Origin of the sequence: Archangium sp., assembly GCF_045802675.1 — a bacterium.
Classification (GTDB): Bacteria; Myxococcota; Myxococcia; order Myxococcales; family Myxococcaceae; genus Archangium.
Genome location: NZ_JBJMQO010000129.1, coordinates 1 through 55316, shown reverse-complemented (window position 1 = coordinate 55316; position 55316 = coordinate 1). Strand labels below are relative to the sequence as shown.

50 protein-coding genes (1 of these 50 running past the window's edge) are annotated in these 55316 nt (G+C 71.2%); 26 read left to right on the top strand and 24 right to left on the bottom strand.

Features of this window, described 5'->3' with window-relative positions; all coding sequences use genetic code 11:
- A protein-coding gene (locus ACJ8AN_RS35660; protein ID WP_407760041.1) for a PaxA crosses the window boundary here: on the top strand, window positions 1–430 show its 3' portion. It extends 269 nt beyond the left edge of the window; only the last 430 of its 699 coding nucleotides appear in the window; its start codon lies off the left edge, out of view; the stop codon is at window positions 428–430.
- Window positions 431–442: 12 nt separating this feature from the next.
- Here ACJ8AN_RS35660 and ACJ8AN_RS35655 read toward each other — a convergent pair whose 3' ends face one another.
- The 5 genes from ACJ8AN_RS35655 to ACJ8AN_RS35635 form a co-directional block, all read right to left on the bottom strand.
- Window positions 443–1255 (bottom strand): DnaJ domain-containing protein, encoded by an 813-nt coding sequence (locus ACJ8AN_RS35655; protein ID WP_407760040.1) that lies wholly within the window; start codon window positions 1253–1255, stop codon window positions 443–445.
- A gap of 12 nt (window positions 1256–1267) precedes the next feature.
- Complete coding sequence (locus tag ACJ8AN_RS35650; protein WP_407760039.1) at window positions 1268–2800, bottom strand: Hsp70 family protein; 1533 nt, start codon at window positions 2798–2800, stop codon at window positions 1268–1270.
- Window positions 2801–2827: 27 nt separating this feature from the next.
- A complete protein-coding gene (locus ACJ8AN_RS35645; RefSeq protein ID WP_407760038.1) occupies window positions 2828–4777 on the bottom strand; it encodes a protein kinase domain-containing protein in 1950 nt (649 codons plus the stop codon).
- Window positions 4774–6045, bottom strand: a complete 1272-nt coding sequence (locus ACJ8AN_RS35640; protein WP_407760037.1) for a hypothetical protein — start codon at window positions 6043–6045, stop codon at window positions 4774–4776. The genes ACJ8AN_RS35645 and ACJ8AN_RS35640 overlap by 4 nt, the downstream gene beginning before the upstream one ends.
- A gap of 135 nt (window positions 6046–6180) precedes the next feature.
- Window positions 6181–6696 (bottom strand): hypothetical protein, encoded by a 516-nt coding sequence (locus tag ACJ8AN_RS35635; protein ID WP_407760036.1) that lies wholly within the window; start codon window positions 6694–6696, stop codon window positions 6181–6183.
- 333 nt (window positions 6697–7029) lie between these two features.
- Here ACJ8AN_RS35635 and ACJ8AN_RS35630 point away from each other — a divergent pair, with 333 nt between their 5' ends.
- A complete protein-coding gene (locus ACJ8AN_RS35630) occupies window positions 7030–7713 on the top strand; it encodes a Crp/Fnr family transcriptional regulator (RefSeq protein WP_407760035.1) in 684 nt (227 codons plus the stop codon).
- Window positions 7714–8401: 688 nt separating this feature from the next.
- On the opposite strand, the gene ACJ8AN_RS35625 is transcribed toward ACJ8AN_RS35630, so the two are convergent.
- The 7 genes from ACJ8AN_RS35625 to ACJ8AN_RS35595 form a co-directional block, all read right to left on the bottom strand.
- A complete protein-coding gene (locus ACJ8AN_RS35625) occupies window positions 8402–9313 on the bottom strand; it encodes a S1C family serine protease (RefSeq protein WP_407760034.1) in 912 nt (303 codons plus the stop codon).
- Complete coding sequence (locus tag ACJ8AN_RS35620; RefSeq protein ID WP_407760033.1) at window positions 9310–10206, bottom strand: S1C family serine protease; 897 nt, start codon at window positions 10204–10206, stop codon at window positions 9310–9312. Before ACJ8AN_RS35620 ends, ACJ8AN_RS35625 begins: the two co-directional genes overlap by 4 nt.
- 108 nt (window positions 10207–10314) lie before the next feature.
- Entirely contained in the window at window positions 10315–10953 is a 639-nt protein-coding gene (locus tag ACJ8AN_RS35615) for a LuxR C-terminal-related transcriptional regulator (RefSeq protein WP_407760032.1), read from the bottom strand.
- 39 nt (window positions 10954–10992) lie between these two features.
- Window positions 10993–11454 carry a hypothetical protein gene (locus ACJ8AN_RS35610; RefSeq protein ID WP_407760031.1) on the bottom strand — a complete coding sequence of 154 codons (462 nt, stop codon included), beginning with the start codon at window positions 11452–11454 and terminating at the stop codon, window positions 10993–10995.
- A complete protein-coding gene (locus ACJ8AN_RS35605) occupies window positions 11435–12004 on the bottom strand; it encodes a hypothetical protein (protein WP_407760030.1) in 570 nt (189 codons plus the stop codon). Before ACJ8AN_RS35605 ends, ACJ8AN_RS35610 begins: the two co-directional genes overlap by 20 nt.
- Before the next feature lie 108 nt (window positions 12005–12112).
- Window positions 12113–13186, bottom strand: coding sequence for an AmmeMemoRadiSam system radical SAM enzyme (amrS, locus tag ACJ8AN_RS35600; RefSeq protein ID WP_407760029.1), 1074 nt, complete (start codon window positions 13184–13186; stop codon window positions 12113–12115).
- A gap of 163 nt (window positions 13187–13349) precedes the next feature.
- The gene (locus ACJ8AN_RS35595) at window positions 13350–13820 is read right to left on the bottom strand and encodes a DUF2383 domain-containing protein (protein WP_407760028.1); all 471 of its coding nucleotides are present in this window, start codon (window positions 13818–13820) and stop codon (window positions 13350–13352) included.
- A 316-nt stretch (window positions 13821–14136) separates the two neighbouring features.
- Here ACJ8AN_RS35595 and ACJ8AN_RS35590 point away from each other — a divergent pair, with 316 nt between their 5' ends.
- Window positions 14137–14889, top strand: coding sequence for a hypothetical protein (locus ACJ8AN_RS35590; RefSeq protein ID WP_407760027.1), 753 nt, complete (start codon window positions 14137–14139; stop codon window positions 14887–14889).
- Window positions 14890–14938: 49 nt separating this feature from the next.
- Window positions 14939–15862, top strand: coding sequence for a WD40/YVTN/BNR-like repeat-containing protein (locus tag ACJ8AN_RS35585; RefSeq protein ID WP_407760026.1), 924 nt, complete (start codon window positions 14939–14941; stop codon window positions 15860–15862).
- A 72-nt stretch (window positions 15863–15934) separates the two neighbouring features.
- Here the strand turns inward: ACJ8AN_RS35585 and ACJ8AN_RS35580 are convergent, their stop codons facing one another.
- A complete protein-coding gene (locus tag ACJ8AN_RS35580) occupies window positions 15935–16621 on the bottom strand; it encodes a suppressor of fused domain protein (RefSeq protein WP_407760025.1) in 687 nt (228 codons plus the stop codon).
- Window positions 16622–16887: 266 nt separating this feature from the next.
- On the opposite strand from ACJ8AN_RS35580, the gene ACJ8AN_RS35575 reads away from it, so the two are divergent.
- Window positions 16888–17871 (top strand): hypothetical protein, encoded by a 984-nt coding sequence (locus ACJ8AN_RS35575; protein WP_407760024.1) that lies wholly within the window; start codon window positions 16888–16890, stop codon window positions 17869–17871.
- Window positions 17872–17910: 39 nt separating this feature from the next.
- Entirely contained in the window at window positions 17911–18450 is a 540-nt protein-coding gene (locus tag ACJ8AN_RS35570; protein WP_407760023.1) for a hypothetical protein, read from the top strand.
- On the opposite strand, the gene ACJ8AN_RS35565 is transcribed toward ACJ8AN_RS35570, so the two are convergent.
- The 4 genes from ACJ8AN_RS35565 to ACJ8AN_RS35550 all read right to left on the bottom strand — a co-directional run bounded on the left by ACJ8AN_RS35565 (window position 18447) and on the right by ACJ8AN_RS35550 (window position 22191).
- The gene (locus ACJ8AN_RS35565; protein WP_407760022.1) at window positions 18447–19625 is read right to left on the bottom strand and encodes a GNAT family N-acetyltransferase; all 1179 of its coding nucleotides are present in this window, start codon (window positions 19623–19625) and stop codon (window positions 18447–18449) included. The genes ACJ8AN_RS35570 and ACJ8AN_RS35565 overlap by 4 nt on opposite strands.
- 84 nt (window positions 19626–19709) lie before the next feature.
- Window positions 19710–20630 carry an alpha/beta hydrolase gene (locus ACJ8AN_RS35560; protein WP_407760021.1) on the bottom strand — a complete coding sequence of 307 codons (921 nt, stop codon included), beginning with the start codon at window positions 20628–20630 and terminating at the stop codon, window positions 19710–19712.
- Between the two features lie 83 nt (window positions 20631–20713).
- Window positions 20714–21517 carry an acyl-CoA desaturase gene (locus tag ACJ8AN_RS35555; protein ID WP_407760020.1) on the bottom strand — a complete coding sequence of 268 codons (804 nt, stop codon included), beginning with the start codon at window positions 21515–21517 and terminating at the stop codon, window positions 20714–20716.
- 194 nt (window positions 21518–21711) lie between these two features.
- Window positions 21712–22191: a c-type cytochrome gene (locus ACJ8AN_RS35550; RefSeq protein WP_407760019.1), complete on the bottom strand. Its 480-nt coding sequence runs from the start codon at window positions 22189–22191 to the stop codon at window positions 21712–21714.
- A 134-nt stretch (window positions 22192–22325) separates the two neighbouring features.
- On the opposite strand from ACJ8AN_RS35550, the gene bioA reads away from it, so the two are divergent.
- Window positions 22326–23663, top strand: a complete 1338-nt coding sequence (gene bioA, locus ACJ8AN_RS35545; protein ID WP_407760018.1) for an adenosylmethionine--8-amino-7-oxononanoate transaminase — start codon at window positions 22326–22328, stop codon at window positions 23661–23663.
- Between the two features lie 77 nt (window positions 23664–23740).
- On the opposite strand, the gene ACJ8AN_RS35540 is transcribed toward bioA, so the two are convergent.
- Window positions 23741–24001, bottom strand: coding sequence for a phage tail protein (locus ACJ8AN_RS35540; protein WP_407760017.1), 261 nt, complete (start codon window positions 23999–24001; stop codon window positions 23741–23743).
- A gap of 193 nt (window positions 24002–24194) precedes the next feature.
- Here ACJ8AN_RS35540 and ACJ8AN_RS35535 point away from each other — a divergent pair, with 193 nt between their 5' ends.
- The 3 genes from ACJ8AN_RS35535 (at window position 24195) to ACJ8AN_RS35525 (ending at window position 26516) form a co-directional block, all read left to right on the top strand.
- On the top strand, window positions 24195–24449 hold the full coding sequence (locus ACJ8AN_RS35535) for a GlsB/YeaQ/YmgE family stress response membrane protein (RefSeq protein WP_407760016.1): 255 nt from the start codon (window positions 24195–24197) through the stop codon (window positions 24447–24449).
- A gap of 539 nt (window positions 24450–24988) precedes the next feature.
- Window positions 24989–25732: an alpha/beta fold hydrolase gene (locus tag ACJ8AN_RS35530; RefSeq protein WP_407760015.1), complete on the top strand. Its 744-nt coding sequence runs from the start codon at window positions 24989–24991 to the stop codon at window positions 25730–25732.
- Window positions 25733–25760: 28 nt separating this feature from the next.
- A complete protein-coding gene (locus tag ACJ8AN_RS35525) occupies window positions 25761–26516 on the top strand; it encodes a DUF1338 domain-containing protein (RefSeq protein WP_407760014.1) in 756 nt (251 codons plus the stop codon).
- Between the two features lies 1 nt (window position 26517).
- Here ACJ8AN_RS35525 and ACJ8AN_RS35520 read toward each other — a convergent pair whose 3' ends face one another.
- Entirely contained in the window at window positions 26518–27237 is a 720-nt protein-coding gene (locus ACJ8AN_RS35520) for an SDR family NAD(P)-dependent oxidoreductase (RefSeq protein ID WP_407760013.1), read from the bottom strand.
- Window positions 27238–27373: 136 nt separating this feature from the next.
- On the opposite strand from ACJ8AN_RS35520, the gene ACJ8AN_RS35515 reads away from it, so the two are divergent.
- Window positions 27374–27763: an alpha/beta hydrolase family protein gene (locus ACJ8AN_RS35515; RefSeq protein WP_407760012.1), complete on the top strand. Its 390-nt coding sequence runs from the start codon at window positions 27374–27376 to the stop codon at window positions 27761–27763.
- Window positions 27764–27888: 125 nt separating this feature from the next.
- Window positions 27889–31095 (top strand): PAS domain S-box protein, encoded by a 3207-nt coding sequence (locus ACJ8AN_RS35510; protein ID WP_407760011.1) that lies wholly within the window; start codon window positions 27889–27891, stop codon window positions 31093–31095.
- Here ACJ8AN_RS35510 and ACJ8AN_RS35505 read toward each other — a convergent pair.
- The gene (locus tag ACJ8AN_RS35505) at window positions 31058–31642 is read right to left on the bottom strand and encodes a GNAT family N-acetyltransferase (RefSeq protein WP_407760010.1); all 585 of its coding nucleotides are present in this window, start codon (window positions 31640–31642) and stop codon (window positions 31058–31060) included. The two genes, ACJ8AN_RS35510 and ACJ8AN_RS35505, sit on opposite strands and share 38 nt — an antisense overlap.
- Window positions 31643–31685: 43 nt before the next feature.
- Here ACJ8AN_RS35505 and ACJ8AN_RS35500 point away from each other — a divergent pair, with 43 nt between their 5' ends.
- Both ACJ8AN_RS35500 and ACJ8AN_RS35495 read left to right on the top strand, forming a co-directional pair.
- Entirely contained in the window at window positions 31686–32573 is an 888-nt protein-coding gene (locus ACJ8AN_RS35500; protein ID WP_407760009.1) for a 5'-3' exonuclease H3TH domain-containing protein, read from the top strand.
- 77 nt (window positions 32574–32650) lie between these two features.
- The gene (locus ACJ8AN_RS35495; RefSeq protein ID WP_407760008.1) at window positions 32651–33109 is read left to right on the top strand and encodes a group II truncated hemoglobin; all 459 of its coding nucleotides are present in this window, start codon (window positions 32651–32653) and stop codon (window positions 33107–33109) included.
- Between the two features lie 16 nt (window positions 33110–33125).
- On the opposite strand, the gene ACJ8AN_RS35490 is transcribed toward ACJ8AN_RS35495, so the two are convergent.
- A complete protein-coding gene (locus tag ACJ8AN_RS35490) occupies window positions 33126–33761 on the bottom strand; it encodes a hypothetical protein (RefSeq protein WP_407760007.1) in 636 nt (211 codons plus the stop codon).
- Window positions 33762–33993: 232 nt separating this feature from the next.
- Here ACJ8AN_RS35490 and ACJ8AN_RS35485 point away from each other — a divergent pair, with 232 nt between their 5' ends.
- The gene (locus tag ACJ8AN_RS35485) at window positions 33994–34728 is read left to right on the top strand and encodes an IS5 family transposase (RefSeq protein ID WP_407760006.1); all 735 of its coding nucleotides are present in this window, start codon (window positions 33994–33996) and stop codon (window positions 34726–34728) included.
- Window positions 34729–34925: 197 nt separating this feature from the next.
- On the opposite strand, the gene ACJ8AN_RS35480 is transcribed toward ACJ8AN_RS35485, so the two are convergent.
- Window positions 34926–36323, bottom strand: coding sequence for a Kelch repeat-containing protein (locus ACJ8AN_RS35480; RefSeq protein WP_407760005.1), 1398 nt, complete (start codon window positions 36321–36323; stop codon window positions 34926–34928).
- 968 nt (window positions 36324–37291) lie between these two features.
- On the bottom strand, window positions 37292–38431 hold the full coding sequence (locus ACJ8AN_RS35475; protein WP_407760004.1) for a hypothetical protein: 1140 nt from the start codon (window positions 38429–38431) through the stop codon (window positions 37292–37294).
- A gap of 253 nt (window positions 38432–38684) precedes the next feature.
- On the opposite strand from ACJ8AN_RS35475, the gene ACJ8AN_RS35470 reads away from it, so the two are divergent.
- Window positions 38685–42350, top strand: a complete 3666-nt coding sequence (locus tag ACJ8AN_RS35470) for a hypothetical protein (protein ID WP_407760003.1) — start codon at window positions 38685–38687, stop codon at window positions 42348–42350.
- Window positions 42351–42356: 6 nt separating this feature from the next.
- Here the strand turns inward: ACJ8AN_RS35470 and ACJ8AN_RS35465 are convergent, their stop codons facing one another.
- The gene (locus ACJ8AN_RS35465; protein ID WP_407760002.1) at window positions 42357–42506 is read right to left on the bottom strand and encodes a hypothetical protein; all 150 of its coding nucleotides are present in this window, start codon (window positions 42504–42506) and stop codon (window positions 42357–42359) included.
- Here ACJ8AN_RS35465 and ACJ8AN_RS35460 point away from each other — a divergent pair.
- The 10 genes from ACJ8AN_RS35460 to ACJ8AN_RS35415 all read left to right on the top strand — a co-directional run bounded on the left by ACJ8AN_RS35460 (window position 42505) and on the right by ACJ8AN_RS35415 (window position 55183).
- On the top strand, window positions 42505–42867 hold the full coding sequence (locus tag ACJ8AN_RS35460; protein ID WP_407760001.1) for a hypothetical protein: 363 nt from the start codon (window positions 42505–42507) through the stop codon (window positions 42865–42867). The two genes, ACJ8AN_RS35465 and ACJ8AN_RS35460, sit on opposite strands and share 2 nt — an antisense overlap.
- A 160-nt stretch (window positions 42868–43027) precedes the next feature.
- A complete protein-coding gene (locus ACJ8AN_RS35455; protein WP_407760000.1) occupies window positions 43028–43687 on the top strand; it encodes a carbonic anhydrase in 660 nt (219 codons plus the stop codon).
- 144 nt (window positions 43688–43831) lie between these two features.
- Window positions 43832–45355, top strand: a complete 1524-nt coding sequence (locus ACJ8AN_RS35450; protein WP_407759999.1) for a SulP family inorganic anion transporter — start codon at window positions 43832–43834, stop codon at window positions 45353–45355.
- A gap of 96 nt (window positions 45356–45451) precedes the next feature.
- Window positions 45452–46864: a cytochrome P450 gene (locus tag ACJ8AN_RS35445; RefSeq protein WP_407759998.1), complete on the top strand. Its 1413-nt coding sequence runs from the start codon at window positions 45452–45454 to the stop codon at window positions 46862–46864.
- A gap of 27 nt (window positions 46865–46891) precedes the next feature.
- Window positions 46892–47629: a 2OG-Fe dioxygenase family protein gene (locus tag ACJ8AN_RS35440; RefSeq protein WP_407759997.1), complete on the top strand. Its 738-nt coding sequence runs from the start codon at window positions 46892–46894 to the stop codon at window positions 47627–47629.
- A gap of 101 nt (window positions 47630–47730) precedes the next feature.
- Window positions 47731–48522 (top strand): DUF4184 family protein, encoded by a 792-nt coding sequence (locus tag ACJ8AN_RS35435; protein ID WP_407759996.1) that lies wholly within the window; start codon window positions 47731–47733, stop codon window positions 48520–48522.
- Between the two features lie 106 nt (window positions 48523–48628).
- Entirely contained in the window at window positions 48629–51520 is a 2892-nt protein-coding gene (gene ptsP, locus ACJ8AN_RS35430) for a phosphoenolpyruvate--protein phosphotransferase (protein ID WP_407759995.1), read from the top strand.
- On the top strand, window positions 51520–52485 hold the full coding sequence (gene pfkB / locus ACJ8AN_RS35425) for a 1-phosphofructokinase (protein WP_407759994.1): 966 nt from the start codon (window positions 51520–51522) through the stop codon (window positions 52483–52485). Before ptsP ends, pfkB begins: the two co-directional genes overlap by 1 nt.
- A complete protein-coding gene (locus ACJ8AN_RS35420; RefSeq protein WP_407759993.1) occupies window positions 52482–54296 on the top strand; it encodes a PTS fructose-like transporter subunit IIB in 1815 nt (604 codons plus the stop codon). The genes pfkB and ACJ8AN_RS35420 overlap by 4 nt, the downstream gene beginning before the upstream one ends.
- A gap of 194 nt (window positions 54297–54490) precedes the next feature.
- A complete protein-coding gene (locus tag ACJ8AN_RS35415) occupies window positions 54491–55183 on the top strand; it encodes a hypothetical protein (RefSeq protein WP_407759992.1) in 693 nt (230 codons plus the stop codon).
- The last annotated feature ends 133 nt before the right edge of the window (window positions 55184–55316 follow it).

Genomic DNA, 55316 nt, shown 5'->3' with positions numbered 1-55316 from the left:
AGAGCCGGCCCCCGCGGACGCGCCGGCCGGAGTGGAGGGCGGGGTGCAGGGAGGCGTGGAGGGAGGCGTGGTGGGAGGGGTTGTCGGCGGCGTGGTGGGAGGCCAGCTGGGTGGGCAGCTCGGGGGCACGGGCGAGGAGCCGGTGAAGCCCAAGAACGTGCCGCCCTTCGTGATTCAGCGCGACGTGGTGCGGCAGACGCCGCCGCGCCTGTCCGAGGTCTTCAAGCAGTCGCGCCGGGGCCAGGGCACGCTCAACGGCATGTACCGCATCTGCGTGTCCACGGACGGCAACGTGTACGAGGTGACGCCGGTGAAGGCGGTGCCCGGCGCGGACGAGGACATCATCGCGGGCATCAAGGACGGCTGGCAGTACAAGCCCCAGAAGGTGCCGGTGTGCTTCCTCTACAACATCCCCATCACCATCCAGTGACGGGCGGGGGCGTCAGCGTCCCTTGAGGTAGCGGCCCGACTGCTTGTCGAGCAGCTCGAGGCCCAGGCGGGCCTCGCGGCACTCGGGCAGCAGCTGGAGGGCGCGCTCGAAGCTCTCGCGGGCGCGATCAAAGAAGCGCGTGCTGAGGTACTGGTGGCCGCGCGCCACCAGCTCCATCGACTGATGGCGGGGGCTGGGGGAGAGCCGGGAGGCCTTGGCGAACAAGTCGAGCGCCTTGGCGTAGTCCGCGGACTCCAGCGCCAGCAGGCCCAGTTTGTAGAGCTGGAGCGCCGCGGCCGCGGGCAGGGGCCCGGTGCGCGGGGGCGGCGTCACGGGCAGGCCGCGAGACGCAGGCGCGGGAGCAGTCCCAGGGCGCGGGGGCGAGGTGACGGGCACGCCGTGCACGGGGGTGAAGGCGGGGCGCGGCGGAGCGCTCGCGGCTTCCGGGGGCAGCGTCACCGGGCCCAGGGGCGTGCGGGGAATGGCCACCGGGCCCAGGGGCGTGCGGGGAATGGGCGGGGGCACCACCGGGCCCGGGGGCGTACGGGGAATGGGGGGCGGGGGCAGCGAGCGGGCGCGGGCCAGGCGCTCGGCCCACTCGCGGCGCTTGTCCGGTTGGGAGAGCACCTCGAAGGCCTTCTTCGCGCCGAGGAAGAGCTCCAGGGCCTGGGCCTTCTCCTCCGGGGACTTCATCCGCAGCCGGTCCGGGTGCGAGCGCGCGGCGATGGCGAGGAAGGCCTTGCGGATGGCGGGCAGCTCCTCGGTGCCCTGCAGCCCGAGCACCTCGAAGGGATTCCTGTCTGGAGAGGAGGGGTCCTGGGCCATGGGAGCACGCGCTCAGGGCGAGGTGGCGGAGGGCGGGCGCAGGGTGGCCTCGGCCTTGCGGCCGGTGGCGGGCTCGCGCGCGGTGACCTGGAGGATGCCGTCCGCGTCGATGGTGAAGTCCACCGCCACGTGCACCGCGCCGGCCGGCGCCGGGGTGAGTCCCGCCAGCTGCAGCTCTCCGAGGTAGCGGTTGCCGTCCACGGTGGGCGCCTCGCCCTGGTACACCTCGATGTCGACGTGCGTCTGGCCGTCGAAGGTGGTGGCGAACACCTTCGTCTCACGCGCGGGGATGGTGGTGTTGCGGGGGATGAGGACGCTGAAGCGGCCGCCCTCGGTGCGGATGCCCAGGCTGCGCGAGAGCACGTCGAGCAGCAGCACCCTGGGCAGCTCGGGCGAGCTGCCGGCGACGATATCCGCCTCGAGCGCGGCGCCCACGGCCACGGCCTCGTCGGGGTTGACGGAGCGCTCGCCGGGGTGGCCGAGGTACTGCTCGGCGCGGGCGCGCACCGCGGGCATGCGCGTCATGCCGCCCACGAGCACGACGCGGTGGATGTCCGCCCCCGAGAGGCCCGCGTCCTGGAGGGCCTGCTCGCACGGGGCGCGCAGCCGCTCCAGCTCCTTGGCCACCAGGTTCTCCAGCAGCGCCCGCGAGAAGGAGGGGATGGACAGGTGCAGGGGCCCGTTGGGCAGCGAGGCGAGGTAGGCCAGCTCGATGGAGGTGGAGTCCACCTGGGAGAGGGCGTGCTTGGCGGTCTCGGCGGCCTCCTTGAGGCGCCAGAGGGCCTCGGGGTTGCCGGTGAGGTCCGTGCCCGTCTGCTTGAGGAAGACGCGGCGCAGGGCGTCCACCACCCGCTCGTCGAAGTTGTCGCCGCCCAGGTGGTTGTCGCCGCAGGTGGCGAGCACCTGCACCACCTCGTCCTCCACGTGCAGCAGGGAGATGTCGAAGGTGCCGCCGCCCAGGTCGAAGACGGCGATGTTCTCCGCGCGCGACTCGTCGAAGCGGCAGGCGAGCATGGCGGCGGTGGGCTCGTTGAGGAGCCGGTGCACGGTGAGGCCGGCGCGCTGGCCGGCGGCCTTCGTCTCCTGGCGCTGCACCTCGTCGAAGTAGGCGGGCACGGTGATGACGGCGCCGTCCACGCTCTGGCCCAGCTGGGCCTCGGCGCTCTCCTTGAGGTAGCGCAGCACGTGGCTGGAGATCTCGGCGGGCGTCATCACCTGGCCGTGCACGCGCACGGCGGCGTTGCCGGAGGGGTCGGCCACCACCTCATAGGGCAGCAGCCGCATGATTTCGCGCACCGCGGGGTCGGAGAAGCGCCGGCCGATGAGGCGCTTGACGCCGAAGACGGTGTCGCGCGGGTGGAGCACGGCCTGGCGGCGCGCGGCGCTGCCCACCGTCACCTTGCCCGAGACGTCGAAGCCGACGACGGAGGGGGTGGTGCGCTCGCCCTCGCGGTTGGGCAGCACGCGCGCATGGCCGGTGGCCGCGTCGACCACGGCCATGCAGCTATTCGTCGTGCCCAGGTCGATTCCGAGAACGATACCCATGCGACTCCGCGTCCCTCCTGGCGTGCCTCAGGCCGCCAGGAGTCCTACCTCGGTGAAGAGCAGCGCCACCCGGCGCAAGGCTACTTCATCCTCTGGACGCTTGAGTTCCGCAAGTGCGGCGGAGAGGGTACCACCCGGCTTGTTGAGCAGTGAGGCGGTGCGCAGCTCGGTGGCCGAGAGCGCCAGGTCACTGGCGGCCACGGGGGCGTCCAGGTTGCGGAAGAGGGGCTTGTGGCGCAGGGACTCCTGCTCGCGCATGAGGCGCTCGAGCGGGTAGTGCACGCGCAGGCCCTCGTTGAGCAGGGCCAGGCCGCCCAGCCGCTCCTCGGAGCCGTCGGTGATGGGGGCCTCGTGCTCGAAGAAGGCGTAGCGGCCGGCCGTCCAGCCGAGCAGGCTCAGGGCCACGGTGCGCCGGTGCTCGCGCGACCACTCGGCCAGCTCCGAGGGGGAGAGGACGCGGGCGGCCAGCAGCGCGTCCAGCAGCCGTCCGGAGAAGGGGCGCGTGTTCTCCACCGCGCGCTGCCATTGCTCCTGGCTCAGCTTGCCGGTGTTGAGCAGGAAGGGGCCGAAGCGGTCCGCGGCGAGGCTCGAGCGCACGGCGATGATTTGACCCGCCTTGAGGAAGAGCTCCTTGTGGGTGCGGTTGTGCTCGAAGTGGAGCCGGCCGGTGGCGCGCGAGAGCATCAGCCGGGCCATGATGCGCACGGGAGGCACGCGGGCCAGGTCCCCGGCGAAGCGCGGGGGGCGGGCGGTGGCGCGCCGGGCCTCGAGCTGCTCGCGGGCCGAGGCCGCCGCGGCGCTCAGGCGGGGAAAGGCCGAGGGCGGCAGGAAGGGCCCGCCGGACTGGGACACCTGGGCCTCGGGCGACAGCTTCCCGGAGGCGAAGAGCAGCTGCACGTCCTCCTCGCCCAGCTTCATGAGGAAGAGGCCGCCACCGGGCTCGCGCACGGTGTAGGTGGGGGCCACGGCCTGGGGGGCGGGCGGCTCCTGGGCGAGCAGCCCGTCGGGGATGGGAGGCTGCACGGGCGGGGTGCGCACCTCGGGCTCGTAGTACGAGGCCATGAGCGCGGCGAGGTCGCGCTGGGACACGCGCAGGCCGGCGGCCAGGAGGAACTCGTCGAGCGCGTCGAGCACCTCGGCGGCCGACTGGAAGCGCTCGTCCGGGTTGGCGACGACGCAGCGGTTGACGACGGTGCACAGCGGCTCGGGCAGGAAGGGGGCGGCATCCTGCAGCCGCAGCGGTTTGGCCCTCAGCGCCACCGTCTGCTTGAGGATGTCCATCATCGTGCCCGCCTTGAAGGCGTGCTTGCGCGCCAGCAGCTCGTACAGGGTGATGCCGAGCGCGAAGATGTCGCCGCGCCCGTCCGCCTTCTTCCGGGTGAGCTGCTCCGGGGGGATGTAGCCCGGCTTGCCGCGCACGTTGTTGCCGTTGTCGTCGCTGCCCACCAGCGCCACGCCGAAGTCCAGCAGCTTCACCTCTCCCTCGAAGGAGAGGATGATGTTGGTGGGGTTGACGTCGCGGTGCACCAGGTGGAGCGGCTCGCCCAGCGCCGAGCGGGCCCGGTGCGCGTAGTCCAATCCCTTGAGCACCTCCATGGCGATGTAGCAGGCGATGTGCACGGGGACGCCCTGTCCCTTCGCCGACACGCGCCGCATCATGTCGTGCAGGTCGCGCCCATGGATGAACTCCATGGCGATGAAGTACTCGCCGCGGTGCTCTCCGAAGTCGAAAATCTGCGCGATGTTCATGTGCTGGAGGAGCGCCGACAGCCGCGCCTCCTCGATGAACATCTTCACCGCCGCTTCCTGCTGGGTGGCCTCGGGCAGCACGCGCTTGACGACGACGGGCTTGGCGAAGCCGTTGGCGCCCAGGGCGATGCCCCGGTAGATGTCCGCCATGCCGCCGCGGCCCAGGTGGCTGAGCAGCACGTAGCGGCCGAAGCGGGCCGGCAGTGAGTCCCCGGACGGCTTGCTCATTTCTTACCGGGCCCGCCGGGGGGATGCGCGTCGACGAGCATCTCGTTGAACATGTCCTCGCTGATGACGAGGGTGCCGGAGCGCTCGGCGGCAGGAGGCGGCCGGGGCGGCACGGCGATGGGGAGGGGCGCGGGGGTCAGCGCGGGCCCCGAGGGCGCCACGCGCGTGCTCGCCTTGGGCATGGGGGGGGCCTTGGCCGCCGAGGAGGGAGACGCCACCGGCACGGGCGGCGCGAAGGGCACGGGCGGAGGCAGCGACGGCGGCGGCGGCTCCAGCTCGTCGAGCGGGCCGAGGATGACATCCACGCTGGGCACCTTGCGCGCGGGTGTGACGGGAGGCACGGAGGCCGGAGTCACGGGAGGCGGGTCGGCCGGGGTGCTCGGGCCCAGCGTCTCCAGCAGGCTGTTGGCGATCTGCATGGTGCTGCTGCCGAACATCGTCTCCGGCGGCTTCTGGGCCGGCCGGACGGGCGGCGTCACCGCGGCGGGTGGCGGGGGCGGAGGCGGGGCCACCCGGGGCGTGGTGACCGGGACGACGCTGATGGGCGCCGGCAGGGGCTTGGGCGCGGTGGGCGAGGACGGGGCGGAGTCGGACTTGTCGCCCGTGAGCAGGACGATCATCCGGCGCAGATCCTCGATGGTCTGCTCCTTGGCCTCGAGCGTCTGCTCCTTCGTGGCGAGCTGCTTCTCGAGCTCGGCCGTGCGATTGGCGAGCCTGTCCCGCTCGGCGCGCAGCTTCGGGAGGACCTCGTTCCCGGCGCGCAGCCGCTTCAGCTCCTCCTGCTGCGCGGGCGAGGGGCCCGTGGCCTGGCCCTGGCCACCCTGGGCGCGCACCTGCTCGCGCAGGGTGTGGAGCTCGTGGAGCCACATGCGCTTCTCTTCGCGGGCGATGGCCTCCAGCTCGCGCCGCTCCTCGTCGTGGCGCGCGAGCCCGTTCTGGAACTGCTCGCCCAACGTCCCGAGCGCGGAGCTGAGCTCCCGGAGGCCGCGGCTGGCGCGCTCCAGGCGCTTGACGTGCTGGCCCTGCTCGTCGATGCGCTCGAGCAGCTGGGGCAGCACGGACTGCTGGGCCTCGCGGGCGCCCGTCTTGCGCAGCTCGTCGCGCTGCGACTCCAGACGGCCGAGCTCCTGGCTCGCCTGGCGCAGCAGGGGGACGACCCACTCGGCGATGCCCTCGGCCTGACGCCCCAGCTCGATGCAGCCCTGTCGCGCCGCCTGAAGGTCCGCCGAGGAGCCCGTCAGGGGCTCCATGCTGGTTGCGTTCCTCATCGCGCTTCCTCCACTCCCTCCTCGATGCGTGCCGTCGCCGGACCCCGCGCGTGGGGCATTGTACCCCAGCGACCCGTGCCGGGCTTCATGGGGTTGCGGGCTCGGCCGTCAGAGCACCAGCCTGCTGGATTGCTGTCATTTCCCCTGCAAATGCGACGGAGGCCCACCAGGCGGGCGAGCCGGCGCCGTCCCGGTCCGCGAGCCCGGGGGCAGGTCGGGCCGCAGCGGCAGGGGAGGCAGGGAAGCGAGGTCCTCCAGCGTGAGCTGCGCCAGGCTCATGCTCGCCTCCGGCAGCCGCTCGATGTCCTCGGCGTACCAGGGCGTGTCGATGATGCCGGGGACCGCCGCCGGAGCCGCCGCGGGGGCGGTGGGCACCGGAGCGGGGGGAGGGGGCACGGGCTCCCCGTCCAGGCCCCCCGTCTCGATGTCCGTCTGCGAGAGCTCCACCGTGAAGGTGACGGGCGGGGAGGCGGGCTCGGGGCGCGGCTTGGGGGTGGAGAGCTCCACCATGGGCCGGCGCCGGGGACGCGCGATGGGCCCATCGGCAATGGGGGGCGCGGAGGGCGTCCTCGGCTGCTCCACGGGCCGCGCGCTCACCTGCAGGGCGGCTCCACAACCCGCGCACCGGATGACCTGGACGCCCGGACCCACGAGCGGCACCACCGTCCCACAACGTGGGCACTGGGGGCGGGGCATCGTGGGAGTGGAGGTGGCCTCTGCGGTCATGCGCTCGTCGGGCTTCGAGGAACGCCGCCGTGGCATCCACGCGTACGGGGTTCGGCGTTACGACAGCCAACCATCATTTCGCAAGCGGATGGCCCGGTCAATGTACGCACCCGCCGGGGGACGGGACATGGGCGGTGTGCAGGCGAGGGGACACTTGGACCGGGAGTGAAGCCGAATAACCTTTGGACCCGGGCCCATTGGGGGGGAGACTTCCGGCATTCGCCTGCTTCTCCCGTCCCGGACGGCCGAGGTGCCCGCATGTCGTACGCGAAGCTGCTGGCTCAAATTCCCATGTTCGAGCACCTCGGGAACGAGGATCTGGAGAACCTGTCGAGGTTGCTCCAGCAGCGGCGTTACAGCAAGGGCGAGGTCATCTTCCACCAGGGGGACGTGGGCACGGCGCTCTTCATCGTGCGCCAGGGCGAGGTGGCCATCCGCCTGAGCTCCTCGGAGGGCAAGGAGGTCATCCTCGCGCTGCTGGCCCGGGGCGATGCCTTCGGCGAGCTGGCGCTGCTGGATGGGGAGCCGCGCTCGACGGACGCGGTGGCGCGCGACGAGACGCACCTGCTGAGCCTGCACCAGGAGGACTTCCGGCGCTTCCTCGGCGAGCGCCCGCAGGTGGCCATGGGCCTCCTGGCGGTGCTCAGCCGCATGGTGCGGCGGGTGACGCAGCTGGTGCACGACTCGGCCTTCCTGGATGCGCGCGCGCGGCTGGCGCGGGTGCTGCTGGACCTGGCCCGCACGCAGGGACAGCCCGCGGCCGAGGGCGGAGGTGTCGTCATCCGCAAGCTCACCCAGGCGGAGCTGGCCAACCTCTGCGGGGTGACGCGCGAGAGCGCCAACAAGTGGCTGAGCTTCTACAAGCGCGAGGGCCTGCTCTCGTCCGAGGGCGGGCAGATCACCCTCCTGGACCTCGAGCGCCTGCGCCGCGACGTGGACTGACGGGAGCTCCCGCAGACGACGGTGGGGAGGAGTCCGCGCCCCCCAGCGCGGTCTCGACTCCCGGAAAACATGGGTGGAGGCCGAGCCCCCCAGCTCGGCCCCCGCGCCCTTGGAACCTGGGACGACGACTCCCGGACCCGGTGGTGAAGCGCCACACCCCCCAGCGTGGCCCTTCCGTGCCGTGCGCGGTGGGCGACCATCCCCCCTCAGGACATGGCCAGCGACCACCTCGCACCGACGGCACTTCGCACGCACATGGGTGCGTTCGGGTCCAACAGGAAATTCCGTCCCTGATCCCAAGAGCAGTCATAGCCCCAGGAGCCCCTCGGAGGATGTGAAGGGACTCACGTGGAGCGTGTGAAGCCGTTCACAGACACCGGGGGCGGTTCCGTGGCAGGGGCCTCCGGGAGGGCGGCGCGCGATCAGCCGGGGCGCTCCTCCACGTGAGGCCGCAGGGATACACCAGAAGCGGAAGCCATTTCCACTCTAGGTGAGAAAAAGGGGTACTCGCTCCTCCAAGAGATTCCGCTGCTGGACAGCTTATCTGGGATTCCGGGGATGAGGCCGGAACGCCGGGGCCCCGGACGAGCGAGTCCGGCGTGCGGGTGACGGTGACGCCCTCGGCGGCGGCGACCCGGATGACCGCGGACGCGGCCTGCGGGTATCACCACCGGGGCCGCGTGGCGACCTACGCCGCCTTGCTCTGTTCGCGAGAGGCGGTGCGGGCCCGCACGGTGCGGCGCCGGCCCTTGCGCAACACCTCCAGACGCACCTCGGGCTCGGTGGCGAGCGCCAGCAGTCGCTGCACGTCGTCCACGCTGGTGACGGGCCGCTCGTCGATGCCGAGCAACAGGTCCTCCGCCTCGAGTCCCGCGTCGGCCGCGGGCGTGCCCTCGCCCACCTTCATGATGCGCACCGCGCGCGGCTGGCCCGCCTCCTGGGCCCGCTGCGCCGGGAGGTTGACGGCCGTGGCGGCGATGCCGAGGAAGCGCCGCTCCACCTTGCCGCGCTGGATGAGCAGGCTGGCCACCCAGGCCGCCGTGGTGGCGCTCACCGCGAAGCCGATGCCCTGCGCGTACGGCAGCACCAGCGTGTTGATGCCCACCACCTGCCCGTGCATGTTGAGCAGCGGCCCGCCCGAGTTGCCCGGGTTGATGGCCGCGTCCGTCTGCAACAGGCCCTCGAGAATCACCCCGTCCGGCAGCGGCAGCGTGCGGTTGATGGCGCTCACCACGCCCATCGACACCGACTGCTCCAGCCGGAAGGGATTGCCAATGGCCATCACCAACTGCCCCACGCGCACGTCATGCGGATCCGCCAGCGGCAGCGTGGGGAACGTCGTGGGCCCCTCGGCGCGCACCACCGCCAGGTCCGTGGGCTGGTCCGCGCCCACCAGCTCGCCGCGCACCTCGCTCCCATCGTGCAGCTCGAGCGTGAGCCGGCCCCGGCTGCGCACCACGTGCCGGTTGGTCAGCACGTAACCGTCCGGCGTGAGGAAGAGGCCCGTGCCATGGCCTCGCGCGTGCTGCACCGCCACCACCGCGGGCGCCGCCTTGGAGACGAGCGACTCGAGCTCGTCGGAGAACTGTTGCAGAATCAAGACCGCCTCCCAATGGTGATGGGCACCTCGCGCACCTCGCCCGCGCGCAGCACCTTCGCCTGCACCTGCGTCCCCACCTTCTCGTCGCCGAGGTAGCCCAGCAGCTCCTCGATGCTGTGCAGCGGCTGGCCCCCGAGGCTCACCAGCACGTCGCCAATCATCAGCCCGGCCTTGTCCGCGGGGCCCTCGGGCTCGATGGTGAGGAAGATGAGGCCCGCCTCGCTGCCCGCGCGCGCGTGGAGGCTCTGCGGCAGGCGCACCGGATGCGCTCCCACGCCGAGGTAGCCCCGGCGGATGCCCCCGTGCTGCCGCAACGCCTGCGTCACCCGGCCGAGCGTCTCCCCGGGAATGACGACGGCGGCGGTGCGCGACAGGGCCGCCGTGAGCAGGCCGAGGAACCGGCCCTGCGCGTCCACGAGCGCCCCGCCGGAGAAGCCGGGCGGCAGGTCCGCGTCCGTCTCGAGATAGCGGTCGATGCGGCCTCCGGCGAAGGTGCGCCAGCTCTCGCCGAACGCGCTGACGATGCCGAGCGTGGCGCGCGCGGTGCGTCCGGGCCGGCCGATGGCGAGCACGAGGTGGCCCACCGCGAGGCCCTCGAGGGGCGCGGGCGCCAGCGGCGTGAGGCCGGGCAGGTCCGCCTTGAGCAGCGCGAGGTCCGTGGACGGGTCCCTCCCGATGAGCTCGGCCGAGGCGGTGCGGCCATCGGCGAGGCCCACCGTGATGGAGCCCTCGTGCTCGATGGCGTGGTGCGTGGTGACGATGTGGCCCTCGGCATCCCAGACGATGCCAGTGGCACCGTGACGGCGGCGGGCCTCGACCCGGACGATGCTCGGGGCGATGCGCTCGACGATGGAGGCGAGGGACTGGGAGAAGGCGGCGAGATCGGCGGACATGGAGCGTTTCCTTTCGCTCCAAAAACTAAAGGGCCCGCTCGCGCCGCACATCGGCGAGATGGATGGCTCGCGACCTGCCCGAATGGGGAGGGGGCCTCCCCATCCGGGTCAGAGCGTCACGAGCCCCAGGCGCGCGGCCCGCACCACCGCCTCCGTCCGCCGCTGCACGCCCAGCTTGGCCAGCACCGCGTTCACGTGGAACTTCGCGGTGTGCTCGCTGATGTCGAGCCGCTCGGCGATGGCCTTGTTGGACAGGCCCTCGGCGAGCAGTGCGAGCACCTCGCGCTCACGGGGCGTCAGGCCCTCGGGCGCTGCGGTGGACGATGAGGCGCGCGCGGGGGTGCGCAGGGCGGAGAGGGCCGGGTCGAACACGCTCAGGCCTCGCGCCACGGCCCGGAGCGCGGCGAGCAGGGTCGCGGGCGCCACGTCCCGGAAGAGCAGTCCCCGCGCGCCCGCCGAGAGCGCGCCCTCTCCCGCGGACTCATCGGGCACGAGCGCGAGCACGGGAGCACCGAGGTCCGGTGCATCCATCCGCCCACCGGGCTCGGCCGGGTGCAGGCCCACGTCCCACAGCACGGCGTCGGGAGCCGCGTCGGAGCGCGAGGACTCCACCTCCGCGAGCGTGCCGGACGCGATGACGACGAGGCCGCCCCCCTGCTCCGAGAGGGCTCGGGAGAGCGCACCCCGGGCGAGCGGGTCCTCGGCGACCAGGGCGAGACGGACGGGTGAGGCGTCGGAGTCCAGCACAGCGCCTATGCCTAACCGGCCCGTGCGCGCTTCGCTCGGCTACGCGTGTCGCGCGAGCCTGCCGCGCCGCATCAGACGTCGGGCATCCCACACGGCCACGGCCAGCATCCCCAGCGCGGCGAGGTCCGTCGGGTCCACGGTGTTGCTCGCCGGACGCCGCAGCAGGGCGGAGAGCGCGGCCTCGTACAGCGCATCGGCCGGGGCGGAGGTCTTGATGGCGGTGAAGAGCACGCCGAAGCCCAACGCGGCCCACGCCACCCGGCGCACCGGGACACGGGCCATGGGACTCGGCCGCGCGAACATCCACAGCTCCGCGACGAGCAGCGGCGCGAAGTAGAGGCCCGCGAAGTCGGACAGCTTCCCGGTGAGCCACCCCGGCAACAGCCCCGCTCCCTTGAGCACGTGGTCGTTGAGCGCCACCAGCACCATGGCGGCTACTGGCAACGCTCGCGTGAAGAGCGCGGGACGCGGGTCCGGCGTCTCAGGGGCCGCTGCCGCCATCCGTGCCTTCCTGCTCCGCTCGCGGATGCCAGCGGTTCACGCGGGTGGCCTTGACCTCGACGCGGCAGTTGCACCGGAACTGCATGGTGCCCAGGGCGAAGGAGAGCTCCGCGTCCATCGGCCCATCCGGCGCGTACAGCGTGAGGTAGGCCGTCCCGGGCTCGGGCAGGAGCGGCGGTTGGCCCTTGTCCTTGTCGAAGAACTCCTCATGCGGAGCGAAGAGCACGAAGGCCACCGTGCCGAGCCCTTCCAGTTGCTCGCCCACGACATACGAAGCACTGGGCGCGAGCGTGGTGAGCGCCTCGGCTGGCGGCGGGGTGGGGGAGATGATTCCCACGAGCCGGCCGGCGCGCGACAGCGTGCGGACGTACGAGGTGGATGCGAAGGGCGGGCCCCCGCTGCCCATCACGGAGAGCTCCAAGGTCTCGGCTCCTCCGGCGGGGAGCTGCACGGGGTGGGTGGAGTAGGGACCGTCGGGACGGGCGAGCGTGGTGGCCAGCATCACCGAGCAACCCGCGGCGAGCAGCAGGATACGGATGAGAGGACGCATTCGCGCGGACGTTACCGTGTGCCTCCTCGGCCGTCGCGCCTGTCCGTGCAACCCGGGGTCCTCGCTACCCTCACCCCGTTTCTTTCCCGGAGGGCGAGGGGTGATGGGTCACATCACCGCCACGGGCACCCGGCGCCGGCCGAAGTCTCCCGGCTCCGCATCGAAGTGGCCCGGTACCTTCGCTCCGCAGTCCGGACACGCGCCCTCCTTCGTGAGCCGGTACTCCAGGATGGCGTGCCAGTCCCTCACGATGAGCGCCTTGCCACAGTCCGGGCACGGCGTCGTCTCCCCCGTGGGGTCGTGCGTGTTGCCCGTGTACACGTACCGCAGCCCCGCCTTGCGCGCGAGGTCCCTCGCCCTTCGCAGCGTGGCCGGTGGCGTCGGCGGAAGGTCCCGCAGCTTGTAGTCCGGATGGAACGCCGTGAAGTGCAGCGGCACGTCCGGCCCCAGGTGCTTCAGCAGCCACTCGCTCATCGCTCCCACTTCCTCATCCGAGTCGTTCTTCCCCGGAATCAGCAGCGTCGTTATCTCCAGCCACACCTTCGTCTCATGGTGGAGGTACTCGAGCGTCTCCAGCACGGGCTTCAGGTGCGCCGCCGTGAGCTGGAAGTAGAAGTCCTCGGTGAAGGCCTTCAGGTCCACGTTCGCCGCGTCCATCTTCGCGTAGAAGTCGCGGCGCGGCTCGGCATGCATGTAGCCCGCCGTCACCGCCACTGTCTGGATGCCTCGCGCATGGCACGCGTCCGCCACGTCCATCGCGTACTCGGCGAAGATGACCGGATCGTTGTACGTGAAGGCCACGCTCCGGCACCCGTACGCCTCCGCCGCCCGCGCAATCGCCTCGGGCGTGGCCTCGTCGGTGAGCCGATCCATCTCGCGCGACTTGGAGATGTCCCAGTTCTGGCAGAAGCGGCACGCCAGGTTGCACCCCGCCGTCCCGAACGACAGCACGCTGCTGCCCGGATGGAAGTGCACCAGCGGCTTCTTCTCGATGGGGTCCACGCAGAACCCCGACGAGCGCCCATACGTCCCGAGCACCATCCGGTCCCCCGTGCGCTGCCGCACGAAGCACATGCCCCGCTGGCCCTCGTGCAGCTTGCAGTCGCGAGGACACAGGTCGCACTGGATGCGCCCGTCCTCCAGCGCGTGCCACCAGCGCGCGGGGTATTCGCTCTCTTGCATGACTCCCTCCCCGTGGGGCGGGTGCATCCCCGCCCTCCCACAGAAGAGGGAACACGTGGGGAAGCGGGCAGCCGTCCCGCTCCCGCTGCCTTCCCCGAGGCCGGGCCCCCGGGCGGCCAGGTGTCCTCCCCCGGCCGCCCCGGTCCTCGAGCCCCCGAGCGGCCTACTGCTGCACCGTCGGGCCCTGCTCCCAGATGCGGTTGCGCAGGGCGGTCTCGATGAAGGCCAGGTGCCGCTGCTCGTCCTCGAAGTTGCGCTGGATGATGACGCGGGCCTCGTCGCTCCAGTCCTCGTCCAGCGCCATGCGGTAGGTGCGGTTGGTGAGCGTCTCGTTGCCCCGCATCGCCTGCAGCGCGGCCTCGTTGCCCATCATCGCCGTCACCGCCGTGAAGCCCTTGAGGATGAAGCCCTTGGCATCCGGCTTCGTGCGCGGCGTGCCGCCCAGCCGCGTCACCACCCCGGACAGGTCCCGGATGTGCCGCTCATGGTCCTGCTGGAAGCCCCGCAGGCTCATGCGCAGCGACTCCACGTCGATGCGGTTGATGGCCGCCTCGTAGGCCCCCACCGCGTCGTAGTCGAGCGCGATGAGATCATTGAGCCGCTCGATCATCCGGTTGAAATCGATCGCCGCCATTCCGTCCACCTCCCGTGATTGCGCGGAATTCCCGCGCCGCCGAAAGCTGGGGCGGGCACCCGGGGGTCTCAACCCGCCCGGGCGGACAGCTCCCCACGTCCTGGGACGAAGGGCCGCCCGGTAGGCGGGGAGCCACGAATCACTCCCGGTGAACGGCTGCCCTCCTCGGGGGACAGTGGCCGCACACGGTTTCTCCGCACTCCCGGTATTTTCCGCATTGGGGTGGAAACTTTCGGACGGACCTCGCGATAATCCCCCCTGTCCCCCGGCCTGCCCGTGGTCCGCGCAGCCGGGGCGCATCTCGAGGAACACCACCATGAGGATCGACCGCCCGGGCACTCCCCCCGCCCGCCCCCAGACCGAGTCCAAGCCGGCCATCGCGCCCGCGCCGAAGAACACGGTCCGCTCGCCGGCCACCTCGTCGCCCGGGGCTCCGGCGCGCTCGGCGGATGCCTTCGAGACCACCACCCGCGCCACCGCGAAGGCCGTCACGCCGGGCCGCAGCAACGCGGCCAAGAACCTCCCCGCCGAGATTCCCACCGGCACCCGGGACTACTACCGCAAGCGCTACGACGACTTCGTGCGCCGCAACCCGGGGATGACCCCGCCCTCGTACTACCTGGACTACGGCCAGAAGTACTGCGACCGCTTCTCCAGCCTCGGACCCAAGGACCTGAGCCCCGTCGGCCTCGAGTGGCGCGACCGCACCCTCAAGGCCCTCCAGGAGTCCATCGAGACCAGGCGCATGGAGGATCCGGTGGGCTTCGCCCAGCTCGAGCGCGACCCCGAGGCCTTCAAGAAGTTCGCCTACGACTCGCACCCGGACGCCTACGTGCAGTCGGGCCTCTACAAGCTGCCGGTGCAGGACCTGATGAAGATCGGCACCACGCCGGACCTCAAGGACCTGTTCACCAAGGACGGCCTGCGGCAGGTGGCCGTCGCCCTGGCGAAGATGCGGCCCTCGGACATTCCGAACATGGCCAAGGAGTCGCTCAAGGACCTCTGGAACGATCTCAAGCCGAAGTTCCCGCCGCTCATCAAGATGCCCCACCTCTCGCTTCCCTGGTAGCGGGCGGGCTGGCATGTTCGCCCCCGCATTCGACATCCGAGGTTGACGCGTGCCGGAGAAAGACTGGGAGAGGCTGGGAGAGCTGTCCGAGGGGTTGAAGGTCGGAGCGGTGGCCGCGAGCCGTGAGGGCTTCGGGCTCATCGGCGCGCTGTCCGAGCCGCCCGCCGGGGCCCTCCTGGAGAAGATGAAGGCGCGCCGGGCCCAGGTGTACCGCGCCGCCGCCGGCTCCGTGACGAAGGTCTGGGAAGGCCCGGGGTGGATTCAGGCCCTGGACTGCAACGGGGCGGTGGGCGTGGCCATCGGCGCCTCGCTCAAGCCGTCGGGCTCGGGCTCGGACTACCACCTGCTGGTGTCCACGGACGGCGGCCGCGAGTGGCAGCCGCGAGGACCCGTGGGCGCGCCGAGCCTCGGCCAGGTGCTGGCCGTGAACGACCAGGAGGTCTGGGTGCTCGGCGCCTGGTTCCTCGGGCGCACCGCGGACGGGGGCGCCACGTGGATGGAGCTGGAGCTCGAGGGCGAGCGCAACCCGCACACCGAGCGGCTGCGGCGCGTGGAGGGCGGCGTGGCCCTGCTGGGCCAGGGGCTCTCCGTGAGCCGCGACGGGGGCGCCACGTGGAGCCAGGTGGACGTGGGGGCCTCGCGCGTGGTGGACGTGGACGGGGCCTTCGTGGCCGCCGTGGTGCAGGGCCAGGCCCGGGTGGGCGAGCGTCAGGGCACCGAGGTGCGCTGGCTCGAGCCGCTGCCCGCGGGCCGTGAGCCGCTGCGCCTCGTGGCCTCCGACGGCGTGCTGCGCCTGCTCACCCGCGGCGCGGATCCCTCCAAGGGCCCCGAGCCGGTGCTCCACGTGAGCGAGGACGGCGGGCGCTCGTGGTCGCATCACTCGCTGCCGCTCGGGCCCCACGTGGACCTCGCCGGCCGTGAGTGGGGCCTGGGCGTGGACATCCGCGGCGGCATGTACGGCCGCATGGGGTAGTGGGACTCCCCCCTCCCGCGTGGGGAGAGGGGAGCCGCCCTCCCGAGCTACGGGAGGGGAAGGGGTTGGAGACTACAGCTGCACCTGCTCGCGCTCCGGGCGGGTGATGTAGCCGTGGCCCGCGTCGACGAGCTTCTTCAGCAGCCGATCCATGCCGTTGGAGCGCGAGAAGGCCATCTCGTTCTTCGTCACGCCCACCAGCGTGAGCAGCTCCACCCGGCCCGACTCGAGCTGGAAGTGGGTGGGGCGCGAGGGATCGGTCACGAAGATGAAGCCGTTGAGCTTCGTCTCCCCGCCCGTCAGCGTGCCCTCCACCGGGTAGCGGTGCCCCATGGCGAAGGCGCGCATGCACACCAGGTTGTACGCCATCATGTCCAGCAGCCGGAGCACCGGCCACTGCGCCTCCTCGGGCGTGTGGATGACCATCTCGTAGCCCAGGCCGCTGGGCTTGTTGGCGTCGACCTCCTCCCCCGGGGCGAGGGTAATCGGGTTGGACAGTCCGCTCGTCACGTATGTCCAGTAGGGGTACTCGGGGCTCGGCGGCGCCACGCGCACGCCCATGCCCGCCCAGTTCGGATCCAACTCCTTCACCTCGGCCAGGTCGCTCTCGAGCCAGGCCTCCAACGCACCGGTCTGCTCCAGCGTGTAGACCTCTTCGCTGATGGCCCCGAACAGCTTGGGGTACTCCACCTCGTCACGATCCGCCCAGCAGTCCTCGTACCACTGGCAGAAGGCCTCATCCGTCTCAGGCGCTTTCATAGCGGGGAGACTCTACGAGTTGTTTCCCCGCGATTCACTTTCCATCGCATGGAACTGTCCGCTCCCAGGGTGGGCAACCGCCTTCCCACTCCATGGCGCGCCGTTCCACACCCCCGAGCAGGCAGGCGAGCATCCCTGTCGCACGTTGTACCCACGAAGCGGCATGCGGTGGACGAAGTGGGTGGTCCGGCGCCCGGTATGGGTCGTGAAGGGGGAACGGAGCGACGAGCAGCCAGGGCGCTCGGGTCCACAGATGGAGGAGCGACATGCAGAGGGGATGGAAGGCGGCGGCCATGGCCGCGGTGCTGGGGGTGGCGGGTGCTGCGGGAGCCCACGAGTTCACCTGTGAAAAGCGCGTGCAGGTGAAGGGCGAGGGCCAGGGCAAGCCGGGCGAGGGGCCCAAGGTGACGAAGTTCCCCGCCACGCTGCGCTTCACCTACCGGCTGCGCAATGTCCACCCCTCGGCCAGGTCGGTGGCCAACGTGGTGGAGGACCCGCTGCTGGGGCGCTACGGCTTTGGCAACCCGTTCCCCGCGCCGATGGCGGTGGAGGTGGGGGGGACGCGGGATGCGAGCTTCGAGCTGAAGCTGAATTCGGTGGAGGAGTGCCAGGCGCTGGCGGCCAGTGATGGGAAGTCGGATGACAGCTTCGACAGCGCGCTCCAGGTGAAGTGGGACCTGGGCGAGACGCAGTGCGCCGCGCGCGTCACCTGCTGCACGCCCTTCGACGACTGCGAGATGGCGTGTCCGCCGGACGACCCGTACTGCGTGGAGACGCCGAGCGACGGGGCCCGGAGCGCCTCGCGCAACGCGGGCTTCTTCAAGGTGCACGAGGGGGCGCTGGAGCAGTGCCTGGCGCTGGGGCGGATCGACCTGGGCGTGGCGCGGGTGGACGGGCTGGAGCAGGCGCTGGGGCTGTTGTGGGCGAGCCCCGGCCTGGACCGCGATGGAGGGGTGAGGAGCGAGGAGGAGGCGCGGCGTTTCGAGCTCGCGCGCGAGGCGCTGGTGACCACGTGCAACGAGCGCCTCTTCGGGGCGAGCGCGAAGCGGGGCCGGACGCTCGACGAGGCGCTGCGCTCGCTGCGAGGCAACGCGGGAGGCGAGGGCCTGGAGCGGCTGACGGCGGAGCTGCGGCGGCACAACGAGGCGGGGGCGCGTGGGGCGCTGCCCGGGGGCTTCGACGCGGGGCGGGCCACGCCGGCGCACGCCTCGAGCATCGCCGCGGACCCGACGGAGCCGGGCCACGAGTAGCGCCGTTTCCTTCACACACCTTCCAGGAGAACACACGCCATGAAGAAGCTGATGCTGTCGGTGTTGGGAGCGGCCGCGCTGGTGATGGGGGGCTGCGGTGGGGAGTCGCGGATGCGCGAGGTGCCGGGTCCCCGCCCTGACTTCCCCGAGGAGGTGCAGGGCCAACGCTTCGAGCTGCGCCTGAAGGGGGTGAACAACCCGGGCTACGCGTCGGCGCTGGTGCAGGTGCGGCGCGTCTCCGTCACCACGGTGGACGGACAGAGCCTGCCGGTGCGCCTCAAGTCGCGCTTCGCGATGGACCTCACGCAGACGGAGCAGGCGTACCTGCTCGGGCTCTTCGTGGTGCCCGAGGGCGTGGACCGGGTGAAGGTGGAGGTGGAGTTCGACGACTTCGGCGGCTACGAGGGGGCCTCGGGCGACGGAGTCATCGACACGCGGGTGGCGCCGCTGCGCTTCGAGTCGCCCGTGGCGTACCTCGCCGAGCGCGGCCACGCGGTGGTGCACCTGGACCTGGGGCAGTCGTTGCAGGCCCAGGGCGAGGGCCGGCTGCTGCTGCCGAGCCTGGACGTGCGCTACTAACCGGTGGCGCGGCCCTGGAGGGGCCAGGGCTTGAGGCCGGCGAGTTGCTCGGCCTGCTCGATGGCGGGACGCAGGTGGGCGTGCTCGCGGCGCAGGAAGTCGCGCACCGCCTTGTCGAGCGTCGGGTCGAAGAGCAGGTGCGCGCTGTGCACCGCCGTGGGCTCGAAGCCGCGGGAGACCTTGTGCTCGCCGCCCGCGCCGGGCTCGAACACCTTGCGCCCCGCCTGGATGCACTCGTCCACCGAGTGGTACAGGCACACGTGGAAGTGCAGGAAGGGGTGCTCCTCGAAGCACCCCCAGTAGCGGCCGTAGAGGCGCTCGGGCGTGGCGAGGTTGAAGGCCCCGGCGATGACCTTGCCCTCGCGCTCGGCCTGGACGAGCTCCACCATCTCCGGCAGCGAGCGGAAGGCGCGCACGAAGAAGTCCTCGGTGAGCTGCACCTGGCCCCAGGGCCCGCGGCCCTCGCAGGTGGCCTCGTAGAAGCGGAAGGCGCGCCTGGCGTGCTCGACGCCGAGCTCCTGGCCGCGCACGGTGCGGAGGGTGATGCCCTGGTTGGCGGCGGCCCCGCGCTCGCGCTTGATTTGCGAGCGGCGCTTGGAGTCGAAGCGGGCCAGGTAGTCGTCGTAGGCGCGATAGCCCGGGTTCTTCCAGTGGAACTGCAGGGTGATGCGGCGCGCCAGCCCCTGCTCCTCGAGGAGATCCGCCTCGTCCTCGCGGGGGTAGAGGAAGTGCACGGAGGAGCAGCCGCTCTCGCGGGCGCTCTCGACGGCGGCCTGGATGAGCGCGAGCCGGAGGGCGGCGACGTCCTCACCGGGGGCGATGAGGAAGCGGGGGCTGGTGGCGGGGGAGAGCGGGGCGCCGACGACGAGCTTGGGGTAGTACTCGATGCCGAGGCGCTCGGCGGCACCGGCCCAGGCGAAGTCGTAGATGTACTCGCCCATGCTGTGGTGCTTGCGGTAGGCGGGCGAGGCGGCGACGAGCTGTTTGCCGCGCCAGAGGGTCAGGTGCTGGGGCTCCCAGCCCGTCTCCAGGCGGGCGCTGCCACTCTCCTCCATGGCGGACAGCCACGCATGGCGGCTGAAGGGAGGGGCATCGGGTCCGACGAGGGCGTCCCAGTCGGAGGCGGGAACGTCGGTGATGGACTCGAGGATACGGAGGCGGAGGTGGGCGGCCACGGGAAAGCTTCTTAACGCGGCTCCTGGAACCTTGCCGCTCAACCCACCGGGAGCGGGGGGCCGGGCGGGCGGACCCCCGAGGGACTACTCCTCGCCCACATACCGCGACCAGACTTCCACGGTCCTCCCGAGGTGGTCGAACTGGCAGTGCCCCGCGTCGGGGACGACCTTCTCGTCGACGGGGAAGCCGAGCCGGCTGTAGTAGACGATGCTGCTCCGGATGTCGGCGAGGTAATCGTCCCGGTCGCCGTAGGTGAAGAAGAGCTTCGTGGGTCCGCGCAGCTCGGGGTTGGTGCCGTCCCACTCGAGGCGGCCGGTCCAGGGCATCTCCCCGCCGCAGCCGAGGGCGAAGGCCCCGGGGTAGCGGTCCCCGTACCTGGGGAGGAAGGTCGATGTGAGGAGGACCGAGCCTCCGGAGGAGCCTCCGTAGAGGATGGGCCCGTTGTCGAGGTTCCAGCCGGAGCGCAGCGCCTCGATGATGCGCGCGAGCACCCCGGCGTTCACGCCCTCGCCATCCCGATCCCGCTCATCGTCGTTGCAGCGCGTCACCGTGGGTTTGAGCCACCACCCGCAGCGGTTGGGCGCGCGCGCCGAGACGTAGAGCGTGCGGTGGCTGGCGGTCCACGGAGCCTGGATGCGCGGGGCGTTGTCGCCATCGTGGGCGAGGGCACCATCCGCGTGCAGGTAGATGGCCAGCCGTAGCGGCTCGCCCGGAGCGGTGCCCTGGGGCTCGATGATTTTCAGCTCGGCCCCGGCGACCTGCGCGACACAGTAGGCATAGGCGCGCTCGCCGGAGCTCACGCGGCCCCGGCGCTGGCACGGCAGTCCACCCGCGCCATGGGAGCTGCCCGCACTCCGCCCGGACTCGTCGCGTGGCGGCTCCGCGGTCGCGGGGGCCGGGCTCCCGTGCGCATCGCCCGGCGCGGCGGGAGGCGGGACGGGCTTCAGCGAACAAGCGGGGCCGCCCAGCAGGAGGAGGAGGGCGGCCCAGAGGACACGGCGCATGAGGCTCCCGGAGGAGGAGGGGAGGGGCACGGGTATACCGCCGCGCGCCCTTCCACCCATCCGCCGGAATCGGGGCCTGCCCGCTAGGCCGTCTGGGCGTCGACCACGTGCGTGGGCTCGCCGGCATCCTGGGGGCGCGGGTCGGGGTACACGGCGCGCTGCGGGGTGGCGATCTCGATGAGGCCGAGCTTCGCCATCACGCGCATCACCTGCCACGTGGGGTCCAACTCCCAGCGGCGCGCGGCGAAGTTGGGGCTCATGCAGAAGCGGTGGTGGTTGTTCTGGAAGAGCTCGCCCATGGTGAGGAGGTCCATGGGCAGGGTGTTGCGCGACTTGTCGCTGCTGGGGAAGTTGCGGTAGCCGTACTTGTGGCCGCACCAGTTGACGATGGCGCCGTGGACGGGGCCCATGACGAAGTGCACGGGCAGCAGCAGGAACTGCCACCACGCGGTGGCGAAGGCCACGTAGAAGGCCGAGTACAGGCCCACCCAGAGGAGCGTCATCGGCCACGACCGGGCGAGTGTCCGGTCCACGAGGGGCCACTCGGGGTAGCCACCGAGGAACCGGGCCTCGGGCTGCTCGCGGTCATGGACGTACGCCTCGTAGCGCGTCTTGGTGTAGAGCATCATGCGCACCACGTCCTTGTAGAAGTGGGGCGAGTGCGGGTCCTTCTCGGTGTCCGAGTACGCGTGGTGCTGGCGGTGCAGGATGGCGTACGCGCGCGGCGACAGGTACGAGGAGCCCTGGATGAGGTAGGTGAGCAGGTGCACGGCGCGCTCGGTGCGCGGCCCCATGGTGTACATGCGGTGCGCGGCGTAGCGGTGCAGGAAGAGGCTCTGCATGAGCACGCAGAGCAGCCAGTGCGAGATGAAGAAGGCGTAGACCATGTGTCCTCGCGGGGGGGTGAAAAGGACGCATGGGGTCTACACGCGGCTCCATCATGAAATTGTCACGGCCGCGCACGCGGCTGCTCCCCCACTGGCAGCCTGGCGGCCGAGTGTGCGGGAGGTGAAGATGGCCCCGCGCGTCATGGGCTCCCGGAGGGAATTCCCTCACGTGGAGTGCGCCTGGGGCGAGGGTTCTACGGGGAGTCGGCGTCCGTCGGGTGGCCGGCCTTGAGCCAGTTGGCGAGCGCGAGCGCCTCGCTCGTGGTGAGGCGGCCGGAGAAGCTGGGCATCATCGTGCCGGGTTTGACCTTCTGGGGATCGAGGATCCACATGGCGACCACCTCCGGCGGCTTGCCGCGCGCGTTGGCGAGCACGGAGGCGAAAGCGGCACCCGGTGCGTGGCAGGCCCGGCAGCCGAGGCTGAAGAAGAGCTGCTCCGGGGTGCGTCCGGCGTTGGCTTGCGGCTGGCCCCCCTGCGCGGCCGGAGGCGTCATGCCGGGGGCGGGCGCCGGGGGGGACTCGGGCGAAGGCGAGTCCTTGAAGACGGAGGCCGCGCCGGGCGTGGTGGGCGCCTTCTCCTGCTTGTCCGAGCAGGCGGAGAGGGCGAGGGTCATCGACAGGAGCGCGGTGGGCGCCAGGACGGAGGAGGAGGTGCGGTTGAATCTCTTGCCCATGCGAGGCCTCTCTCTAGCGCTCCCGGCGAGGGGAGCGCCATGCCGGGATGCCGGGCCCGGTGCGATTGTCGAGGCGCGGGCAGGGGCGTGGGGGCTGTGGTAGGGAGGGCCGCGCATCGGGAGGAGCGACCGGGATGGAGCGCGCGGACATCGTCACGCTGGACAAGCGGCACGTGTGGCACCCGTATACCGCGATGGACGAGTACATCGCGAAGACGGACCCCCTGGTGGTGGTGCGCGCCGAGGGCCCGTACCTCTACGACGCGGACGGCTCGCGCTACCTGGACGCGAATGGCTCGTGGTGGGTGTCCACGCTGGGGCACCGGCACCCGCGTCTGGTGCGCGCGCTCACCGAGCAGGCCGGGACCTTCCCACACACCTCGCTCGCGGGAGTGACGCACGAGCCGGCGGCCCGCCTGTCCCAGGAACTGGTGGCCATGGCCCCGGGCGCCGAGCGCGCGGACGTACCGGCCGGAGAGCGGCTCTCGCGCGTCTTCTACACGGACAACGGGAGCACGGCGGTGGAGGTCGCCATCAAGATGGCGGCGCAGTACTGGGCGCAGAACGGCCGCCCGAAGCGCACGCGTTTCATCACGCTCTCCGGGGCCTTCCACGGCGAGACGATTGGCGCCACCAGCGTGGGCGGGGTGGAGGTGTTCCGCGACGTCTTCGGGCCGCTGCTCTTCGACGTGGTGCACGTGCCGTCTCCCGCGGAGCCCGGGGGCTGGGAGCATGCCTTCGCGCGGGTGGAGGCCACGCTGCGCGCGCACCCGGACGAAATCGCCGCCGTCATCCTCGAGCCGGTGATTCAGGGCGCGGCGGGCATGCACCTGTACGCGCCCGAGTTCCTCCGGGCCGTGCGCGAGGCCACGCGGGCGGTGGACACCTTCCTCATCGCCGACGAGGTCTTCACCGGAATGGGACGCACGGGGGCGCGCTTCGCGTGTGACCTGGCGGGCGTGGTGCCGGACCTGCTGTGTCTGGCGAAGGCGCTCTCCGGAGGCATGCTGCCCTTCGCCGCCACGCTGGCCACCGAGCGCATCTTCTCGGGCTTCGGTGGAAGCCCGGCGCGAGCGCTGTATTACGGGCACTCGTATTGTGGGAACCCGCTGGGCGCGGCGGTGGCGCGCGAGGTGCTCGCGGTGTACCGGGACGAGGACGTGCTCGGGCAGGTGGCGCGCAAGGCGCCGAAGCTGACGGCCGCCTTCGAGCGCATGGCCGCGACGATTCCCGGAGTCGTGCGCCCGAGGGCCCTCGGCATGGTGGGCGCGGTGGACCTGGGAAGTGGCGGCTACCTGGCTCGGGGCGGCTGGCGCGTGTACGAGGCGGCGAGGCGGCGCGGGCTGTACCTGCGCCCCATGGGGGACACGGTGTACATCGCCCCCGCGCTCAACATCCCGGATGCCGCGCTGGAGGAATTGCTCGCCGGTGTGGAGGCCAGCCTGCGCGAGGTGGCGGCCGGCCCGTCCTGAGAGTTCTTCCCAACTGGTCCGATGGTCGGACCGGACCGACGCTTTCGACTCCGGAGACCCCAGCCCCGCACGCGCCGCTACGCCCGGGCGGGGAAGCTTCCCTGGAGCGCGATGATGAAGCTCGGTCCAGAGCCCTCGTGGGTGGAGGGGGGGACGCGCTCGCGCAGGTCCGGCAGCGCGAAGGTGGTCATCCCATCGCCTCCGTAGGCGGTCCCCACGACGGAGAAGAGGGCGGAGTGGCGCGAGATGGACAGGAGCCGGCCGTCGCACATCGCCCAACCGCGGGGCTCGTAGCTGCCGGCGAACATGCGGATCTCGCCAATGAGGGGGTCTGTCATGGCTGCGTTCCCTGGACTTCCAGGCGCCCAGACGACCACGTCCGCCGGACCCGGGGAGCGAACGGCTTCACGCCAAAGCTGTGAACGGCTTCACAGCGCCCCGCGAGCCCCCCTCGGGCGCAATGGAAGTTCGCCCCGGCACGTACTTCATGCACACTGGGGCCTCACCCCAGCGCAGACTCAGGAGGGCGCGATGGGCCTTTGTGGATGGATTGTCTTTGGTTTGATTGTGGGTCTGATCGCTCGCGCCGTCATGCCCGGCAGGCAGGGGATGGGCCTCATCGCCACGACGCTGCTGGGCATCGGCGGCTCGTTCATGGGCGGCTTCATCGCCTCGGTGCTCTGGGGCGGGAACTGGCACGTGCTGCGGCCCAGCGGCTTCATCGGCGCCGTCGTGGGCGCCATCGTGCTGCTGTTGCTCGGGCAGATGATGTCCAGCCGGCGCTAGGGGCCGCTTCCGGAGCCGGGTTTTCCCAGGATTGGGACGTGGCTTCTCAGCATTTGGGAAGCCCACCGTAGAATCCACTAGGCACACAGCCCGGTATGATGTAGGCTGGTGGCGTCAAGGCAGGGGTATCAGCTGGACTGATGAGTGCCGTCGAGCGGCGCTCATGGGTCCGCGAACCATTGACTGGCATTCCCCCATGTTTTCGCCGTATGTGCGCCCCGAATACCGGGCCGGGCGGAGGTGTTTCATCCGCGGCCCACGACCGCGGGAGCACCCCTCCAAGGCACAGACCGCGGCGTGAATCCGGTTGCGGAAGACTGCGCGCGTCCTCGGGATGCAAACCCCTCCAAGGACGAACCCCGAGGACGCGCGCAGCCGCAGTTTCCCACCTCAGCGGTCAGATGCAAGCGCCGGGTGATGGAAACGCAACCCTTGCCCCCTGCTTAGCTCCGAGTGCGTCCCGCCTCCTCTGAGGGAGGGGTAGTTTGAGGGCTTTCCCCATCCCGCGACAGGACCTGTGCGGGTAAGCGAGGAGGCCCATGGGTTCGGTGACGTTGGTGCTGGTGGCGTGGTTGTTGGCGGGTACGCCGGAGACGGGAGAGCCCCCGGCCCCAGGTGGAGCCCCCGGCACATTCGTGGCGAAGACCCTCTCCCTCCGCGGCGAGACGTATCTCTACTCGGTGTACCTGCCGCCGGGGTACCAGCGCACGCGCGCCTGGCCCGTCATCCTGGCACTGCATGGCTCGGCCTCGCGCGGCACCGACGGGCAGCGGCCGAGGACGCAGAGCATGGCGGAGGCGGCCCGGCTCCACCCCGAGCGCTACCCGGCCGTGCTGGTGCTGCCCCAGTGTCCGCCCGAGCGGGAGTGGAGCGGAGACGTGGCGGACTTCGCGCTCGAGGCGCTGGAGCGCACCCTGGTGGAGTACGGGGGAGACAGCAATCGGGTGTACCTGGCCGGCCAGTCCATGGGGGCCCGGGGCGTGGTGCAGCTCGCCGCGCGCTACCCCGAGCGCTTCGCCGCGGTGGTGGCCGTCTCCGGGCGCTACCCGGACCACTCGGTGACGGAGAAGCTCAAGGGCCTGCCCCTGTGGATGTGGCACGGGGACGCCGACACCGTGGTGCCCGTCGCCGAGAGCCGCGCCCTGCTGGAGCTGCTCAAGGCCGCCGGCAGCCGCTCCGTGCGCTACACCGAGCTGCCCGGCCTGGGCCACGACCTCTCCGACACCGTGTACCTCGACGAGGCCGTGAGCACCTGGCTCTTCGCGCAGCGGCGCGGGAAGTAGGGCCGTCTTCCGGGTATGACTGCGGGCCATGAGCCCTGACGCCACCCGACTCCTGGATTTGCTGTGGGAGCGCTACGCCGCGGAGGTGCCCTATGCGCGCACCTTCGCCCAGCTCTCCGGCGGCAGCTTCCGCAATGACCACATCGCGCTCCGCTCTCTGGCCCGGCCCGGCGGCGGCATCGCGCTCTTCTCCCGCGTCTTCGAGCGCTTCGGCTGGAAGCCCGCCGGCCAGTACACCTTCCCCGATACCCACCTCTCCGCCATCTACATGTCCCATCCGGAGGGGCTCCCCCGCGTCTTCATCTCCGAGCTCCTCGCCGACAGGCTCTCGCCCGGCGCCCAGCGCCTCCTCGCCTCGCTCCCGGCGGATCCTCCCGCCCCCGACTCCATCGAGGCGCTCGCCGACTGGTTCTCCGCCCCGCCTCCTCCCGCTGAGTCCGCGCTGCTCGCCCTGGAGAAGGAGTCCCAGTACGGCGCGTGGCTGCTCGCCTTCGGCCGCAAGGTGAACCACTTCACCGGCTCCGTGGACGACGTGGAGGTGTGGCAGCGCCGCATGCGCGAGGCCGGTGTCCCCATGAAGGCAGACATCGAGGGCGAGCCCGGTACCCACCTGCGACAGACCGCCACCCACGCCGCCTCCGTCACCCTCAAGCTCGAGGACGGGCGCTCGCGCACCTGGCCCTATGCGTACTTCGAGATCGCCCAGCGCTCGAATGGCTTCGACGGTTTCCTCGGCCCCCAGGCCCGCGCCCTCTTCGACATGACGAAGCGCTCGGGCTCCTGAGTCAGAACTTCTCCGCCGCGGGACGCACGTCCAACTCCTGCGTCCACGCGGACGGGTCCTGGCCGTGCAACCGCCAGTAGGTCTCCGCGATGGCGTCCGGCGACAGCATCGTCGACGCCTCGCGCCCCGGAGACATGCTCCGCACCCGTGCCGTGTCGATCATCCCGTCGATGACCACGTGCGCCACGTGGATGCCCTGGGGCCCCAGCTCCCGCGCCAGCGATTGGGCCAGTGCGCGCAAGCCGAACTTGCCCACCGCGAACGCCGAGAACCTCGCGGCGCCTCGCAGCGACGCCGTGGCCCCCGTGAACAGCAGCGTGCCCCGCCCTCGCTCCAGCATCCCCGGCACCACCTCGCGCGCCGTGTGGAAGCCTCCCAGGCAGCCAATCCTCCACGCGGACTCGAATTGCTCCGGCGTGAGCTCCAGCACCCCCGCCACCGCGTACGCTCCCGCATTGTAGATGCAGACCTCGGGTGCCCCTCCGAGCTCCTGGCGCAGTCTCGCGAAGGCGGCTTTCAGGGACGCCGCGTCCGTCGCGTCCGCGGGGTAGCTGCCCGCGCGTCCTCCGCTCTTCTCGAGCTCCTGGTGGATGGGGCGCAGGTTCGACTCGCTCCGGGACAGCAGGCCCACCGCGTAGCCCTCGCGTGCGAAGCGACGCGCGAGTGCCGCTCCCAGGCCAGGGCCCGCTCCCACCACCGCTGCGATTTTCTGGGTGTCCATGGCGCTGGCGTAGTGGGGATGGGGGGCGCTCGCCAGGGGTTACCCAGGTCGATTGGAGAATGACTCACAGTGCGGATGCCGGGGCCTCTCCCAGGGATAGGCTCTCCGCCTCTCTCCCTCTCCCCCTGGAGTGTTGATGCGACGCGCTGTCCTTCTCCTCGGCGCCCTGCTGTGGAGCCCCCTCGCGCTGGCCACCCCTCCTCCCGCGCGTCCCTCCGTCGATGCCGTCATCGACGACCTCAACCGCACCGTCCGCTTCCGTCAGGCCGCCCTCTCCCCCGAGGGCTCCCGCGTCGCCTGGGTCGAGTCCGTCCCCGACTCCGAGGTGCCCGTCACCCAGGGCTTCGAGTTCTGGAAAGCCCTCAAGACGCTCGGCGTGGAGACGCAGCTCGTCGTCTACGCGGACGAGGGCCACGGCCTGCGCAGACCCGAGCACCTGCGCGACCGCTCCCGCCGCACCGTGCAGTGGTTCGACACGCACCTGGCGCCACCGCCCGCTCCCAAGGCGCCCGCTCCGCCACGCTAGCCGGGTGACGCACGGCCGGGCCCTCGTTGCGCACCGCTCGGACGTGCGCAGATACACAGCCTGATACCCCGTGCGTCCCGCCCCCGAGCGGGGGGAGGGGGTCATCAGGAGGAGGGCCCCGCCGCTTGTCCCCATCCGTCCACAGCGACCCCGGAGAGCCGGAGCAACCCAGGGACGAGGAGCGCCCGGACGAAGCCGTCGGACCGCGGAGCGGGCTGGCCCTGTTGATGTTGGAGCAATCGGAGGGCTGTGCGCTCGTCGGCCTGGATGTGCACGGCCACATCGCCCTCTGGTCCCCCGGGGCGGGGCAGCTCACCGGCCATGCCAGGGCGGACCTCCTCGGCGAGCCCCTCTCCGCCCTCTACCTGCCCGAGGAGCGGGAGCTGATGGCGCGGGAGCTGCGCCAGGCCGACGCCGAGGGACGGCTCGAGACCGAGGGCTGGCGCGTGCGGCGCGATGGCAGCCGCTTCCGGGCCCGGCAGGTGCTCACCGCGCTGCACGACGCCGGCGGCGGTCTGGTGGGCTTCTCCTGCTCGCTACGTCCCGCGCAGGCCGAGGGCGAGCTCGCGCTGCTGCGCCACCTGGGCGAGTTCATCCTCACCTCCATCGACGAGGGCATCTACGGCCTGGACGCCGAGGGCCGCACCACCTTCGTCAACGCGGCCGGCGCGCGCATGCTGGGGTGGAAGCCCGAGGAGCTCATCGGCAAGCAGAAGCACGCGCTCATCCATCACTCGCACGCGGATGGCTCGCCGCTGCCCGAGTCCGAGTGTCCCATCCGCTCCTCGTGCGTCGATGGCCGGACGCGCCACGTGACGAACGAGGTCTTCTGGCGGCGCGACGGCAGCTGCTTCCCGGTGGAGTACCGCAGCAGCCCAGTGCTCGAGGGCGGGCGCATCATCGGCGCCGTGCTCACCTTCGCGGACATCTCCGAGCGGCTGCGCGCAGAGGCGCAGGCGCGCCAACTGCTGCTCGAGCAGGCCGCGCGGGCCGAGGCCGAGGAGGTGGAGCGGCGCGTGCACCGCATGCTGGAGAGCATCACCGATGCCTTCGTCGCCCTGGACCGCGCCTGGCGCTACACCTACGTCAACCGCCGCGCCGAGGAACTGTCGCACCGCTCGCGCGAGGAGATGATTGGACGCACCCCCCTGGAGGTGTTCCCCCGCTTCACCGGCTCGCGCTCCGAGCGCGCCTTCCGCGAGGCCCTCACCCGGCAGCGCGCCGTCCACATCGAGGAGCAGGACCCCACGGGGGACACCTGGGTGGAGATGCACGTCTACCCCTCCGAGGAGGGGCTCGCCGTCTACTTCCGCGACATCACCGAGCGCAAGCGCGCGCAGGAGGCGGCGCTGCGGCTGGCTCGCGAGGAGGCGGCGCGCTCCGAGGCCGAGGCGGCGCGCTCGCGCACCATGTCCATCCTGGAGAGCATCACCGATGCCTTCTTCGTCCTGGACGCCCAGCAGCGCTTCACCTTCGTGAACCACCGGGCGGCCGAGGTGCTCCAGCGGCCCCGTGAGCGGCTGGTGGGCCAGCGGCTGGCGGAGATGCTGCCGGAGGACGCGCGCGGGGGGCTCGTGAGGGGCGTGGGCCGGGTGCTGGAGGGCCACGCCGCCTCCGAGTGTGAGATGTACTGCGCCCCGCTCGAGGCTTGGTTCGAGTGCCACGTGAGCCCCTCGGGCGAGGGCGCCTCGGTGTACCTGCGCGAGGTGACGGAGCGCAAACACGCGGAGGAGGCGCGCCGCCGGCTCAGCTCCATCATCGAGGCCACCCCGGACTTCGTGGGCAGCACGGACGCGCAGGGCCGCGGCCTCTACCTCAACCGCGCCGGCCGGCGCATGGTGGGCCTGACGGACGCGCAGGACGCGAGCGTCTGGAGCATCGCCTCGGCGCACCCCGTCTGGGCCGCGCGCCGCCTGCTGGCCGAGGGCGTGCCCACCGCGCTGCGCGAGGGCGTGTGGATGGGGGAGACGGCCATGCTCTCCCCGGATGGGCGGGAGCTGCCCGTCTCCCAGGTGCTGCTGGCCCACCGCGAGCCCGGGGGCGCGCTGGAGATGCTCTCCACCATCATCCGCGACATCTCCGACCGCAAGCGCGCCGAGGAGTCGCAGCAATTCCTCTCCGAGAGCGGCCGGGTGCTGGTGGCCGCGCTGGAGTACGAGGCCACGTTGCGCAGCCTGGCCCGGCTGGTGGTGCCGCGCCTGGCGGACTACTGCATCGTGGGCATGCTGGAGGGCGGGGAGCTGCACCGGGTGGCCATGGCCCACCGAGATCCCGCCCAGGAGCCGCTGCTGCTCCAGCTCGAGCGCATGAGGCCCCGGCCCCGCGCGATGGTGGGCGTGCAGGGCGTGCTGCGCACCGGCGAGCCGGAGCTCGTCCCCGAGGTGACGGAGGCCTGGGTGCGCGCCTCCTCCGAGGACGAGGAGCACTTCGCCATCCACCTCCAGCTGGCGCCCCGCTCGCTGATGATCGTCCCGCTGGTGGCGCGCGGGCGGACGCTGGGGGCCATCACCTTCGCCACCACCGACGCGTCGGGCCGGTGCTACGGCCCGGCGGACCTCACGCTCGCCGAGGGCCTGGCCGGACGCGCCGCCCTCACCATCGACAACGCGCGGCTCTACAAGGAGGCGCAGCAGGCCGCGCAGGCGCGCGACGAGGTGCTCGCCGTCGTCTCGCATGATCTGCGCAACCCCCTCAACGTCATCTCCCTGGGGGCGGCCGCGCTCCTCAAGCGCCTGCCCGAGGGCGCCGAGGGCACGTCCTGGCGCAAGCAGGCGGACCTCATCCGGCGCTCGGCGGACCGGGCCATCCGCCTCATCCAGGACTTGCTGGAGGTGGCGAAGCTCGAGGCGGGACGGCTCACGGTGGAGCTCCAGCCCGAGGACGCGGGCCGGCTGGTGGACGAGGTGGTGGAGCTGCACCGGCCGCTGGCGGAGGCGCGCGGGCTGAAGCTGGAGCGCGAGCTGGAGGCGGAGCTGCCGGCGGTGCTCGCGGACCGCGGCCGGGTGCTGCAGGTGTTCTCCAACCTCATCGGCAACGCGGTGCGCTTCACGCCCGAGGGAGGCCGCGTCACCGTGCGGGCCCGGCGCGAGGGGGCCGAGGTGTGCTTCTGCGTGAGCGACACGGGCCAGGGGATTCCCCCGGAGAGCCTGTGCCACCTCTTCGAGCGCTACTGGCAGGCGAAGGGCTCGAGCGAGGGCGCGGGGCTGGGGCTGCCCATCGCCAAGGGCATCGTCGAGGCGCACGGCGGGAGCATGCGGGTGGAGAGCGAGCCGGGACGGGGCAGCACCTTCTTCTTCACCCTGCCGGTGGCCGGGGCGCCAGCAGCGCGGTGAGGACGTGGTCGCGCCAGCGGCCCTCGATGAGGACGAGCTCGCGCGCGAGCCCCTCGACGCTGAAGCCCACGCGGCGCAGCACCGCGGCGCTGCGGTGATTCTCCGGCAGGTGGTTGGCCTGGATGCGGTGCAGCCCCAGCGGACCGAAGGCGTAGTCGCACACGGCGCGCACGGCCTCGCTCATGAAGCCGTGGCCCTGGTGCCGCACGTCCAGCCCGAAGCCCATCTCCGCCGACTGCAGGGGCCCGCGGCGGAAGTCGGTGAGGGACACGCTGCCGAGCACCGGCGCGGAGGAGAGGGAGGCCTCGCGCGGCAGGAGGAAGAGACGCAGGGCGATGCCCCGGCGCCAGTCCTCGGCGTCCTGGGCCAGACGCGAGCGCCACCAGGTGACGGTGAAGAAGTTGTCGGGGCGCGCGGGCGAGACGGGGCCGAGGTGCTCGCGGTTGGCCTCGTGGTAGGCGAGCACGCGCGCGGCGGCGTCCGGTGGCAGCAGGGCCAGGTTCAGTCGCGAGGTGGTGAGCAGGACCGGCGGGTTGTCCGAGGGCATGGCGGGCCGGGCGGAAGCTAGCGGAATGGGTTAGACAGCGTCCATGCGCCTGCACCTCGTCGACGGAACCTATGAGCTCTTCCGCGCCCACTTCTCGCCCCGGCCCGGGGCCACGGCGCCGGATGGGCGGGACGTGAAGGCCACCGTGGGGCTCGTCTCCTCCATGCTCGCGCTGCTGCACGACGCGGACGAGGCCGTCACGCACGTGGCCCTCGCCTTCGACAACCCCATCCGCTCGTTCCGCAACGCGCTCTTCGCCGGCTACAAGTCCGAGGAGGGCGTGCCCCCCGAGCTCCTCGCCCAATTCAATCTCGCCGAGGAGGCCATGCACGCGCTCGGGCTCACCGTCTGGTCCATGAAGGACTTCGAGGCGGATGACGCGCTGGCCACCGCCACCGCGCGCTGGGCCGCTCAGGTGGAGCAGGTGCGGCTGCTCACCCCGGACAAGGACCTCGGGCAGTGCGTGCGCGGCCAGCAGGTGGTGCTGGTGGACCGCAAGCAGCAGAAGGTGCTGGACGAGGACGCGGTGCGCGCGAAGCTCGGCGTGCCCCCCGCGAGCGTGCCGGACCTGCTGGCGCTGGTGGGCGATGAGGCGGACGGCATCCCCGGCCTGCCCGGCTTCGGCGAGAAGGGCGCGAGCGCGGTGCTCAACGCCTACGGCCACCTGGAGGCGATTCCCCCGGACGCGGCCGCGTGGAGCGTGCGCCCGAGAGGCGCGGACAAGCTCGCGGCCACCCTGCGCGAGCACCGCGAGGACGCGCTGCTGTACCGCAAGCTGGCCACCCTGGTGACGGACGCGCCGTTGGCCGAGTCCCTCGAGGACCTGGCCTGGGCCGGCGTCCCCCGCGCGCGCTTCCTCGCGCTGTGCGACTCGCTGGGGCTCACCACGCTCAAGACGCGCCCCAAGCGCTGGGCCCCGGACGTGGCCTGACCCGGGGCGTCCCCACGAGCCGGGGGTTGCATGGGGCCCGGAAATGGCGCAGATGGGCGGCGAGGTTGAACACCGCTATGTCCACCGAGATGAAGCCCGTCGCGCTGAACGTCCCTGGCCCCGACGACACCTGGGTCCCCACGATGGAGGACATGCCCTTCCACCGCCTCGGCGGGGAGGAGGGCGTGCAGGCCCTGGCCGAGGCCTTCTACGACGCCATGGATGCGAACGAGCCGGCGCTCGCCCGCCTGCACGAGCTGGATGCGCAGGGCAAGGTGTCGCGCGGCATGCGCGAGCGCTTCGGCCTCTTCCTCATCGGCTGGCTGGGCGGGCCCCAGCACTACATGGAGAAGCACGGCCACCCGCGCCTGCGCATGCGCCACGGCCACGTCCCCGTGGACCTGGCCCAGCGCGACGCCTGGTTGCGCAGCATGAAGCGCGCCCTGGACGCCCGCGGTGTCACGGGCGGGGTGCGCCGCTTCCTCGACCAGCGCTTCTCCGAGGTGGCCGACTTCCTGCGCAACACCGAGGGCTGAAGAGCAGGTCCCCTGATCAGGAATTCCAAGGCCTGAGGCGGGTGGCGAACGTTCCATCCCCCCTCGGTTCCAGCGCGAGATCCTGGTTCTGGGCCAGGGGCGCCGACTTGAAGTAGCGGCTCAGGGCTTCAGACGCGAGCAGCTCCCGGAAGATATCCTGGAAGTTCCGGATGGCCACGGGCGCTGCCTCGTGTTGCAGGGCCAGGATGGGGTGGTAGTGCGTCATGTAGGCACAGGGTTGATGGCGGTGGTCGAGGCCACGAAGCCCCCGCATCAGGGGCACCACCTCGGCTTGAAGGTAGGCTTCGGCATATTGGACACGTCCTTCCTTCAAGGTCCTCTGGCCCTGCTTGGCCAGGACGAACTGGGCCGCCATGTCCTCCAGGATTCGGCGTGCGTGGCGTCCCTCCTCCGAGCGGAGAAAAGCTTGAGTGGCGGCGGTCTCCTCCAGGTACGAGGGGTCCTCGGCCACCAGTTGCTGCCAACGCACAATCCTGACGCGCTGGCGTTGAGCGTCTGGGAAGGCCGCGAGCGCATCGCGCAGATATTGGACGATCTGGTCTCCATCGCGCATCGCGCGGGACTGTCCGGCGGACAATGTGTTGTAGGTGAAGAGCGCCAGGGAATAGCCCTCGAGCCAGTCAGCGACCATCAGACAGACAGGCACGTGCAAGGGAATCCGAGGCAACAAGGCAGACAGGAGCGTGAGGCCACGACGGGGCCCTGCCCCTTGAGCCTTGAAAACAAGGAACGGGTGGGCTGGTGTCGCCGTTGTCGTCAGGCTCGCTCTCGTCGCACCTCCTTGGTTGCCTCCCTTGAAAGTAGGGCCATGGACCTGACCTCGCAAGTTGAGCCCGCCGCCCCGAGGCATTACCTCCAGGGGCATGAGCGACATCTCCAGGCCCGACAGGAAGCCGTACCTCTCCGACCTCACCGACGCGCAGTGGGCCCTCATCGAACCTTTCGTGCGGGCCAGCGAATGCGGGCCACAAGAGGTGCTGCACTCGCGCCGGGAGGTGGTCAACGCCATCCTGTACATCGCCCACACAGGAGCGCAGTGGCGCTACCTGCCGCATGACCTGCCGGATTGGCAGCTCGTCTATCACTACTTCGACCTGTGGAAGAAGAATGGCACCCTCAAGCGCATCCATGACGAATTGAGAGTCAAGGTGCGCAAGAAGGCCGGCCGACGGGAGCAACCCACCGCGAGCATCCTCGATAGCCAGAGCGTGAAGACGACGGAAGAGGCGGAGACGAAGGGCTACGACGCGGGCAAGAAGGTGAAGGGACGCAAGCGCCACTTGCTGGTGGACACGCTGGGCTTGGTGCTGGTGGCGTGGATATCGACGGCGGATGTGCAGGACAGGGACGCGGTCCAGGCCGTGCTCCCCATTGCGGCGAAGGTGGCCAAGGACAGTGGCATCACCCTCGAGGTGGTGAAACGCTCGGACAAGGACAGGGGCTTCGTCTTGCAGGCGAAGCGCTGGATTGTCGAGCGCACCTTCGGCTGGCTCAACCGCGAGAGGCGTCTGTCCAAGGACTACGAGCGCAAGGAGGAGTCATCCGAAGCCTTCATCCACCTGGGCATGATGCGCCACATGCTTCGCCGCCTCGCCTGAGTGGTTCAAGGCCCCCCGCGGGGGCCGTCACCTCCACGGTCGAGGAGGGAACGAGCTTCACGGTGAGGCTGCCTCGCCATCCCCGGCGCGCGGTGAGCCCTCTCTCGCGGGACCTGATGATGGAGGAAACAGGCCTCCCCTCCTGAGCCGGTGACGGGAGGGAGGCATTGCACCCCCGCTCCCGAGTGCGACGACTCTCAGTTCCCCGGGGTGTAGAGCTCCGCCGAGGAAGGATCGCCCGTGGTGGTGCCGCCGGCCACGAGCACCTTGCCACCCGGCAGGAGGGCGGCGGCATGCAGGTAGCGGTTCACACGCATGGCGGTCCCGGAGCTCCAAGCACCCGTGGCCGGATCGTACAGCTCGGTGGAGGTGCTGATGCCGGTGCTGTCGTCGTAGCCACCCGTGACCAGCACCTTGCCCGAGCCCAGGAGCGTGGCGGTGTGATAGCGGCGCGCCGTGGCCATGCCGCCCACGGCCGTCCAGGTGCCGGTGGCCGGGTCGAAGACCTCGGCCGAGAACAGGGAGACGCCGCTGGTATCGCGACCGCCCGTGACCAGCACCTTGCCGTTGGCCAGGCGCGTGGCGGTGTGCAGGTAGCGGTTCGCCTGCATGGCCGCCGTGGCGCTCCAGGTGCCAGAGGCCGGGTCATACACCTCCGCCGAGGCCAGGACGGTGCCGGCCGCATCGGTGCCGCCCATGACCAGCACCCGGCCATCGGTCAGCAGCACGGCGGCGTGGTAGCTCCGGTTCGTGACCAGGCTGCCAGTGCCGCTCCAGGTGCCGGAAGCCGGATCATACAGCTCCGCCGAGTCCGCGCTGCTGGTGCCCTCACCTCCGGCCACCAGGACCTTTCCGGAATCGAGCAGGGTGGCGGTGTGGTAGCGGTGGTCGGTGACGAGGCTGCCCGAGGTCGTCCAGGTGCCAGAGGCCGGGTCATACACCTCCGTGGGCCGATTGTAACCGCCGGCCACCAGCGCCTTGCCAGACTTGAGCAGCGTGAGGGTGTGGAGCTGACGCTGCCCGGCCAAGCCACCCGTGAGCGCCCACGCGGACGAGGCAGGGGGCTGGCCCCCGACCGATACGAGGTTGCTGCAGATGTTGTAGTTGTTGCCGTGGCACAGCTTGAGCTGCGTCCCCACCTGGACACCGATGAACTCGGACAGGGGCTGCTTGACGATGATGTTCTGACCCCCAGCACAATAATAGTTGGAGCGGTGAACGATCGTGTACGGAGGGGTCAACAGGTGCGCGCAGGTATCGAAGAAGGTCTTCGAGTACTCGACCACCAGCTGCGTGCCCTCGATCCGGACGCTGTGCAACGTAATGGGGGGCACCTCCACCTCCGTCACGGTCACGGGGTTGCTGCAGATGTTGTAGTTGTTGCCGTGGCACAGCTTGAGCTGCACGCCCGCACTGACACCGGTGAAATCAGACAGGGGCGCCTTGATGGTGATGTTCTGCCCATTGTCGCAGTACCAGTTGATCCGGTGGACGACCATATAGGAGGGCGTGATCAGGTGCCCGCAGGTGTCGAGGTCCTTCGAATATTCGACCACCACTTGCGTGCCCTCGATGCGGACGCTGTGTAGCGACAAGGGCGAGGCTGTCGTGGCCTGTGCCGCCCCCCCGAGGGTGGATTCTCCTGAAGCAGGCTCTGCCTTACCTCCACAGGCAGGCATCACGACGGCGAGGCTCACGAGGAGCACTGAAGTCAGAACGCACGACCAGAGCTGCTTCTCTCTTTTCATTATCTACTTCCCCCTTGGCAGCGGCTGCGGTGACAGCTCTGGTCAGTGTAGGCCCCGAATCGATTGAACTCCATGACGTTCGCACGAGCTCAACCGATTCATGGGGCAGCCACCCCGCGCCTGCGACGTGCCCCCCGAGAGGGTGTCAAAGAACTCGAGCGACACGAGGGGGTTGAACGCGCGGCGGGAATGAGAAGAGGGGAAAGCAGACCGAGAAGTCCCCCTGCATCCATCGAGCCGCTGCCTGGGATTGCCTACGGCAGGTGCGCGCCTGGCCCCAGCGCGAGGGCCACATAAGGCCGCATGGTGTTGAGGTTCGAGTAGCCACAGCCAACAGGCCCATATCCCCTGTCGTCCCCTCCAGGGAGGGAGGACCAGGCAAGCGTGTGCCCCAAGGCGGCTCCACCCAGAGTGCAGAGTGCACCGGCATGGCGCACAGCTCGTGGGCTCACCTCAGCGGCCTTCCTCGGCCTCTCTGCTGCGTATAGGAGGGATAGAGGCCGTGTTGAGGGGGAGGGCTGGTGCAGAGGGGCCGAGGAGGGCCGCTGACGGGTGCCGGCCGAGCTGTGCGCCGGGCCGGTGGAGAGGCCACGCAGCCTCCTTGGGCATGCCCGTCCAGGCCGGAGGGGCACGGCAGGGGCACCAGGTCTCTTGGCTGTGGCGGCGTAAGCCTCAACACCACGCGGCCTGGGGTGGCCCTCGCGCTGGGGCCAGGCGGGCACCTGCGGTGGGCAATCCCAGGTGCTCCTAAATCGCTTGCACCCCTCGCGCTTGCTTCACGTGCGCACTGCCGATGTATCGAACGCTCTCGAGCCTCAGAAGCGCAGCAGCAGCCCCGGGCCCGCGGTGAGCGACTCGCCGCGCTTGCCCGAGCGCATCAGCACCGGCACGGGCGCGGCCTTGAAGGCCTCGGGGGAGCGCAGCCGCCGCCGGGGCTCGCTGGGCGGGTAGGGCGTGGGCGGCTCATTGGTGGCCAGCAGCGTGATGACGAAGGTGGCCGCGATGCCGCCCATCGCCGAGAGCGGCACGGCCGGGCCATTCGCGAGCGCCGTGCCCGCCAGCAGCAGCGCCGCGCCCACGCCCAGCGGCAGCGCGGTGAGCTTGAAGACGCGGTTGGCCGACAGCTCGAAGGGAATCGCCAGCACGCCGCCCAGCGCCATGCCGAGCGCGGGGGCGATCAGCGTGGGCGACAGGTCCGTGTCCTCCTCCCCCTTGTTCCCGAGCGCCACCGTGGACTGGATGAGCCCGGTGAACACGAAGGCGTAGAGGGACGTCATCCCCACGAGCGACGCATCGCCATCACTCACGTCGCCGGGGCCGGCCGTGGCCGCGAGCACGCCGATGATGCCGGCCTGGGTGGTGAGGAGCGCGGCGATGGCGCGGTCTCGCGAGCCGAGCCCGTGCTCGCTGCCGTAGCCGAAGCCGGCGAGGAAGCCCAGCGCGGCCCCGCCCGCGGAGAGCAGGGACTCGTTGCGCTCCACCGGGACGTAGTACTGGTACACGGCCGCGGCGGTGCCGAGCGACAGCGCTCCGAGCACGCCGCCCACGTACGCCCCGTTCTCCGACTCGAAGGTGTGGCCGAGGAGCGCGCCCGTCGTCAGGCCACTGATGAGCTCGGTGAAGACGAGCAGCATGCCGCCGGAGCCGGAGGAGAAGCGGCTATAGCGGGCCGCGCGCTCGGAGGCCGTCTCCGCCGGGCCCTCGGACGGGGGCGGTGGTGGCGGGGCTGCCTGTGCCTCGGGCGGAGGCGGAGGAGGTGGCGCGGGTTGGGCCTCGGGGGGTGGCGGAGGAGTCGGCTGCGCGGCGGCGGCGGGCGGAGGCGGCTGGGCGACGGTGCCGGGCGCGGTGGTGCCGGGCGCGGGCCGCGTGGGCGCCGGAGTCGGCGAGGTTTGCGCCCGCGCGACGCCGGTGGCGCTCAGCAGGCCGAGACACATCAGGGATACGACGAGCCGCATACACAGGTCTCCTGGACGTAAACGTGGGGGGAAGATGGGTCGGCCGACGCGGGGGTGCATCGTTGGCTTCCCGGCGGTGTCCTGCCCCGGGGGACGAGGACGTGTTGGGCGGTGCGCACCGGCGGCCTGGCACTGTCGGGTGCTGGTGCCTCCGAGCGAGCGGGCGTGGCGTCGCGCTTCCCACGCGCGGAAGGAGGCGAGCAGGCGTGTCCGGACGCGGGGTCACCTGTGACACAATGCCGGTGTACCTCTCATGACGATCTCCTCTCGTGCCCGCTCTTCCCGGTGGAGCCTGATGGCCCCGGGGCTGTTCCTCACGAGCGCCGTGCTCCTGCTGCTGGGCAGCGTGGCGGGTTGTGCCCGGAGCGAGGCTCCGCCGCCGCCCGTCGAGGCCCACGTCGAGGGCCATTGGCTCCAACCGATTCCGCGCGGCAGCCGCATGGTGGCCTGCGCTCACGGCTCGCACGCGTGGGTGTGGACGCCGGGCCGGGCGGGCCTGTGGCTGGTGGACGCGGAGGGCCACGCGCTCGTCTCCGAGGCGCTGAGCGACAAGGACGCGCGCTTGCGCGACCGGGACGTGCGGGTGGTGGACGTGGTGCCCACGGCGGACCCCGAGCGTGCCTGGGTGCACGTGCAGGGCTCCTCGCTGCTGGGCGACGTGGGCGAGGTGTACGCGGTGGACCACCAGGGCCACGTGCGGCAAATCGTGGAGCCCGCGCAGGAGCTGGAGCTCGTGCCGTCCGAGGGCCATGAGCGGCTCTGGGTGGTGTCCGGGGTGAAGAAGCAGCTGCGCGTCTTCGATGCGGCGGGCACCGAGGTGGGCCGGGTGGACTCTCCCGCGCTGTCGGGGGGCACCGTGCGCAGGGTGATGCCCGTGGGGGACGGCCAGCAGGGGTGGCTCGTGCTGGACCAGAGCCTCTACCAGGTGGACGTGCGGGCGCGTTCGCTCGCGAGCGCTCCGGCCGGCGCGCGTCTGCTGCGGGCGCGGGACGTGAGCAGCATGGTGCCCACCGCGCAGCCCCAGCGCGCCTGGGTACTCGCGGAGCAGCCCGGTGCCGCGTCCGGCTCGCAGTTCGTTCTCGTGGGCCGTGAGGGCACGAAGACCACCTCGGTTCCGTTGCCCGGAGCGGTGCGGCGCATCTTCCCCCACGGCGGAGGCAACTCCTTCTGGATGCACTTCGCCCCGAGCCCGGGGGAGTCGGCGTCCGCGTTGAAGCTGGTGGGGGGCGACGATGGCAAGGTGGTGGGCCCGGGCATCGAGGTGGAGGGGACGCCGTCCGTGGTGCACTCGCCGGATGGGCACGTGTGGGTCGGCGACGACGTGCGCGTCTACCGGCTGGGCGATGGCGGTGACGAGGTGGCGCGGAGCGCGGACGCGGACGGGCTCGGGGGCGCGAGGCTCATGCCCCTGTCGGCCGAGCGCGCGTGGGCGGTGACGCGCGACGGTGTCGTCCGCCTGCTGTCCGTGGAGGGCAAGGCCATCACCGTGAGCGTCTCGCTGAGCACGGGCCTGCGCGCCCCGCTCGCGCTGGCGTGGGACGAGCATGGGGGCTGGCTGCTCTCGGACGAGGGGACGCGGCTGCACCGGCTCGTGCGCGGGCCCGAGGGACTCGAGCTCACCCAGGTGCTCGAGGGCGTGGGCATTGGCGACGTGCTGCCCATTCCAGGCACGGGCCGCTTCTGGATCGCCGGGACTCCGCGCGGCTACGTGTATGGGCCGGCCTCGGAGGTGCGGCACGTGTTGGTGGGCTTCGCGGGCGCGGCCCGCATCGAGCGCGACGCGAAGGGCAAGGCCCAGGTGCGGGGCCGCCTCGAGGCGGGCGCGCCGCTGGAGTCGTTGGAGCTCGACTGGCCCGGGCTCTCGCAGGCGGCGGAAGCGGGGCGCTCGCTGCGGCTCGAGCTGCGCGCCGAGAACGGGAAGGGCGAGCTGGCGGGGCAGGGGCTGCGGCGTCTCGCGGAGCCCACGGTGCTCTTCCAGTGGACGGCGCCGCCGGGCAGCGCCGAGCACCTCTACCGCACCGTGGTGGCGCACGAGGTGGAGAATGGCTCGCGCCTCACCGCCACCTTCGAGCACGTGCCCTTCGGTGTGCCCATGCTCGACCGCGTCTGGGTGCGCACCGCGCTCGCGTGCCTCGCGGTGACGCTGTTGCTGTTGTTGCCCATGCTGCTGCTGAGTCCCTCGGCGGCGCCGCGCCGGTGGCTGCCGCTCATCGGCTACGTCGCCTCGGTGGCGGGCGCGGGTGGGGGCGAGCTGCTCGGCAGGCTGGAGGGGCTGCGCATCCACCTGCCCACGGTGGTGGCCGTGGTCTGCGCCGAGTGGGTGCTGTGCGCGGCCCTGGGGCTGCTGTCTCCGGCCGTGTTCCGCCGGCTCGTCTTCACGCACCCGTTCTCCTGGGCCGCCGCGCCGTTGCTGCGCTGGCCCGCCTTCCGCCGCCGCTTCTTCGCCGCCCATGTCCGGCAGGTGCGCCGCCGCGTGGACGTGGCCTCCGCGCAGGCCAATGGCGAGGTGTTCGTGGAGCTCTCCTCGCACGCCGTCGAGTACGCGGGGCCCGGCGTGCCGGCCTCGCCCTCGGAGCGCACCGCCGAGGAGCTGTGCGGGCTGCTCACCCGCGAGCGCGCCCACCTGCTCATCCAGTGCGCGGGAGGCCGGGGCAAGAGCGCCCTCCTGAGGCAGCTCGTCCGGCTGTCGCTGGAGCGCTTCGAGAAGCAGCCCTCCTCGCCGCTGCCCGTCTTCATCGACCCGGCGGCGGAGGACCTGGAGACGGCCGCGAAAGAGGCGCTGCAGGACCTGGGGCTGCCCGAGGCGCTGCGCGACGCGCTGCTGGAGTCGGGCGACTTCTTCCTCGTGCTGGACGGGCTCACCGAGTCGAAGCTGGAGCCGCAGGCGCTGCGCCGCTACCTCGAGCGGGAGATGGGGCTGCACGCGCCGGTGCTGCTGTCGGCGCGGCCCAACGAGGCGTACCGGCTGGCCATGTCCCACGCGCTGCGCTGGATGGGCGTGGAGCCCAAGCGGCTGGACGAGGTGGGCCTCACGCGCTTCCAGGCCGCGTACCCGGGCGCGGATGGCAAGCCCTCGCAGCTCTCCGAGTCCTCCAAGCGCATCTGCCGGGGCCGCGCGGCGGACGGGACGTACGTGCCCATCCTCGTGCGGCTGGCGCTGCGCTTCGGCGGCGGCAGCGACGTGGACAGCGTCATCAACCTCTACCGCGCCGTCTTCGCGGGGCTGCTGAAGAAGGACCCGGAGGACGCGGCCACCTCGGAGCTGCTGGCCTTCGCGGAGGCGCTGTGCCTGGGCAGCTATTGGGAGCACCGCAGCCGGCTCATCGTCTTCCGTGACAGCCCGGACGAGCCCAGGCTGCGCCAGCTGTTGGACGCGGGGCTGCTGGTGCCGGCGGACGCGAGGCCGGGCCCGGTGCCCACGCACGTGCGCTTCTTCCACGACTCCATGCAGAGCTACCTCACGGCGCGGGCGCTGTACGCGCGCCACGCCTCTCAGGCGCGCTGGGACTGCCTGTGGCGCGCCGCGGCCGAGCCGGGCTTCGCGCGCGAGCAGTCGGACCTGATGACGGAGGCGGGCTCGGAGCTCTTCCAGATGTGCTCGTACGTCTTCGGCCACGACGCCCGCCTGAAGGCCGAGCTGGCACGCCACCTGGAGCTGTGCGCGGAGGCCAACGACGAGCGGCTCAACAAGGAGGGCGTCCTCGCGGCGGTGCCGGAGGCGTTGCGGCCCGTGCTGCGCAAGTCCGGCCGGGTGCTGTCTCCGGGCCTGGTGCTCGCCGAGGCCAGCCGGGCCTGCCGGGAGCATGCGGACGGCGAGGCGCTCTTCCTGCTCTACGCGCGCATCGCGCCGCTTGCCTGGCCGTGGAAGCCGGACGACACGAGTGCCACGGAGTTGCAAAAGGACGTGGACGCGGCGTGAATCCTCTCATCCGCCGAGAAGCCGCGTGGGTGCTCCGATGTCGGTGGAGTGACGCATGCGGGAGGGGTCGCACTTTCCTCCGGGAATATCCGTGACCACCTTGTTGTCGGTGTTGGTGTTGAGATAGGTAATGAGCGCCGTGAATCGCCGAGTCATGTCCACATACCTCGCATGGTTCGTCTGCGTCCTGCTGTCGCTGGGACTGCAGCCGGGACAACTCACGCGCTCGCTGAACGCCGCGCTCTGCGCCCAGAATGTGGCCTCGCAGGCCCCGGGTCAGGGGCAGAGCCAGTCCAACACCGAGGAGCATCACGACCACGCGGTGGAGTCGAGCCTCAAGGGCTACTCCCTGCGTGCTCCTCACGGGGGCCCGGGGCCGACGCGCGGTTGGCTGCTCCTGCGCGCGTCGCTGAACGCGCATCCGGCCGCTCCCGAGCCCCTGGTGTCCGAGGACGTGCGCCGCGTGTTGCTGCCGCGCCGCGCGCCCCCTCCGGAACCGGACTCACAACACGTCTGAGCACCGCCCTTTCGAGGGCCTGAGTCCTTTCGTGTCTCGCACGGGCACGCGTGTGTCCGCGCGAGGTGGGTTCCACCGGTTTTGATTGCACCTCTCCTCGTCTGTCTTCCGGCCCTTCGCGGGGCCGACGCCGGGGAGCGTGTGTCCAGGGGTTTTCACCATGCAGAAGTTGATCGAAGGTCTTCACCGCTTCCAGTCCGAGGTCTTCACCGCCCAGAGGGATCTCTTCTCCCGGCTGTCCCAGGGGCAGAGCCCCGAGGTGATGTTCATCACCTGCTCGGACAGCCGTATCTCCCCCACGCTCATCACCCAGTCGGGGCCGGGGGACATGTTCGTGATGCGCAACGCGGGCAACATCGTCCCGCCCTACGGCATGGGCGCCGATGGCGAGGACGCCACCATCGAGTTCGCGCTGGTGGGCCTGAAAATCCGGCACATCGTCATCTGCGGCCATTCGGACTGCGGCGCGATGAAGGGCCTGCTGCACCCGGAGATGCTGGAGACGCTGCCGGCGATGAAGACGTGGCTCAAGCACGGCGAGCCCACGCGCAGAATCATGGACGCCAACTACCGGCACCTGCACGGCAACGCGCTGGTCACCGCGACGGCGGAGGAGAACGTGCTGACGCAGCTGGAGAACCTGCGCACGCACCCGGCCGTTCAGGAGCGGCTGGAGCGCCGCGAGCTCACGCTGCACGGCTGGGTCTACAAGATCGCGACGGGCCAGATGTTCAACTACGACCACGAGGTGGGGCAGTTCACGCCGCTCGCGCGTCCCGCGCTCCCGCCGCCGCTCCAGGACGAGCGCGCCGCCGGCTGAGCCGCCGCGCATCGCTCCGGCCGGCCCGGTCGTGGACGGTCCGGCCGGGGCGCGTCCCCCCTTTCACTTCACCTCACGGGGCCGGTGCGTCCGGCGCCCGGAGTCCCCCCATTTCTTCTCTCTCTTCCTGGCTGATTGGACACGATGGCGACGTCTCATTCCGAGGTTTCTGATTCGAAGGTCGACTTGTCCCCGCTGCGCAACTTCCGTTTCGACCTGCCGGCGGGGCTGGTGGTGTTCCTGGTGGCGTTGCCGTTGTGCCTGGGCGTGGCGCTCGCGTCGGGCGCGCCGCTGCTCAGTGGGCTCATCGCGGGCGTGGTGGGCGGCCTGTTCATCCCGCTGGTGAGCCGCTCGCCGCTGTCGGTGTGCGGTCCCGCGGCGGGGCTGGCCGCCATCGTGCTCGCGGGCATCCAGCAGGTGGGCTCGTTCGAGGCGTTCGCGGCGGTGGTCGTGGTCTCGGGCGTGATGCAACTGGGGCTCGGCCTGTCCCGCGCGGGAGGCATCGTGTCGTTCATGCCCTCCAGCGTCATCAAGGGCATGCTCGCGGCCATCGGCCTGCTGCTCATCCTCAAGCAGCTCCCGTACGCGCTCGGCATGCCCGGCGGGAAGCTGAGCCTCTCGCCGAGCGCGCTGTCCGGCATCCACCCGGGGGCGCTCGCCCTGGGCCTGGGGTCGCTGGCCGTCCTCATCCTCTGGGACCAGTACAAGCCGAAGCGGCTCGCCGTCGTCCCGAGCGCCCTGCTGGCCGTCGTGGTGGCCACGCTGCTCAACGAGCTGTTCCGGCGCTTCGCCCCCTCGCTGGCGCTCGGCACGGGCTACCTGGTGTCGCTGCCGGTGGAGGGCGCGGCGAGCTTCATCGAGCAGCTGCGCTCGCCGGACTGGCGCGTGCTGGGCCAGGGCGGTGCCTGGGTGCTGGCGGTGACGATTGCCGTGGTGGCCAGCCTCGAGACGCTGCTGTCGCTGGAGGCGGTGGACCGGTTGGACCCGCACCACCGCCGCACGCCGCTCAACCGCGAGCTGGTGGCGCAGGGCCTGGGCAATGCGCTGTCGGGGCTGCTGGGCGGACTGCCCGTCACCTCGGTCATCGTGCGCAGCAGCGCCAACGTCAACGCGGGGGCCCGCACGCGGGTGTCGACGATGATGCATGGCGCGCTGCTGCTCGGCGCCGTGGTGCTGGCCGGCGAGCTGCTGCGCCGCATTCCCCTGGCGAGCCTGGCCGCCATTCTGCTGGTGACGGGCTACAAGCTGGCGAAGCCGGCGCTGTTCCGCCTCATGTACGGCCTGGGGTGGAACCAGTTCGTGCCCTTCGTCGTCACCATCGGCGCCATCCTGGTGACCGACCTGCTCAAGGGCATCGTGGTGGGGCTCGGGGTGGCCCTGGCCTTCATCCTGCGCAACCACCTGCGCGCCCCGTACACGCTGCGCCACGAGGGCGACCGCTTCGTCATCTCGCTGAAGGGGGAGGTCTACTTCTTCAACAAGGCGGCGCTGCTGCGGGCCCTGGAGCGCCTGCCGGAGGGCGCGGTGGTCGTGGTGGATGGCTCGGCGGCGGACTTCATCGACCACGACATCGTCGAGGCGCTCGGCAGCTTCGGCCAGGCGGCCCCCCAACGGAACATCCGGTTGGAGGTGCGGGATGTCGGACGGACCCGGGTCGTGGCCGCGTGAGCACGAGCGGCGCCCTGCCTGCCCGCTGGCGCCGCTCCTCCTCCATTTTCTGGCATCCTCCACCGCCTCTCGACTCACGCTGGAGGAGGGTGCCTGATGGCCACCACACCTGGGATTCGCACCGCGGAGCTGCCCGGCCCACGCAACACGCCGCTGTTCGGCCTCACGGGGAGCAACATCCGCTTCGTCGCCAACCAACTGGTATGGCTCAAGGAGCTGAGCAGCTACGGGCCCCTGGTGACGATGGCGCGGGGCACCTCCGAGCGCCTGTTCATCTTCCATCCCGACTTCAACATGCAGGTGCTGAGCAACCCGGCGCTCTTCCGCTCGCCGGAGCTGTGGCGCATGGCACCGGAGAGCTCGTCGCTGAGCCGGCTGTGGAATGGGCTGCTCACCATCAACGGCGAGCATCACAAGAAGCACCGCCGGATGATGATGCCCTCCTTCCACAAGAAGAAGGTGGAGGGCTACCGCGACGAGATGGTGGCACGCATCGACCGGATGCTGGGCTCCTGGAAGCCGGGCGAGGTGCGCGACCTCTTCCACGAGATGCGGCAGGTGACGCTGCTCATCGTCACCAAGGTGCTCTTCGGCCTGGAGAACGAGGCGGAGACGCTGCGCATGGGGCTGCTGATGGCCGAGTGGCTGGAGCGCTACACGTCTCCGGCCGTCCACCTGCTGCCCTTCGATGGGCCCGGGCTGCCCTACCGCCAGTTGCTCCGCGTCTCCGAGCGGGGCGAGGCCGCCATCCGCGAGCTCATCGCGCGCAAGCGGGAGAAGGGCGCGGACGGGGACGACGTGCTCTCCATGCTGCTGCAGGCGCGCGACGAGGAGGGCGGCTCCCTGTCCGACGCCGAGCTGGTGGGCCAGACGAACATCCTCTTCGTCGCCGGCCACGAGACGACCACCAATAGCCTCGCATGGACGTTCCTCCTGCTCGATCAGCACCCGGAGGTGCACGGGGCGCTGCTGGAGGAGCTGGAGGGGGAGCTGAAGGGCGCGGCGCCCACCCTCGAGCAGCTCGAGCGGTTGCCGCTGCTGGACCGGGTGGTGAAGGAGAGCCTGCGGCTGCTGCCGCCAGTGCCGATGTCCTTCCGCACGAGCACCGGGCCCTTCGAGATGGGCGGCTACTCGTTCCCGGCCGAGACCCAGCTGCACTACAGCCCCTTCATCACCCACCGCCTGCCGGACCTCTACCCCGAGCCCGACCGGTTCCGCCCGGATCGCTGGCTCCAGAGCGACCCTCCGGTGTACGGCTACATCCCCTTCAGCCAGGGGCCCCGGCGGTGCATCGGCGCGACCATGGCGCTGCTGGAAATCAAGCTGATGCTCTCCATGCTGCTGCCGCGCTACCGGCTCTCCCTGGCGCCGGGCACCCGCGTGGACCCCCTGGTGCGGGCCACCATGCGGCCCAAGGGGGGACTGCCCATGCGCATCCACCCGCAGGACAAGCACTTCGAGCGCTCGGAGGTGCGCGGAACCATCCGGGACATCGTCGCCCTGGCGTGAGCCCGGCGATGGTTCTATGAGCAGAGCATGAGTCTCTCTCCGCCCCTCACGCCTCCTTCCGAGCTCGTCCCCGCCCTGCGCGAGCGGGGCTACGCCGTGCTCGGCCGCTCGGGCCTGTGCGAGCGGGTGGGCACCCCCGCCGCCGCGCTCGACGCCCTGCGTCCCACCTGGGATGACCTGCCGGCCGATGGCTACCTGCGCGACGGAGGCCGCTACCGTTCGCGCCGGCACTCGTGCTTCGTCGTCGAGGGCGCGGCTGTTACTCCGGTGCCGCACCGGGCACACTGGCAGCCAGTCGAATACAACGCGCTGCACGGCGGACTGGAGCGCTGGTTCGAGCCGATGACGCCGGCCGTGGTGGCGCCGCCCGTCTGGTCCCAATTGCTGCGCTCGCTGGCCGAGTGCTGCTCGGCGCTGAAGGGGCCGCGGCCGTGGTACGTGGAGGCGCACCAGTTCCGCATCGACACGACGGATGGCATTGGCCGGCCGACGCCCGAGGGGGCGCACCGGGATGGCGTGGACTTCGTCGCGGTGCTGCTCGTGGGGCGCGAGGGAATCAAAGGCGGGGAGACGCGCGTGTTCGAGGCTGCGGGCCCGCATGGCATCCGCTTCACGCTGACGGAGCCGTGGTCGGCGCTGCTGCTCGACGACGAGCGGGTCATCCACGAGAGCACCCCCATCCAGCCGCTGGGCGAGCGGGGGCACCGGGACACGCTGGTGCTGACGTTCCGGGCGAAGGGCTTCCAGGGTCCCGCGGCCTCGTGAGGGTGAGGGTAATTCGTGTCCAGGGTTCGTCGCCCGGAACGAATGTGCATCGCGGGGACTTGCCCCGGACGCCGGAGTGACTACCGATTGCGGCACCCACCGTGCCCGTCACCCTGCCAGCCCATGCCGCCGCGGTCCTGCCCTTCTTCCGGCTCTCGCGCCGCGGCGTGCTGCCCACCGCGCTCGTCATCGGCGCCTGCGCACCGGACCTCTCATACATCTACGCACTGAGGGACGTCGGGGACTACGCGCACGAGTTCCCCGGCTTCATCCTCTTCTGCGTGCCGGTGGGGCTCGTGGTGCTGCTGTGGCTGGAGACGCTCGTGCTGCCCGCGCTGTGCCTGGCCCTGCCCGAGGCGCTCGGCGTGCAGTGGGGCCGCTTCGTGCGCACCGGCGGCCTGCCGCGCACGCCGAGCACCTGGGTGGCCGCGGTCGCGGCGCTGGTGCTCGGCGCGGCCACGCATGTCCTCTGGGACGGCTTCACGCACCACAACATGTGGCCCGCGGGGGTGCTCTACCCGGACGTGCTCGTGCCGGTGGGGAGCCGGGAGCTGCCGCTCGCCCGGGTCCTCCAGCACGTCTCCTCGCTGGTGGGCTCGCTGGGGGTGCTCGCGTACCTGGCGCGCCGCTACCGGCACCTGGAGCCCGTGCGCGGAGGCTCCCTGGCCGACTTCCTCCGCGTGCTGCTGCCCACCGCCGTGGGTGCCAGCATGGGGCTCGCGCTGCGGCTGGCGCGCTACCAGGACATGGGCGCGCTGGAGGCGCAGCTGTGGTGGGCCTTCTGGCCCACGGTGACGGGAGCGCTCGCGGGGCTCACCCTGGGGTGCGTGCTCGTGCGTTGGCGAGGATGGCGCGGGGTGCCGCTCGGCCGGGGCGCCCGGGCTCGCGGGTGACTCCTCCACGGCCGGGCGTCTCGTGACCCCACGCCGCGTCTGCCTGGCGATGCCCTCCTGTCCGCACCCCCAGTGAATAGGTTCCGGGGTGAGGAGAGCGCACGAAATGCTGACACTGACTCGGGACGACGTCCGTCTGGGGTGCCGCGCCGCGGACTGGCGGGCGGCCCTGGCTCAAGCCGCCGACGAGCTGGTCCGGGCTGGCCGGGTATCGGCCGAGTACAGCGAGGGGTTGCTTGCTCGGGAGGCCCAGTCCTCCACGTACCTGGGTAACGGCATCGCGATTCCCCACGGCACGCCCGAGAGCCGGCGCTACGTGCGCTCCACGGGGGTGCGCGTGTTGCAGTTCCCCGAGGGCGTCCAGTGGCATGACGGCTCGCGGGTGAACCTGCTGGTGACGATCGCCGCGCAGTCGGACGAGCACCTCGACATCCTGCGCCAGCTCACGCACGTGCTGGACCGCGAGGGCGTGGCCGAGACGCTGGCCCGCGCGACGAACCCCGAGGACGTGCTCGCGACGCTGGCCCACGTCCCGGAGAAGGCGAGGCTCGACGCGGAGACGCTCTGCCTGGGCGTGCCGGCCCATGACCGGTTGGAGCTGGCGCTGACCGCGGCGGCGAGGCTGTTGCGTCTTGGCAACGTGGAGGCGGGCTTCGTCGCGTCCATCGCGGCGCAGCGGCCGTTGCCCCTGGGCCAGGGGCTGTGGCTCGTGTTCAGCGCCTCGGGCGTGAGGTCGCCGGCGTTGGCGCTGGCGACGCCGGCTCACTCCGTGAAGGAAGGCTCGGTGGCCGTGTCGGGCGTCTTCTGCCTGGCGGCCCATGGAGACGCGCATCGCGTGCTGCTCGAGCGGCTCGATGGGATGCTCGCGCGCGGGGATGGTGAGGGCCTCGTGGGCCTGTCCGCCGAGCACGTCCTGTCGCGGCTGTCCGGCGAGTCCGCGCTGGCCCAGACGGCCCGCGTCCGCCTGCTCAACCCTCAGGGTCTGCACGCGAGGCCGGCCCGGGAGCTGGTGCTGGTGGCACGGCAGCAGCCCGTGCCGGTGCGCGTCCGTCTGCTCGAGGGCAGCGCCGAGGCCGTCTCCGCCGCCAGTCTGACGAGCATTCTCTCGATGGGAGTGCGCCGGGGCCAGACGCTGGTGTTCTCGGCCGAGGGCGAGGGCGCGGCGCGGGCCGTGTCGGCGATGGTCGAAGCGGTGCTCGGCGGCCTGGGTGAGCCGGTGACGCCGCTCGACGAGACGCGGGAGCCGCAAGAGAAGCAGGCGCCTCCCGAGACGCGAGCGCGGGCCCCTGTCCGCGCCGTCGCGAGGGAACCGGTGGTGCCACCGGCGGCGGACGAACCGATGACGGCGGTGCCCGCGGCTCCGGGCCTGGCCATTGCGCCCGCCTACGTGCTGCGCCTGCCCGAGTTCCATTACCCCGAGAAGGCGGGGGACGGCGCACGCGAGCGGGGACGGCTGGAGCGGGCGCTGGAGGAGGCGCGGCAGCAGCTCGAGACGCTGGTGCGGCGGACGAGCACCGCCGAGGTCGCGAAGATCCTGTCCGTGCACGCGGAGATGCTGGAGGACCCGGAGTTGCGCGACACGGCCATCGAGTCCATTCAAGCGGGCGCCTCGGCCGAGGCCGGTTGGTGGGGAGCGATCGACACGGCGGCGCGTGCGCAGGAGGCGCTCGAGGACCCACTGTTGGCCCAGCGGGCCGCGGATCTGCGCGACGTGGGGCGGCGCGTGCTCGGCCTGCTGTGTGGCGTGGAGATGCCCATGCCCCCGGACCAGCCCTACATCCTGGTGGCCGAGGACGTGGGGCCCTCGGACGTCGCGCGGCTGGATACGGCGAAGGTGCGGGGCCTCGTCACCGCACGGGGTGGAGCCACCTCGCACAGTGCCATTCTCGCGCGGGCGCTCGGCATCGCCGCCGTCGTGGGAGCGGGGGAGCGCGTGTTGGGATTGAGCTCGGGTGTCGAGCTCATCGTGGACGGGGAGCTTGGACGGGTCATCTCCGCTCCGAGCCCGGCCCGCCGGCAGCGCACCGAGCGGCGCATGGAGGAGCAGGAGGTCCGTCAGCGGGAGGCGCACAGCCGGAGGCACGAGGAGGCGCGTACGCGGGACGGGCACCGCGTGGAGGTCGCCGCGAACCTGGGCAACACCGCGCATGCCGCCGATGCCGTCGAGCGCGGAGCCGAGGGCGTGGGCCTGCTGCGCACCGAATTCATCTTCATGGAGCAGCCCCAGGAGCCGGACCTCCAGACGCAGATCGCTTTGTACAGCCAGGCGATGGATGCGCTGGCGGGCCGTCCGCTGGTGGCGCGCACGCTGGATGTGGGCGGGGACAAGCCGCTGCCCTACTGGCCCATGGAGGAGGAGGAGAATCCCTTCCTCGGCCTGCGCGGCATCCGCCTGACATTGACGCGGCCCGAGGTGATGGAGACGCAACTGCGCGCGTTGCTGATGGCCGCGGGCGCCCGGCCGCTGCGCATCATGTTCCCGATGGTGAAGGACATCGACGAGTTCCGGGCGGGCAGGGCGATCTTCCAGCGGGTGCAGGCGGAGGTGAAGGCCACGGACGTGCAGCTCGGCGTGATGATCGAAGTGCCCTCGTGCGCGCTGCTCGCGCCCTCGCTCGCGAAAGAAGCCGACTTCTTCTCCATCGGTACGAATGACCTCACCCAGTACACGCTGGCCATCGACCGGGGCCATCCCCGGTTGTCCGCGCAGTCGGATGCGATCCACCCGGCCGTGCTGCGGCTCATCCGCTTCACCGTCGAGGCCGCCCATGCCGAGGGCCGCTGGGTGGGCGTCTGCGGGGAGCTGGGCTCGGACCTCCTGGCGATTCCGGTGCTGGTGGGACTGGGCGTCGATGAGCTGTCCGTCAGCAGCCGCAGCGTGCCACTGGTGAAGGCTCGCATCCGCGAGCTGACGCTGCCCCAGGCGCGAGAGCTGGCCGAGCTCGCGTTGAGACAACCCACCGCCATCGCGGTGCGCGAAGCCCTGGAGGCGGTCTGATGGCACGCATCCTGACCCTCACGCTGAATCCCGCCCTGGACCTGGCCATCCGGATCGGAAGCATCCGGCTCGGCGAGGTCAACCGGACCGAGAGCACGCGCATCGATGCCGCTGGCAAGGGCATCAACGTGGCGCGAGTGCTCGCGGGGCTGGGCCATGACGTCACCGTGTCGGGGCTGCTGGGGACCGACAACGAGACGCTCTTCGTGCGGACCTTCACCGAGCTCGGGCTGCACGACGCGTTCATCCGGGTGCCGGGCGAGACGCGCATCAACGCGAAGCTCTCCGAGACCGGCGGGCGCGTCACCGACCTGAACGGACCGGGACCGATGATTCCGGCGCACGCGCTCGACGCGCTGACCGAGCGCCTGGAGTCCCTGCTGCCCGGGCTCGAGGCGGTGGTCATCTCCGGGAGCCTTCCGCCGAACGTGACGCCCGCGAAGCTCGCGAGCCTCGTCTTCGTGGCGCGCGCGCGGCGGGTGCCGGTGTGGCTCGACACGAGCGGCGCGGCGCTGGTGGCGGGCCTGGGTGCGCGGCCCTCCGGCGTCAAACCCAACGAGAAGGAATTGGCCGATTGGGCGGGCCACCCGCTCGACACCTCCGAGGCGCGTCTGCAGGCGGCGCTCCGGCTCAACTCCGAGGGCGTCGAGGACGTCATCGTCTCGGCGGGTGCGGAGGGCGTCATCTGGGCCCAGCGAGGCGATGCGCTGATGGCCGAGTCGCCCCGGGTCTCCGTTGTCAGCACGGTGGGCGCGGGCGATACGCTGCTGGCCGGCATGCTGCACGGGGTGCTGTCCGGCTGGCCGCGCGAGCAGGGGCTCCGCTTCGCGACGGCGCTCGCCGCCGAGTCCGTGCGTCATATCGGCGTGGGGGACCCGAGGACCGCGGACTTCGAGCAGCTGCAACGGCAGACCATCATCCGGAGCCTGACTTCGGACGCACGCACGGGGGGGAGTCTCGGATGAATGTGATTGTCATCACGGCCTGCCCCAGTGGTGTGGCCACGACCTTCCTGGCCTCTCGGGGGCTGGTGCGAGCCGCCACGCAACGCGGCTGGACGGCGTCCGTGGAGATGCACAGCCAGCTCCAGCCGTTCGTCCCGCTCGGCAGTGCGACGCTCGCCGCCGCGGACCTGGTCGTCGTCGCGGCGAGCGCACCGGTGGACCTGGCGCGATTCGTCGGCAAGCGCGTCTATCAGGCGCCCATCGCGGAGGCGCTGCCGGACCCGGGGGCATTCCTGACACGTGCCGAGCAGGAGGCCCGTCCGTTGACCGAGGCCGCCAGCGAGGGCGTCACCGCCGCCCCTCCCGAAGTGGCCACGTCGATGCCGTCCGCCGGGGGCAAGCCGAAGATCGTCGCCGTCACCGCCTGCCCGACGGGAGTGGCGCATACGTTCATGGCGGCCGAGGCCCTGACGCAGGCGGGGAAGGGGCTCGGGTATCCCATCCGCGTGGAGACGCGGGGCTCGGTGGGCGCGCAGAACGTGCTGACGCCGGAGGAGATCCGCGAGGCCGAGGTCGTGATTCTCGCTTGCGACATCGAGGTGGACTCCTCGCGGTTCGCGGGCAAGCGCGTGTGGAGGACCTCGACGGGCGCGGCGCTGAAGAAGTCCGGCCAGACGATTCACGATGCGGTGGCGCAGGCGAAGGTCATGGGAGGCGCGCCAGGCGGTGCGGCGGCTGCCGAAGGCGGTGGCGGCAAGGGCGAGAAGCGCGGCCCCTACAAGCATCTGCTGACGGGCGTGTCGTTCATGCTCCCGATGGTGGTCGCGGGCGGCCTGCTCATCGCGCTGTCGTTCGTGTTTGGCATTGATGCCTTCAAGCAGCAGGGCACCCTGGCGGCGGCGCTGATGGAGATTGGCAGTGGCGCGGCCTTCAAGCTGATGGTGCCGCTGCTCGCGGGTTACATCGCGTATTCCATCTCCGACCGGCCCGGAATCGCTCCCGGCATGATTGGCGGCTATCTGGCGAGCAGCCTCGGGGCGGGCTTCCTGGGCGGTATCGCCGCGGGCTTCATCGCGGGCTACACGGCCCTGGCCCTGAGCCGCCGCGTGAAGCTCCCGGCCAGCGTGGAAGCGCTGAAGCCCATCCTCATCATCCCGCTGGTGGCGAGCCTCGTGACGGGCTTGGTGATGATCTACGTCATCGGTACGCCGGTGGCGGCGATCATGTCGGCGATGACGAGGTTCCTGACGAACATGAACTCGGGGAACGCTGTCCTGCTGGGCTCGCTGCTCGGCGCGATGATGTGCTTCGACCTCGGCGGGCCGGTGAACAAGGCGGCGTATACCTTTGGCGTGGGCCTGCTCGCGACGGGCGCGGGCGGTTACGGCCCCATGGCGGCGATCATGGCGGCCGGCATGGTGCCGCCCATCGGCATGGGAATCGCGAGCATGATCGCGAGCGCCAAGTTCTCCAAGCAGGAGCGCGAGGCGGGCAAGGCGTCCCTGGTGCTGGGCCTGTGCTTCATCTCCGAGGGCGCGATTCCCTTCATGGCCAAGGATCCACTGCGCGTGATTCCCACCTGCATGGTGGGCGGAGCGCTGACGGGCGCGCTGTCCATGTACTTCGGCGTGCAGCTCATGGCGCCCCACGGCGGGCTGTTCGTGCTGCTCATCCCGCACGCGGTGAACCACGTGCTGCTGTACCTGCTGTCGATCGCCACCGGCTCGACGTTCGTGGGCGTGGGCTATGCGCTGGTGAAGACGGGCAAGGCGGAGCTGCCGGGCGTGACGGCGCAAACGCAGGGCCGCGGGGTGACCGAGGTGTCCGCGTAGACAGTAGCGGGGCCGCCGCCCGGAGCGCACCGGCAGTGCTGGAGTAGAAGCCTCACTTGTTAGGTTGTCAGTCCCGCCTCCTATCCTTCAGGGTCGTTGCATCTTGGGGAAAGGCCACTGTCATGCCCGAGGCGTATCGAAGTTCTGGGGCTGGGGAGGTCGGTGTTTCGCAGGTAGAAGCTCGAGGAGAGAGCGTGAGGGGCCCTCCGCGGTGGGCACCCGCTGGGGCCTTCGGGCTCATCGTGCTCTTCCTCTTCGCGGCGTGCGCGACACAGGCGCCCATGGGTGGCCAGCTCGCCGGGGTGAGTCGGTGGCGCCCTCCGCCGGCGAAGGAGGATCGCCCGGCACCGCGAAAGCTCGAACCGGTGGTGGTCGTGTTCGCGGACAGTCCCACGGCGAGCGGCAATACCCACGTGGTGGCCCTCACGGCGACTGAATACCGGCATGCGGTGCAGCAGCTCGGCCACCACTTCCAGGTGAAGGGGACGCCCCAGGAGACGGCCCAGGTGCTGCTCCAGGCCACGCCGGAGGAGGAGCTGCTCGCCGAGGTGTACCGCGACAGGGTGCTCACGCTGGTACCGCTCAACGACAAGGGCCCGCTCATACCCGAGGCCGAGGCGGCGCTGAAAGAGAAGTACCAGCACTGGTGCGAGCACCGGGGGGGCGGTGACTGCCTGGGTCTCTTCACCGATGGGCCCTACCTGCGCACGGACGACAGGCGCACGCTGGCGCTGGCCCTGGCCTTCGGCACGGTGCTCGACGAGACGCAGGCGGCGCTGGGGCGGGAGCTGAGCCCGCAGGCGATTCTTTCCTCGCTGGTGTGGGCTGCGGGCCTGTACCTGGTGCTCTGGCTACTACCGGAACCTGCATCAGGACACCTGTGTTAGCGGGAATGGAGGTGATGATGGTGGTGCTGCGTGGGACGGCGTGACGTCCGTTTTCGAGCAAGGGCGGCCTGGATGAGCTGCTCCACCTCGTGGGTCAGCTGGAAGCAGAAATTGCTCTTCGGTAGAGCACGCT

What these genes read in the sequence shown, in the direction of transcription:
- bioA (WP_407760018.1), top strand. Translation starts at nt 22,326, where the DNA reads ATGGAGCGCGCGGACATCGTCACGCTGGACAAGCGGCACGTGTGGCAC.
- ACJ8AN_RS35575 (WP_407760024.1), top strand. Translation starts at nt 16,888, where the DNA reads ATGCAGAGGGGATGGAAGGCGGCGGCCATGGCCGCGGTGCTGGGGGTG.
- ACJ8AN_RS35505 (WP_407760010.1), bottom strand. Translation starts at nt 31,642, where the DNA reads ATGCCCTCGGACAACCCGCCGGTCCTGCTCACCACCTCGCGACTGAAC.
- ACJ8AN_RS35450 (WP_407759999.1), top strand. Translation starts at nt 43,832, where the DNA reads ATGGCGACGTCTCATTCCGAGGTTTCTGATTCGAAGGTCGACTTGTCC.
- ACJ8AN_RS35550 (WP_407760019.1), bottom strand. Translation starts at nt 22,191, where the DNA reads ATGGGCAAGAGATTCAACCGCACCTCCTCCTCCGTCCTGGCGCCCACC.
- ACJ8AN_RS35640 (WP_407760037.1), bottom strand. Translation starts at nt 6,045, where the DNA reads ATGAGGAACGCAACCAGCATGGAGCCCCTGACGGGCTCCTCGGCGGAC.
- ptsP (WP_407759995.1), top strand. Translation starts at nt 48,629, where the DNA reads ATGCTGACACTGACTCGGGACGACGTCCGTCTGGGGTGCCGCGCCGCG.
- ACJ8AN_RS35560 (WP_407760021.1), bottom strand. Translation starts at nt 20,630, where the DNA reads ATGCGCCGTGTCCTCTGGGCCGCCCTCCTCCTCCTGCTGGGCGGCCCC.
- ACJ8AN_RS35540 (WP_407760017.1), bottom strand. Translation starts at nt 24,001, where the DNA reads ATGACAGACCCCCTCATTGGCGAGATCCGCATGTTCGCCGGCAGCTAC.
- ACJ8AN_RS35590 (WP_407760027.1), top strand. Translation starts at nt 14,137, where the DNA reads ATGAGGATCGACCGCCCGGGCACTCCCCCCGCCCGCCCCCAGACCGAG.
- ACJ8AN_RS35490 (WP_407760007.1), bottom strand. Translation starts at nt 33,761, where the DNA reads ATGGTCGCTGACTGGCTCGAGGGCTATTCCCTGGCGCTCTTCACCTAC.
- ACJ8AN_RS35455 (WP_407760000.1), top strand. Translation starts at nt 43,028, where the DNA reads ATGCAGAAGTTGATCGAAGGTCTTCACCGCTTCCAGTCCGAGGTCTTC.
- ACJ8AN_RS35465 (WP_407760002.1), bottom strand. Translation starts at nt 42,506, where the DNA reads ATGACTCGGCGATTCACGGCGCTCATTACCTATCTCAACACCAACACC.
- ACJ8AN_RS35520 (WP_407760013.1), bottom strand. Translation starts at nt 27,237, where the DNA reads ATGGACACCCAGAAAATCGCAGCGGTGGTGGGAGCGGGCCCTGGCCTG.
- ACJ8AN_RS35525 (WP_407760014.1), top strand. Translation starts at nt 25,761, where the DNA reads ATGAGCCCTGACGCCACCCGACTCCTGGATTTGCTGTGGGAGCGCTAC.
- ACJ8AN_RS35610 (WP_407760031.1), bottom strand. Translation starts at nt 11,454, where the DNA reads ATGGCGGCAGCGGCCCCTGAGACGCCGGACCCGCGTCCCGCGCTCTTC.
- ACJ8AN_RS35475 (WP_407760004.1), bottom strand. Translation starts at nt 38,431, where the DNA reads ATGCGGCTCGTCGTATCCCTGATGTGTCTCGGCCTGCTGAGCGCCACC.
- ACJ8AN_RS35630 (WP_407760035.1), top strand. Translation starts at nt 7,030, where the DNA reads ATGTCGTACGCGAAGCTGCTGGCTCAAATTCCCATGTTCGAGCACCTC.
- ACJ8AN_RS35515 (WP_407760012.1), top strand. Translation starts at nt 27,374, where the DNA reads ATGCGACGCGCTGTCCTTCTCCTCGGCGCCCTGCTGTGGAGCCCCCTC.
- ACJ8AN_RS35460 (WP_407760001.1), top strand. Translation starts at nt 42,505, where the DNA reads ATGTCCACATACCTCGCATGGTTCGTCTGCGTCCTGCTGTCGCTGGGA.
- ACJ8AN_RS35500 (WP_407760009.1), top strand. Translation starts at nt 31,686, where the DNA reads ATGCGCCTGCACCTCGTCGACGGAACCTATGAGCTCTTCCGCGCCCAC.
- ACJ8AN_RS35440 (WP_407759997.1), top strand. Translation starts at nt 46,892, where the DNA reads ATGAGTCTCTCTCCGCCCCTCACGCCTCCTTCCGAGCTCGTCCCCGCC.
- ACJ8AN_RS35495 (WP_407760008.1), top strand. Translation starts at nt 32,651, where the DNA reads ATGTCCACCGAGATGAAGCCCGTCGCGCTGAACGTCCCTGGCCCCGAC.
- ACJ8AN_RS35655 (WP_407760040.1), bottom strand. Translation starts at nt 1,255, where the DNA reads ATGGCCCAGGACCCCTCCTCTCCAGACAGGAATCCCTTCGAGGTGCTC.
- ACJ8AN_RS35445 (WP_407759998.1), top strand. Translation starts at nt 45,452, where the DNA reads ATGGCCACCACACCTGGGATTCGCACCGCGGAGCTGCCCGGCCCACGC.
- ACJ8AN_RS35570 (WP_407760023.1), top strand. Translation starts at nt 17,911, where the DNA reads ATGAAGAAGCTGATGCTGTCGGTGTTGGGAGCGGCCGCGCTGGTGATG.
- ACJ8AN_RS35530 (WP_407760015.1), top strand. Translation starts at nt 24,989, where the DNA reads ATGGGTTCGGTGACGTTGGTGCTGGTGGCGTGGTTGTTGGCGGGTACG.
- amrS (WP_407760029.1), bottom strand. Translation starts at nt 13,186, where the DNA reads ATGCAAGAGAGCGAATACCCCGCGCGCTGGTGGCACGCGCTGGAGGAC.
- ACJ8AN_RS35535 (WP_407760016.1), top strand. Translation starts at nt 24,195, where the DNA reads ATGGGCCTTTGTGGATGGATTGTCTTTGGTTTGATTGTGGGTCTGATC.
- ACJ8AN_RS35650 (WP_407760039.1), bottom strand. Translation starts at nt 2,800, where the DNA reads ATGGGTATCGTTCTCGGAATCGACCTGGGCACGACGAATAGCTGCATG.
- ACJ8AN_RS35580 (WP_407760025.1), bottom strand. Translation starts at nt 16,621, where the DNA reads ATGAAAGCGCCTGAGACGGATGAGGCCTTCTGCCAGTGGTACGAGGAC.
- ACJ8AN_RS35555 (WP_407760020.1), bottom strand. Translation starts at nt 21,517, where the DNA reads ATGGTCTACGCCTTCTTCATCTCGCACTGGCTGCTCTGCGTGCTCATG.
- ACJ8AN_RS35420 (WP_407759993.1), top strand. Translation starts at nt 52,482, where the DNA reads ATGAATGTGATTGTCATCACGGCCTGCCCCAGTGGTGTGGCCACGACC.
- ACJ8AN_RS35485 (WP_407760006.1), top strand. Translation starts at nt 33,994, where the DNA reads ATGAGCGACATCTCCAGGCCCGACAGGAAGCCGTACCTCTCCGACCTC.
- ACJ8AN_RS35620 (WP_407760033.1), bottom strand. Translation starts at nt 10,206, where the DNA reads ATGTCCGCCGATCTCGCCGCCTTCTCCCAGTCCCTCGCCTCCATCGTC.
- ACJ8AN_RS35470 (WP_407760003.1), top strand. Translation starts at nt 38,685, where the DNA reads ATGACGATCTCCTCTCGTGCCCGCTCTTCCCGGTGGAGCCTGATGGCC.
- ACJ8AN_RS35595 (WP_407760028.1), bottom strand. Translation starts at nt 13,820, where the DNA reads ATGGCGGCGATCGATTTCAACCGGATGATCGAGCGGCTCAATGATCTC.
- ACJ8AN_RS35645 (WP_407760038.1), bottom strand. Translation starts at nt 4,777, where the DNA reads ATGAGCAAGCCGTCCGGGGACTCACTGCCGGCCCGCTTCGGCCGCTAC.
- pfkB (WP_407759994.1), top strand. Translation starts at nt 51,520, where the DNA reads ATGGCACGCATCCTGACCCTCACGCTGAATCCCGCCCTGGACCTGGCC.
- ACJ8AN_RS35605 (WP_407760030.1), bottom strand. Translation starts at nt 12,004, where the DNA reads ATGCGTCCTCTCATCCGTATCCTGCTGCTCGCCGCGGGTTGCTCGGTG.